Here is a 57671-nt window from a genome sequence, read left to right as displayed (position 1 = left end):
CCCGACACGACCATGGACGTCACCTCGCCGGTCTGCGGACGCGATCAACTCGGCAAGGGCACCGGCACGGTCGGCCAGGCCGACTCCTCGGGACGGGTCTACGGCGCGTTCCGGGTGGTGAACACCTCCGATTCCGCTTGCTCCGTGCAGGGCGGCGGGACGGTGGACCTCACCCCGCAGGGCGCCACCAAGCAGGACAAGGTCCACGTCGTCGACCACACCTCGGGCGACGACGCCACCGGACTGCCGGACCCGGCGACCACCCCCGACCAGTTGGTGCTGAAGCCGGGGCAGGCGTACGAGGTCAAGTTCGCCTGGATCCCGGCCGCCGGCGGCGGGCCGACCGGATGCGCCAGCCCGGGCCCGTCGCCGACGCCCGACCCGTCCAAGGCGCCCGGGGACTCGCCCGCCGCGGCGACGACGAGCGGTGGCGGCAGTGGCGGGGAAGGTCAGGCCGGCGGCGACAGCGGCACCGGGGACGGCGGCGCGGCGGCCGGCGGTGTGCTGCTGACCCACACCCCGGAGGCCGGCGAACCCACCGCGGCCGACGTCAAGATCACGGACGCGTGCGCCGGCACGGTGTACCGCACGGCACCACTGGCTACGCCTTAGCCGGACTGTGTTGCGGGCGGTCGCTGCTGTGGTCGGGCCGTGGTCAGGCCGTGGGTGGTCTGTGGCGTGGTCGGTCTGTGGCGTGGTCGGTCTTTGCTGTGGTCGGGCCGTGCCGGGCGTTGGCTGGGTTGTGTTGTGTTGTGGTCGGTGGCTGCCGTGGTCGGTTGCTGTCGTAACGGGGCGGTGGCGTGGGTGGTGTGTGGGGGCGTGGCCGGTGTGCTGCCGGGTGTGCTGTCCCGCGCGCCGGCTCGTCCGCGTCGTGGCCCGGATGGCGGCGCGGCGAGTGCGGGCATGCCCCGGGAGCGGTCTGCGGCCGTGGGCGCGGCCGAGGGCGTACGGCCCGGGGCGCGCGGGTCCGGCAGCGGAGGGGAGGGGGCGGTGCGGCCGTGCGACGCGGGCCCCGTACCGTTGGTGGGGTGTACCGGTTCCTGCTGACCCCGCGGTGGTGGGGAATCAACGTCTTCGCCGTACTGGCGATCCCCTTCTGCATCTTCATGGGCAGCTGGCAGTTGAGCCGCTTCGACGACCGGGTCGCCTCGCACCATCAGCAGGAGGACCGGTCCGCCGACGCCAAGGCCGCGGCTCCCCGACCGTTGCAGAGCCTGCTGCCCGTCGACCAGGTCACCTCCGGCCGGCAGGCCAGTGCCCGCGGCCGCTACGACACCGAGCACCAACTCCTGGTCCCGGACCGCACCCTGCAGGGCAAGCACGGTGACCAGCAGGGCTTCTACGTCCTGACCCTGCTCCGCACGGACGACGGCAAGGCGCTCCCGGTCGTCCGCGGCTGGCTCCCCGGCGACGCGAACGCCAAGGCCGACGCGGCGAAGGTGCCCGCGCCGCCCGCGGGCGAGGTCACGGTCACCGGAGCGCTCCAGGCGTCCGAGAACGAGGGCACGTCCGGCGTGCAGGCCGGCGGCGGTCTGCCCAAGGGACAACTCGGCATGATCAGCGCGGCGTCGCTGGTCAACCTCGTGCCGTACGGCGTCTACGACGCCTGGATCACCCTCGCCGACCCGCCGGCCCCGCTGCACGCCGTGCCGCCGGCCGCGGCGGAGGGCAGCGGCCTGGACATGAAGGCGTTCCAGAACCTCGGGTACACCGGCGAATGGTTCGTCTTCGCGGGCTTCGTCGTCTTCATGTGGTTCCGGCTGGTCCGCCGCGAGGCGGAAGCGGCCAGGGACGCCGCCCTGGGCATCCTCCCGGAGGAGGCGGACGGGGCGACGCACGGCGCGACGAACGGTGCGAGCACCGGGGCGGCGAACGCGGGGACCGAGGCGACGGCGAACGCGGGGACCGAGGCGACGGCGAACGCGGCACCGGACGCAGCGACGGACGCACCGTCGGAAGCAGTGACGGACGCACCGTCGGACGCGGCGGCGTCCGGGACGGTGGCCGGCGCGCAGGAGAGCACGGATGGTGACGGGGGCGAGGGCGGGGGCGGCGGCGTCCCGGCCGGGGACGAGGTCCCGGCGGGCAAGTAGGGGACTGCTCGACTGCTCCCCGGGGGCTTCCTTCCCCCCCCGCCCACCCACCCCCGCCTCCCCCTCACCATCGCTACTCGGTCGTCGCCTTCTTCTTCTCCTCCTGCTCCTCACCCGTAGTCAGCCGTCCCCCGGCGTCCAGGTGGCGGCGGGCGAAGTCGAGTTCGAGTCGGACCTGCTTGATGCGTTCCTCGACGACGAGGGAGCCGTGGCCGGCGTCGTAGCGGTAGACCTCGTGCGGGTGGTCGCGTCCTTCGAGGCGTTGGACGTAGTTCTCGACCTGACGGATCGGGCAGCGGGGGTCGTTGACGCCGGCGGAGATGTAGACGGGGGCCTGTACGGCGTCGACGTACGTCAGGGGGGAGGACGCCTCGAAGCGTTCGGGGACTTCTTCGGGGGTTCCGCCCAGGAGGGTGCGGTCCATGGCCTTCAGGGCTTCCATCTCGTCGTGGTACGCCGTGACGTAGTCCGCGACGGGGACGGCGGCGAGGCCGAGTGCCCAGGCGTCCGGCTGGGTGCCCAGGCCCAGCAGGGTGAGGTAGCCGCCCCAGGAGCCGCCGGCCAGCACCAGTTGCTCCGGGTCCGCGAGGCCGGAGGAGACCGCCCACGCGCGCACGGCGGCGATGTCCTCCAGCTCGATCAGTCCGACGCGGTGTTTGAGCGCGTCCGTCCAGGCCCGGCCGTAGCCGGTCGAGCCGCGGTAGTTGACGCGGACGACCGCGAAGCCGTGGTCCACCCAGGCCGCCGGTGACGAGGCGAAGGCGTCACTGTCGTGCCACGTCGGGCCGCCGTGGACGTCGAAGAGGGTGGGGAAGGGGCCCGGGCCGGGGGGCTGCTGGATCAGTGCGTGGATGCGGCCGCCGGGTCCGTCCACCCAGACGTCCGTGACGGGGACCGATCCGGGGGCCTTCATCCCGGGCGGGTCCAGGACCACCGTGCCGTTGGTCGATCGCACCTCCGGCGGCTGGGCGGCGGAGGACCACAGGAACTCCACGGTCCCGTCGGGGCGGGCGGTGGCGCCGGAGACCGTGCCGGCGGGGGTGTCGACGCGGCTCAGGGCGCTGCCGGTGCCGTCGGCGGTGGTCAGGTCGTAGCGCCAGAGTTCGCTGCGGGCCTGGTACTCGTGCTCGATCAGGAGGGCCGAGCCGTCGGGGTACCAGTCCGCTCCCACGTCGCCGGGCAGGTCGATCTCCAGGGCGGTCTGCACGCCCGTCAGCGGGTCCCAGATCATCGGTTCCCAACGGCCGCGCCGCTGGTGCCCGACGAGCAGCCGGCTGTCGCCGTCCACTGGGGCGAAGCCCATCACCGACAGGCCCAGCTCCTCGCTACCGCCGTGGGTGTCGTCCAGCTCGGCGACGGTGGAGCCGTCGGTCCGCACGACGCGGATGGCGGAGTGCATGGCGTCGCCGTGCTCGGTGTGCTCGATGGCGATCAGCGCACCGTCGTGGGAGAGGTCGCCGACGCCCGCCGACTCGCGGTGCCGGTAGATCTCCACCGGCGGCTGTCCGGGCCGGACGACGTGGAGGGTGGAGCCGTCCTCGTCCGTCGAGCGGCCGATGACCGCGGTGCCGTCCCGGTTGATCGCCAGTCCGCCCGGATAGGAGGGGTCGAGGCCCGGCGCGGCCGGCTCGTCCGGACCGCCGGTGAACGGCTGGCGCATCCAGATGCCGAATTCGTCGCCGTCGGTGTCGGAGAACCACCAGATCCATTGGCCGTCCGGCGAGAGCGTGCCGTCCGTCGTGCCGTGCGGGCGGTCGGTGGCTTGCCGTTGGGTGCCGGTCGCGCGGTCCCAGGCGTACAGCTCGAAGGTGCCGGTGGCGTTCGAGACGAACAGGGAGTGGTCCGGGGCGTGCTCCGCCCACTCCGGCAGCCCGATCCGCGGGGCGCGGAAGCGCTGCTCCCAGGCCGGAATGCCGGCGGTCGCGTCCGCCGTGGCGTCGGCGGAACGGGGGTGGGCGGGGGGCGGATCGGCGGGGGTGCGGCCGGGGCCTGTGGTCTCGTCAGTCATGGGGCCATTCTGCGCCCGGCGGTGGAATTTCCGCTGGCGAGGCCAGCAGGCTGTGGATAACTTCGCCCCATGCGAGAAGAGAAGGGACCCGATGACTGGCGCGAGGTGAATCGCGCGAGGTGGGACGAGCGCGTCGTCCTCCACACCGCCAGCGATTACTACGACCAGGGCACGTTCCTGCGGACCCGGGACGTGATCCGTGACTTCGAGGCCGCGGAGGTCGGCGACGTCACGGGGCGGAGCCTGCTGCACCTGCAATGCCACTTCGGCCAGGACACCCTGTCGTGGGCGCACCGCGGCGCGGCCCGGGTCGTCGGCCTGGACTTCTCCGAACCCGCCATCGAGACGGCGCGCGACCTCGCCGCCGAACTCGGCTACGGCCCGGACCGCGCGGCCTTCGTCGCCGCCGACGTCTACGACGCGGCGGAGGCGGTGCCCGACCCGGCGTACGACATCGTCTACACCGGGATCGGTGCGGTGAACTGGCTGCCGGACCTGGTGGGCTGGGCCGAGACCGCGGCGTCGTTGGTGGCGCCGGGCGGCTTCCTCTACCTCGCCGAATTCCACCCGCTGGGCGACGTGCTGGACGAGGAGACCGGTTCGCGCGTCGCCTTCGACTACTTCCGCCGCGCGGCGTGGGACGAGGAAACGTCCGGCAGTTACACGGACTTCGGGGCGCCGACGGTCCACAACAGGAGCGTCGAATGGCAGCACTCCCTGGGGGAGGTGGTCAGCGCGGTGGCGGCGGCCGGGTTGCGGATCGCGTTCCTGCACGAGCACGACATGACGCTGTTCCAGCGGTTCGGCGTGCTGCGGCGGGGCGAGGACGGCTTCTACCGGTTCCCGGAGGACCGGCCCCGCATTCCGCTGATGTATTCCCTGAAGGCGACGAAGCCGGCGGCCTGACAGAACGCTGCCGGGCCTGACAGAACGCTGCCGGGCCTGCCGGGCCCGCCGGGGCCGGCGCGTCGCCGGCCGGCTACTGTGGCGGACGGCCCGGTCGGTTTCGGTCGGCCGCCCCGGAGGCCCGGTCGTCGGCCCTCCGGCCGTGAGGGGACCGGTCGTGGTCGGCGGCCCCAAGGGACGGCGGGGAGCGACCACTTCGAGCCCGCCGCCGGTCCGCGAGGAAGCGGACGGCACCGGTGGGCTCGGCACCCAACTTTTGCAACGGGGGATTTTCGGTGCGCGTACGCAGACGGATGGCTGGTGCCGCGGGCGCGAGCGTGCTCGCGCTGGTGGCCGTGGGGTGCGGCGGGCCGTCCGCCAAGACGGGTCCGGGGGCGACCGCCGAGCGCGTGACGCCCGCCGAGCCGCTGCCGATGGTGTCCGCGGCCCGCGCCGCCACCTGGACCGGCACGGACCACAAGGCGCGCCCGCTGCGCCTCAAGCCGACCCGGTTGGCCCTGGGACACCCCTCGGACCTCGCGCACATCCGCTTGGACGACGACCTCAAGGGGATGGTCCCGTACTACCTCACCGTGTCCTACACCAACACCGGCAAGGACGCGGTCAGTCAGGTGTACCCGGAGCGGAACTTCTCCCTCACCGGGGTGGACGGCAAGGCCGGCGAGCAGCTGTCGTTGTTCCGCACCGACCCGCTGGCCACCAGCAACGGGCTGCCGCCGGAGTGCCAGGAGGCCGGGAAGGCCACGTTGGCCGCCGGTGAGACCTCGGCGGTGTGCCAGATCTTCATGCTCCCCAAGGGGCTGAAGCCGGGCAACGTCTCCTACAAGGACGACGGCGGCGACACCCTGCTGTGGCAGATCGGCGGCGCACTCCAGGGCGCGCACGGGGTGCTGCCCGCACACCGGCCGGCCGACGCGGTCACCACCGACAGCGACAGCCGCACGGCCACCGTCCTGGCCACCCCGAAGAGCGTCCGCACCGGTTCCCCGGCCGATCTGAGCCGCTACGACCTGGACGCGGACCAGAAGAAGCTCGTCCCGTACTTCGTGACGGTGGCCTACCGGAACACGGGCACCCACGACCTGCTCCCGAGCCTCAACGACAGCCTGTCGCTGACCGGCGTCAGCGGGCAGCGGGCCCGGAAGATGGTCTTCCTGGACATCGGCGGCCCCGGCGTCCCCCACTGCCCGGAGGCGGTCCCCCACAAGATGCTCAAGCCAGGCGCCACGGTGACCGAGTGCACCGTCCACATGCTGCCGAAGGGCGACCTGCCGGCCTCGTTGACCTTCCAGGGCAGCGGCGACGGCGCGCAGCCGGTCACCTGGCGGGCGGCGGCCGACGAACCGCAGTAGCCGACCCGGAGCGGACGGGCCGGCGCGGGATCGGCGGCGGGCGTCGGAGGCCCCGGGTGCGGGCTCCGACGCCCCTCGATCACGTCGCGTCGGCGGCGCCGCGCCGCGCCAACAGCGGCCCGAAGTCCGGATCGTGGCCGACCACCGCCCGGAACGCCGCCATCGGGTCGACGCTGTTGCCGCGGCTGAGCAACTCCCGCCGGAACACCTCGCCGCTCTCGCGGACCGTCCGGCCGTTCTCCCGGAACCACCGCACGGTGTCCGCGTCCAGGACCTCCGCCCACCGGTACCCGTAGTAGCCGGCCGCGTAGCCACCGCCGAAGACGTGCGCGAAGTAGCCCGTCCGGTAGCGCGGCGGGATCGCCGGATGGGCCAGCCCGTGCCGCGCCAGCACGGCCGCCTCGAACGCCGCCACGCCGTCCGCGTCCGGCAGTTCCGCGGCCGGCAGGGTGTGCCAGGCCCAGTCCAGTACGGCGGCGGACAGGTGCTCGACGCTGTCGAAGCCCTCACCGAAGCGCTCCGCCTCCCGCAGCTTGGCCGGCAGTTCGGGCGGCATCGGCTCCCCGGTGCGGTGGTGCCGGGCGTACCGGGCCAGCACCTCGGGCCACTCCGCCCACATCTCGTTCACCTGTGACGGGAACTCCACGAAGTCCCGCGGCACTTCGGTGCCCGCCACCAAGGGGTAGCGCACGTCGGAGAACAGACCGTGCAGCGCGTGCCCGAACTCGTGGAAGAGGGTGGTGACCTCGTGCCAGTTCAGCAGCACCGGCTCGCCCGCCGCCGGTTTGGCGATGTTCAGGTTGTTGACCACCACCGGCCGCTGCCCCAACAGGTGCGACTGCGTGACGAGTTCGTTCATCCAGGCGCCGCCGCGCTTGGACTCCCGGGCGTGGAAGTCGCCGAGGTACAGGCCCAGGGGGCCGCCGTCGGCGTCGTGCACCTCGAAGACCCGGGCGTCCGGGTGGTACGCGACCAGATCGCGGCGCTCGGTGAAGGTGATCCCGTACACCAGGGTCGCGGCATGGAAGACGCCGTCCCGTAGGACCGCCTCCAGCTCCAGATAGGGGCGCAGCGCGGCCGCGTCCAGGTCGAAGCGCTCCCTGCGCACCCGCTCGGCGAAGAACTGCCAGTCCGCAGCGCCGACTTCCGGCACGCCGGCGGCCGCCGCCAGCGCCGCCCCCTCCCGCTCGGCATGGGCCACCGCCGGGCCGATCAGCTTCTCGAACATCTCCTCCACGGCGCCGGCCGTGCCCGCGGTCTGGTCCGCGACCTGCCAGGAAGCGTGGTGGGGGTGGCCGAGCAGGGCCGCGCGCTCGGCCCGCAGCCGGGCCACGGTGACCGCGACGGCCGCGTTGGCGGCGCCGCCGCGCCCCATGGAGGCCGCCAGCAGCCGCTCCCGCAGCGCGGCGTCCTCCAGGGCGGCGAGCTGCGGCTGGTTGGTGAAGTTCAGCAGGCTCAACACGAAGGCGCCGTCGTGCCCGAGGGCCCGGGCGTTCTCGGCGGCCGCGGCGACCTCGTCCGCGGGCAGCCCGGCCAGCTCCTCGGCGCGCTCCACCACCAGCGCGGCCGCCGCGGTGTCGGCCCGCAGGTTCTGCCGGAACTCCGTGCACAGGGTGGCGATCCGCGCGTTCAGCTCCCGCAGCCGCTGCTGCTGCGCGGGCGCCAACCGGGCCCCGGCCCGCACCCGCGCGCCATGGTGCCGCGCCAACAGCCGCTCCTGCTCCCCGTCCAGCCCGAGCCCGCCCCGGCCGTCGTGGAGCGCCTCCAACCGGGCGAAGAGGGCCGGATCGAGCAGCAGGGCGTCCTCGTGGGCGGCCAGCCGCGGCACGATCTCCGCCTCCAGCTCCTGGGTGGCCCGGTCCGCGTCGGCGTTCGCCTTGTTGAAGAACACCGCGGACACCCGCCGCAGCACCGCACCGCTGCGCTCCAGCGCCGCCACGGTGTTCTCGAACGTCGGCGGGTCGGGGCTCGCCCCGATGGCGGCCACTTCGGCGAGTTGCTCGTCGACGCCCCGCTCGAAAGCGGGCAGGAAGTGCCCGTGCCGGATGCGGGCGAAGGGCGGCAGCCCGTAGGGGAGTTCGCTCGGCGTGAAGAAGGGGTTCGACGCCGCGTCGTGCGCGCGCCGCCCTGCTGCGTCCGGCGCGGTCGCGGATCGCGCGCCCGCCCCCGCCGTCGTCGGGGAACCGGGACTCGTCTCGGAACTCTTCGCAGAAGTCACGGAGTCCGACCCTACGCGCGCCATCGGCCCGCGGCCCGTCGCTTTACCCGCCCGATGACGCCTGATCATGGCGCCCCGCCACCGCCCCCAGGGTGCCGCCCCCGGGCGCGGTGGATCCCGCCACAACGCGGGGGAGTACGGCGTCCGACCGGTCCGTAACAGCCGGACGACGGCATGAAAACGCCCGATCGCTGGCGACGGGGGATGCACCAGCGATCGGGCTACGACCCAGCCTAGCAAGGCTGTCCCTGTGACGGGAGTCAACTGCCGAATTGCACGGCGGAGTTGTGACCGGTTTCACGCCCCCCGACCGTGTCCCACGCGCCCTCCTACCCGCCGCACGGCGGCGCGTACGACAGGTGCGGCAGGTACTCGTGCCACTTCTCCGGCGTCAGAACACCCCTGGTCGTGGCGCAAATACGGTGGATCGCCCCGTCGGTGTCCAGGTCCCACAGCCGCACGGTGCCGGCACCACTGGACACGCCCAGCAGGTGACTCGTCGGACTGAACGACAAGAAGTTGCCGGTCTTGGCGTTCGGGCTGGTCGCCTGGCCGATGGCCGCGGCCCGGGAAGGAACCGCCACGTTCCAGAACCGCACCGTGTTGTCGTTGCCGCCGCTCGCCAACGTGTGGCCGTCCTTGCTGAACGTCAACGACACCACCGCCTCGGTGTGACCCGTGAGCGGCGAGCCCAGCCGCGTCGCCGCCCGCGGGTCGGTGGTGTTCCACAGGCGGACGGTGTCGTCGTCGCTGCCGCTGGCCAGCGTGCGGCCGTCCGGACTGAACGCGAGCACGTTGACGGGACCCAGATGCCCGCGCAACGGGGTGCCGAGCCCGGAGGCGCGCGCCGGGTCGGTGGTGTTCCACAACCGGATCGTGTCGTCCGCGCTGCCGCTGGCCAGCGTGCGGCCGTCCGGACTGAAGACGAGGGAGTTGACGTACCCCTGGTGACCGGTGAGGAGCCCCCCGAGGCGACGCGGGTGCGCCGGGTCCTCGATGTTCCACAACTGGACGGTGAAGTCGTCGTAGGCCGTGGCCAGCGTGCGCCCGTCGGGGCTGAACGCGACCGTGTCCGGGCCCGCGAACCGGATCGGCAGCGTGAGCGGCGGCCCGTGGGGGACCGGCCGGGACGGGTCGGCGACGTTCCACAACTGAACCACCGGGTGGGGGTTGCCCGTCCGCACCGCCAGCGTGCGGCCGTCGGGGGAGAACACCACCGCGTAGACGTTGCCCCCCTTCCCGGACCGGAAGGGCTCGCCCAGTTCCACGGGCCGCTTCGGCGCCGCCACGCTCCACAGCCGCACCTTCTGGTCCCGGGCGGCCGTGGCCAGCACCTTCCCGTCCGGGCGGAACGCACCGATCCGACCGACCATGTTGGACATCGGGATCGACCACAGCCGCACCTTGCTGTCACCACTGCCGGTGGCGAGGGTCCGCCCGTCGGGGCTGAAGCCCACGGCGTACATCTCCCCGCTGCTGCCCGCCAAAGGCTCGCCGACCTGCGACGGGTACGCCGGATCGCTGACGTTCCACAGGCTCGCCGAGCTGTCCGCGCTGCCGGCGGCGAGCATGCTGCCGTCGGGACTGAAGGCCACGGACCACATCGGGCCGGTGTGGCCGGTCAGCGGAGCGCCGAGCGGTGCCGGGTGTTCCGGATCGGTCACGTCCCACAGCCGGACGGTGTCGTCGGCGCTGCCGCTGGCCAGCGTGCGGCCGTCGGGACTGAACGCCACGGAGTGCACCGTGGCCGAATGGCCGGTCAGCACCGTGTCGACCGGCTTCGGACGCCGCCGGTCGGCCACGTCCCACAGCCGGATCGCGTTGTCGTCGCCGCCCGCCGCCAGCGTCCGCCCGTCCGGGCTGAACGCCACGGAGCGCACCGCGGCGGTCGGGCCGGTCAACGAGGCGAGCGCCCGCGGGCGGTGCCGGTCGCCGACGTCCCACAGGCGCACCGTGCGCCCCTCGGTGGCCGCGGCCAGGGTGCGGCCGTCCGGGCTGAACGCGACCAGGTAGACCGTGCCGTCGTGGCCGGCGATCGGCGCACCGATCGGCTGCGGGTGGCGGGGGTCCCGCACGTCCCACAGCCGGATCGTGCCGTCGTCCGAGGAACTGGCGAGGGTCTGCCCGTCAGAACTGAAGACGGCGGCGCTCACCCAGCTGGAATGACCGGTCAGCGGCCCGCCCAGGGGCTTGGGCCGGGCCCGGTCCGACACGTCCCACAGCCGGATGGTCCGGTCGTAGCTGGCGGTGGCCAGGACCCGGCCGTTCGGGCTGAACGACGTCAGGTAGACGGCGCCGGTGTGGCCCAGCAGCGGCGTGGCCAACGGCGCGTTCACGATCGAGATCAGCCGGTTGTTCGTGCCCTCGTCGTCGGGCCGCAGCCCGTGCGCCACCAGGTCGAGCTGCGCGGAGAGGGACGGATCGGTGTACTGCGCGCGGTCGGCCTGCGCGAGCACCTGCTCGAAGACGGTGTCGTCGCGCTGCTGCCACGCCACGACCGCCGCCCCGACGGCCACCATCGCCATGACGACCAGGGCCGCCACCGCACCGCGACTGAGCCAGACCACCCGCCGGCGCAACCGCACCGAAGCGGCCAAGAACTCCACCGCACTGCGGGTGAGGAAGGTGTCGCCGGCGGACTCCGCCCAGGTGCGGGCCTGTTCCAGCCGGGAACCCCGGTAGAGCAGCGACGCGTCGCGGGCCGAACCCTCCCAGGCCCGGCCGTCCTCCTCCAGCCGCTGGCGCAGCAGATTGCCGTTGCGGTCCTCGTCGATCCAGTCGCGCAGCCGCGGCCAGGCGTGCAGCAGCGCCTCGTGGGTGATCTCCACGGCCTCCGCGTCGAGCGTCACCAAACGGGCGTGCACCAGCGCTTCGAGCGACTCCTCCGTCTTGTCGGGGTCCGTCGACTCGTCCGCCAACTGGCGCCGCGTCCCCCGCCGCCGCGTGGCCTGGGTGTCCTCGCCCAGCCGGACCAGCCGCAGCAGAAGCAGGCGCGCGGCCGCGCGCGCGGTCGGATCGAGGCCGGTCCAGGCCCGCTCGGCGGTCGCCGCCACCGCGCCCTGAATGCCGCCCGCCGCACGGTAACCAGCCAACGTCAACCGCCCCGCGGACCGCCGCTGCCAGGTCGCGAGCAGGGCGTGCGAGAGCAACGGCAGCACCCCCGCGTCGTGCGCCCCGCCGTGGCCGTCCGCGCTCACCTCCCGGACGATCAGCTCCGCCAGGCCCGGTTCGAGCTCCAGACCGACGGCCTTGGCCGGGCGGATCACCGCCTCGCGCAGCTCCGCGGTGGTCAGCGGCCCGAGCACCATGTGCCGGTGCTGCAACGCGTCGGCCAGCTCCGGATGGCCCAGGCACTGCTCGTAGAAGTCGGCGCGTATGCCGAGGATGACCAGCGCCGGAGCGGGGCCGTCCGCGTCGGCGGGCGTGCACGCGGCGTGCAGCAGCCGGATGAAGGCGCGCCGGGCCGCCTCGTCGGAACAGAGGGTGAACGCCTCCTCGAACTGGTCCACGATCACCACCGGCCGGGCGGCGGACGTCCGGCCCCCCGCCCAGGCCGTGGTCGCGGCCCGCACCGCGGACGCGAACCGCGCCGGGTCCGCCTCCTCGGCACCGGGCCCGTCCGCACCGGCCAGGACCGGCACCAGCTCGGGGACCCGCCGGACCACCTCCGCCAGCGGATCACCCCCCGGCACCAACTGCAGCACCTGCCGCCCCCGGCCCGCCCCGTCGCCCAGCGCCCCGTTCTCCAACGAGGGCACCAGGCCGGCGTTCAGCAACGAGGACTTCCCCGCCCCCGAAGCGCCCACGAGCATCACCAGCCCGCCCGTCTTCTCCGCCGCCCGCAACTGCGCGACGAGGGCGTCCAGGCTCCGCTCCCGGCCGAAGAACCACCGGGCGTCCTGCTGACGGTAGGAGGCCAACCCCCGATAGGGGCAGACGCCGGTGACGGCGGCGGCCTCGGTCGGGGCGCGGTCCTCCTCCTGCGCGCCCGTCGCGGCGCGGTCACCGACCGGGTCGGCGACCGCGCGCTCCCACAGGCGCTGCCACTGCGCCATGTCGTACAGCCCCGCGGACACCGGTGCGGGCCGCGCCCGCCGGGCCTCCGGGATCAGCACGTGCAGCACCGCGGCGAGCGCGGCGAACTGCGCGGGAACGTTCTTGGCCCGCCGCCAGTCGCTGATCCGCTGCACGGACACCCGCACCGGCCGCCCTCGCTCGTCGACCCGCTGCAACCGGACGACCGACTCGGCCACCTTCTTCAGGGGAGGGTTGCCCGCCTCCTTGTAGAGCAGCGCGAGACGTTCCGCGAAGGCTGTGCGTGCCCCTGAGTCGGAACTCAAGGTCTCCACCCCTTACTTCCCCCGCACCTGGACATCCGGACCGGAAAACTCACCTTAACCGGCTGACCTGCGGCGAAGGGGTCCATCCGACGCCGGAACCTCCTCCCCGGAAGTCACAGCTGGCAGGATCACCACGCGGCAGGGCAACAATCGGGTACTACCCGGACATGCCACCGGTTCAGCACGCGGAGCGACAACTCTTGAGGTGCGATCCCGGTCCCCTGCCGCCCGATCCGCCGCCTGCGGATCGACGCCGCCTGTGCCGTTCGGCACCGGTCCCCACGAGGGGAGGGACCGGTGCCGAACGGCGCGGAGCTCACCGCCGCCTGATCGCGCCCGCCGCCGGACACCTCCGCGGCACCCGGGAGCGGGCCCCACGCCCGCCAGCGCGACGACGCCTTTCCGCCCGCACCAGGACCCACCGGGCCAACCCGGGCAAGCCACCCCCGCCCCCGACGGCGTGACGGAACCTCAGCATCCCGGAAACGCATCAGGGGCCCGACCCGCTCTCGCGGATCAGGCCCCTGACCTGTGTTCCTTCAGTCGGGGTGGCGGGATTTGAACCCACGACCTCTTCGTCCCGAACGAAGCGCGCTGCCAAGCTGCGCTACACCCCGAAGCAACGAGCTCTACTTTAGCGGACTGATCCCCGTAGGTGAAATCCGCTTTCGGTCAGCGACGGAAACCGCTCTGACCTGCGGTTTTGTCGGGAGGTGTGGAGGGGGTGTCGGGGTGATGGCGGGGCGCCGGGGGTCACCGGAAGGGGGTAAGTGACGCAGGTCACGCCGAATTGGGGCGTGAATCCTGGTCCGGGGGCACCGGTGGGCCCGTCGGGAACGCGCGCGGCCCCCGCCCCGGGGTGCGGGGACGGGGGCCGGGGGTGCCGAGGCGGGTCAGTCGCGCGCCGTCAGCGTCAGGAGGGTGGCCTCCGGCGGGCAGGCGAAGCGGACGGGGGTGTAGCGGTTGGTGCCGCAGCCGGCCGAGACGTGGAGGTAGGAGGTGCGGCCGTCGGCGGTGTGGGTCGAGAGACCCCTGGCGCGCTGGGTGTCGATGTCGCAGTTGGTGACGAGGGCGCCGTAGAAGGGGACGCGGAGCTGGCCGCCGTGCGTGTGGCCGGCCAGGACCAGCGGGTAGCCGTCGGCGGTGAAGGCGTCCAGCGACCGCACGTACGGGGCGTGGACGACGGCCAGGGAGAGGTCGGCGTCGGCTTCCGGGCCGCCGGCGACCTCGGCGTAGCGGTCGCGCTTGATGTGCGGGTCGTCCAGGCCGGCCAGTGCGATCTCCGCGCCGTCCAGCTTCAGGTGGCCGCGGGCGTTGGAGAGGTTGACCCAGCCGGCCGCGTCGAAGGCGTCGCGGAGGTCCTCCCACGGGTTGTGGACGACGCCGACGGCGGGGGCGTTGCCGTTCAGGCCGTGCCGACCCTGGACCTTCTCGACCAGGTAGCGGGCGGGGTTCCGCGGCCGCGGGCCGTAGTAGTCGTTGGAGCCGAAGACGTAGGCGCCGGGGAAGTCCATCAGCGGGCCCAGGGCGTCCAGGGTCTCCGGGACGCCCTCGGGGTCGGAGAGGTTGTCGCCGGTGTTGACGACGAAGTCGGGGCGGAGCCCGGCGAGCGACTGGAGCCAGCGCTGTTTCTTGCGCTGCCCGCTGACCATGTGGATGTCGGACACCTGCAGGACGCGCAACGGCCGCATGCCGCGGGGCAGTACGGGCACGGTGACGCGCCGCAGGCGGAAGGAGCGGACTTCGAAGCCGGCGGCGTAGACCAGGCCGGCCGCGCCGACCGCGGCAAGGGACAGGGGAACTCCGTATCGCGCGCGCATGGGTCCATGGTTGCAGAGTGGGGACGGCGGCGGAGCGGGGCTATGTGATCTTGGTCGGAGGGATCCGACGGCACCCTGGTGCGAGGTTGCCTGACCCGGGCCGGGCGCGCGGTGGAAAAGGCGCGACGGTTGTCGGCGGGTGGGGGCATACTCAAGGTCATGACCACGCTCAAGGCCAAGCTCAGGGACGACCTCACCACCGCGATCAAGGCGCGCGACGAGCTGCGTTCCTCCACCCTCCGTCTGACGCTGACCGCGCTCCAGAAGGAGGAGGTGGCGGGCACCGAGGCGCGCGAGCTGTCCGACGGCGAGGTCGAGAAGATCATCGCGCGGGAGGCGAAGAAGCGCCGCGAGGCCGCCGAGGCGTTCGACAAGGGCGGCCGGGCCGAGCAGGCCGAGCGCGAGCGCGCCGAGGGCGAGGTGCTCGCCGAGTACCTCCCCAAGCCGCTGACCGACGACGAGTTGGAGTCGCTGGTCGCCGCGGCGGTGGCGGAGGCCACCGGGGCGGGGGCCGAGGGCCCGAAGGCCATGGGCGCCGTGATGAAGATCGTCAACCCGAAGGTGGCGGGCCGCGCCGACGGCGGCCGGGTCGCCGCGATGGTGAAGAAGCTGCTGGCCGGCTGAGGCCGCACGCGACGGCCCGTCCCGGCCGCGCGCGTCACGGAAAACGTCGAAGGGGCGCCCCCCCACGTGGAGAGGGCGCCCCTTTCGCGTGCCGCGCCGGGCGGTCAGGCGGGCCGGTGGCTCACCAGCCGCCGTTCCCGCCGCCCAGGATGTCGGGGAAGCCGGGGATGTGCCAGCCGCCGCCGGGCTTGTTGTCGCCGCCGGGCTTCGGCTTCTTCGGGGGCTTCGGCTTGCCCTTGTTGCCGTCGTTGCCCTTGTCCTTGGGGCCGTCGATCTGGACGGTCGGCAGCGCCGGGGCCGGCCGACCGTCCAGCGCGCCGCCCATCAGGTCGCGCCAGATCGGGCCGGGGGTGTCGGCGCCGTAGACCTTGTCGTGCGGCACGCCGCCGATGGTGATGTCGTACATCTGCCGCTGGTGGCGGGGGTCGCCGACCCAGACCGCGCCGGCGGCGTTCGGGGTGTAGCCGACGAACCAGGCGGCGTAGCGGCTGTCCGTGGTGCCGGTCTTGCCGGCGCTGTCGCGCCCCTTGAGGCCGGCCTCCTTGCCGGTGCCATCCTCGACGACGCCCTTGAGGAGCGCGTTCACGGTGTCCGCGGTCTTCTTGGACATCGCGCCGCGGCAGTTGCTCTTGGGGACGTTCAGCGCCTTACCCTGCGCGTCGGTGATCGACTCGATCGCGACGGGCGAGCAGTACGTGCCCTCGTCGGCGAAGGTGGCGTAGGCCGTGGCCATGGTCAGCGGGGACATCTCCTGGCCGCCGAGCGCCATGGAGGGGACCTGCCTCATGGGCTCGCCGTCGGCCCGCTGGATGCCCATCTTCTGGGCCATGGTGACCGCCGGGCAGATGCCCATGTCGCTGATCAGCTGCACGTAGTAGGTGTTGACCGACTTCGCGGTCGCCTCCTTCATGGCGTACGGGCCGACTTCCTTGGGGTCCTCGTTCTGGACGGTGTCGTGGTCGCTCCACTGGCCGTCGCAGGTCTGGACCGGCGTCGGGTACGCCATCTTGAACGGCGAGGAGTACTGCTGGTACGGGCTGATGCCCTGCTCCAGGGCGGCCGCCGCGATGATCGGCTTGAACGTCGAGCCGGGCTGGTAGCCGGCGCCGCCGCCCATCTTGCGGTCGACCGAGAGGTTGATCTGGGTCTGGTTGGTGCCGAAGCCGTACGGGCGGGACTGGCCCATGCCGAGGATCTTGCCGGTGCCCGGCTGGACGACCGCGGCGGCGCCGGCGACCGGGTCGTCCGCGTAGACGTGCTTGCTCAGCGACGCCTGGATGGACTTCTGGGTCTGCCGGTCCAAGGTGGTGCGGATGGTCAGTCCGCCCTGCATCCAGCGCTTGGAACGGACCTCGCGGGTCGCGCCGAACGTCTTGTCGTTCAGCAGCACCTCGCGGACGTAGTCGCAGAAGAAGCCGGCGCCGTCGGTGGAGGTGATGCAGCCGTTCTGCGGGCGGCTGACCTTCAGCTTGATCGGCTGGGCGGCGGCCGCGTCGGCCTGGGCCCGGGTGACGTCCTTCAGGTCGGCCATCCGCCGCAGCACCGTGTTGCGCCGGGCCGTCGCCGTCTTCGGGTGGTTGACCGGGTCGTACCGCGTCGGGGACTGGACGATGCCGGCGAGCAGCGCCGACTCCCCCAGGCTCAGGTCCTTGGCGGACTTGCTGAAGTAGCGCTGGGCGGCGGACTCGACGCCGTACGCCTGCTCGCCGAAGAAGGTGATGTTGAGGTAGTTCTGGAGGATCTTGCGCTTGCCGAGCTTCTCCTCCAGCTTGATCGCGTACTTCAGCTCCTTGACCTTGCGGCCGAGCGTCTGCTGGGTGGCCTGCGCGACCTTGTCCGGGTCGTCGCCCGCCTCCTCGACGAAGACGTTCTTCACGTACTGCTGGGTCAGGGTGGACGCGCCCTGGGAGACGCCGCCGGACTGGGCGTTCTTGTTGACCGCGCGCAGGATGCCCTTGAGGTCGATCGCGCCGTGCGAGTAGAAGCGGGCGTCCTCGATGGCGACGATCGCCTGCTGGACGTACGGCGACATGTCCTTGAGGCCGACGACGGTGCGGTCACGGGAGTAGACCGACGCGATCTCCCCGCCGTCGGAGTCGAGGATGGTGGTGCGCTGGCTGAGCGGCGGGGTCCTGAGGTTGGCCGGGATGTCGTCGAAGCCCTCGACCGACGTCTTGGCCGCCAGCCCCAATGCTCCGGCCGCCGGGAGCGCGATGCCGGCCAGGACGGCTCCGGCAAGGACGCTGACACCGAGGAACTTGGCGGCCTGCTGGGTCCTGGTCGGACCCCCGCCCTCGCGCTTCTTAGCCATGGGCGAAGCCTACGTTCTCATTCGCCGGACAGGGGCGCACCTGTTCGTTTAGCCTGTTCCCACCTGCCGCAGCAGAACGGTTTCGCCTGAGTACGTCAAGCCCTCCTCCCGGCGTGGGTGCTGTCCCACATGCCCGCTGTGTGCCAGAAATCCCTTGCCATCACAGCGAACTGTCCCGCTTGGGAGGGAAGTGACGTATGTCGCACGGTCACTCCGTTGGGTGATCTGCCGCGTACGCATAGTCCGTTCGGGCCATTCAAGATTGGGCCCGAAGGAGGTGTTGCGCCTTGCCCGGCTTCCGTAACGTCCTCAACTGGCAACGGTGAATATGCCGTTTGCCGCCGTGGGGGAGCCTCGATTCGGGAGAGGACGGCGCCAGCATGGGCTGGGTAACCGACTGGAGTGCACAGGCAGCATGCCGCACTACCGATCCGGATGAACTGTTCGTTCAAGGGGCGGCGCAGAACCGCGCCAAGGCGGTGTGCACCGGGTGTCCGGTGCGTACGGAGTGCCTGGCCGACGCCCTGGACAACCGGGTGGAGTTCGGCGTGTGGGGCGGGATGACGGAACGCGAGCGGAGGGCGCTGCTGCGCCGCCGCCCGACGGTCACGTCATGGCGACGCCTGTTGGAGACGGCGCGTACGGAATACGAGCGCAGCACGGGCCTGTTGCCGGTGGACTGCTCGGACGACGCGTTCGACGACGAGTACGCGGCGGTCGGGTAGGGCCCGTTCGCCGTCCGGCGGCCGGCCGTTGGCCAGCCGTCGGATCAGACCTCGGTCTCGCCGGGGCGCAGCGCCAGGCGGTCGCCGATCGTCCGCAGGCCCGCGAGGTCGTGGACGTCACCGGGCAGCGCACCGACCTCCGCCACCGGCACCTCGGGGTGCAGTGCGGTGAAGCGGTCACGGGTGCGCCGTTCGCGCGCCAGGACCTGCATGCGTTCGGCGTGCAACCGCAGCAGGCCGGCGGCGAGTTGCGCCGCCGGGGCCGAAGGGGATGTCGCGTGCTCCGCCGCGGTGGCGGGGGAGGGGCCACCGGGGGTACGTGATCCAGTCTTCCCGTCGGCTAGATCGACAATGCCGGCCGGCTCAAGATTTTCCGCGGACGGTGAACCGCCCGCACCGGAGGGCGAGTTGACGTCGTCGTCCGACTCCGTCGCGGACGCCTCGTCCTCCGTGCCGCGGTCGGGGAGGCCCTCCGTCAGCGCTTCCGCGGCGGCCAGCGCCCGCTCGGCGCTGAGCTGGTCCGCGCCGCTGCCGTGGACGCGGTTGAGCACCAGCCCGGCCAGCGGCATCTGTTCGGCAGCCAGCCGCTCGACGAAGTACGCCGCCTCGCGCAGCGCGTCCCGCTCCGGCGCGGCGACCACCAGGAACGCCGTGCCGGGCGCCTGGAGCAGGCGGTAGGTGGCGTCCGCGCGGGTGCGGAAACCGCCGAACATGGTGTCCATCGCGGCCACGAACGTCTGCACGTCCCGCAGGAGTTGGCCGCCCATGAGCTTGCTGAGGGTGCCGGTCATCATCGACATGCCGACGTTGAGGAACTTCATGCCGGCCCGCCCGCCGACCTTGGCCGGCGCCATCAGGACCCGGATGAACTTGCCGTCCAGGAAGGACCCCAGCCGCTTGGGCGCGTCCAGGAAGTCGAGTGCCGAGCGGCTCGGCGGGGTGTCCACGACGATCAGGTCCCACGTGTCGCCGGCGCGCAGCTGGCCGAGCTTCTCCATCGCCATGTACTCCTGCGTACCGGCGAAACCGGCCGACAGGGACTGGTAGAAGGGGTTCTCCAGGATGGCGCGGGCCCGCTCGGCGTCCGCGTGGCCCTCGACGATCTCGTCGAAGGTGCGCTTCATGTCCAGCATCATCGCGTGGAGTTCGCCGCCGGCACTCTCGTCCACGCCCTTGACCTGGCGAGGGACGTTGTCGAGCTCGGAGATGCCCATCGACTGCGCCAGGCGGCGGGCCGGGTCGATGGTCAGCACCACGACCTTGCGACCGCGCTCGGCGGCGCGCACGCCCAGCGCCGCGGCGGTGGTCGTCTTGCCGACGCCGCCCGAGCCGCAGCACACCACGATGCGGGTGCGCGGGTCGTCGATCAGGGCGTCGACCTCCAGCCACGGGGCCGAGGCGTCCAGCGTCGTGTCGTCCGAGGTCATATGGGCCCCTGTTTCCGCAGGTCTCTGGCCAGGCCGTAGAGCCCGGCGAGGTCCACTCCCTCGGGGAGCAGCCCCAGCTCGTAGGTGGGCAGGCCGAGGTCGGTGAGCGCGGCGTGCTGGGTGCGCTCCAGCTCGACCCGCTCGGCGTGCTCGCGCGCCTGCTCCAGCAGGGGGTCGATGAGGCGCTCGGCGAGCCCGCCGCGGCGGGCGCCGCCCAGCCCGGCCTGGGAGAGCGCCTTGGCGATGCCCGTGCGGGCACCGCGGGCGACGACCTCCAGATCGCCGTTGTCCAGCAGCGCGGGGCGGGTCATGTTGATGACGACGCCGCCCACCGGGATGCCGGCGGCGCGCAGCTCGGCGATGCCGTCGGCGGTCTCCTGGACGGGCATCTCCTCCAGGAGCGTCACCAGGTGCACCGCCGTCTCGGGGGACTTCAGGACGCGCATCACGGCCTGCGCCTGGTTGTGGATCGGGCCGATCTTGGCCAGGCCGGCGACCTCGTCGTTGACGTTGAGGAAGCGGGTGACGCGGCCGGTCGGCGGGGCGTCCATCACCACCGCGTCGTAGACGAACGCGCCGCTCTTGTCCTTGCGGCGGACGGCCTCGCACGCCTTGCCGGTCAGCAGGACGTCCCGCAGGCCGGGGGCGATGGTGGTGGCGAAGTCGATCGCACCGAGCTTCTTCAGGGCCCGGCCGGCGCCGCCGAGCTTGTAGAACATCTGGAGGTAGTCCAGCAGGGCGCGCTCGGCGTCGATGGCCAGCGCGTGCACCTCACCGCCCCCGGGGGCCACCGCGATCTTGCGCTCCTCGTAGGGAAGCGCCTCGGTCTCGAACAGCTGGGCGATGCCCTGCCGGCCCTCGACCTCGACCAGGAGGGTGCGGCGCCCTTCGGTGGCCAGGGCGAGGGCAAGGGCAGCGGCGACCGTGGTCTTGCCGGTGCCGCCCTTGCCGCTGACGACATGGAGCCTGCTCACGCCAAGGAGCCTAACCAGTCCGCGTCCCGCGTACGCACGGGATACGCCTGGGAACACCCGGAGATCCGCCCGCGCGGGGTCAGGGACGGGGTCGGGGATCCGCCCTAGGGGTCGTGGACCCTCGGCCCTCGGGACAGGCATTACGCTCGCCCCATGACCAAGTGGGAATACGCAACCGTGCCGCTGCTCGTGCACGCGACGAAGCAGATTCTGGACACCTGGGGCGAGGACGGCTGGGAGCTGGTCCAGGTCGTGCCGGGCCCGAACAACCCCGAGCAGTTGGTGGCCTACCTGAAGCGGGAGAAGGCGTGAGCGCCGTAGAGGAGAGGATCGCCTCGCTCGGCCTGAAGCTGCCGGAGGTCGTGCCGCCGCTGGCCGCCTACCAGCCCGCGGTCCGCTCCGGCGCGTACGTCCACACCTCCGGCCAGCTGCCCATGGTGGACGGCGCGCTGCCGGTCACCGGCAAGGTCGGTGCCGAGGTCAGCCCGGAGCAGGCCAAGGAACTCGCCGCGACCTGCGCACTCAACGCGCTGGCCGCCGTGAAGTCCGTCGTCGGTGACCTCGACCGGATCGTGCGGGTCGTGAAGGTCGTCGGTTTCGTGGCCTCCGCGCCGGAGTTCACCGGCCAGCCGGGCGTCGTCAACGGCGCCAGCGAGCTGCTCGGCGAGATCCTGGGCGACAAGGGCGTGCACGCCCGCTCGGCGGTCGGCGTGGCGGTGCTGCCGATCGACGCCCCGGTCGAGGTCGAGATCCAGGTCGAGATCGCCGACTGACGGGCCGCACACGGCTGCGCTCGCGTCCGGATCGGGCCCTCCCTCTGGAGGGCCCCTCGAACATCCGCACGCGAGCGCATAGCATCCGGCCATGGCGTCGACGACGAATGGCCAGTGGTACCCGCCGGAATGGCCGGCCCGCATCCGGGCCCTGACGAACGGCGAACTGACGCCGTCCGCGCCCCGGCGGGCCGCGACGGTCCTGCTGCTGCGGGACACCGACCACGGCGGTCCCGCCGTCCACATGCTGCGCAGACGCGCCTCCATGGCCTTCGCCGGAGGCGCGTACGCCTATCCGGGCGGCTCCGTCGACCCCCGGGACGAACGGCCCATGGGGTGGGCCGGGCCCTCGCGCGCCGAATGGGCGGTGCGGTTGGGCGTCGACCCGTCCACCGCACAGGCCATCGTCTGCGCCGCGGTGCGCGAGACGTTCGAGGAGTCCGGGGTGCTGCTCGCCGGCGACTCCGCCACCACGGTCGTCGCGGACACCAACGGCGAGGAGTGGGCGGCGGACCGGGCGGCGCTGGTCGCCCACGAGCTGTCCTTCGCCGACTTCCTGGCCCGCCGCGGCCTGCTGCTCCGCTCCGACCTGCTGGCCGCCTGGGCGCGCTGGATCACCCCGGAGTTCGAACCGCGCCGCTACGACACGTTCTTCTTCGTCGCCGCGCTCCCCGAGGGACAGCGCGCCCTCAACGTCTCCACGGAGGCCGACCGGACGGTGTGGATCCGCCCGGAGGAGGCCGCGGCCGGCTACGACCGCGGCGAGCTGCTGATGATGCCGCCGACCATCTCCACGCTCCGCTCCCTCCAGCCGTACCCCAGCGTCACCGACGCGCTGGCCGCGGCCGGGGCGCAGGACCTGACGCCGGTGCTGGCCCGCGCGCACCTGGTGGACGGCGAGATCGTGCTGAGTTGGCCGGGCCACGAGGAGTTCACCAAGCACATCGCGACGGACGAGGGCCCCGCCGGGCGTTCGGGAGGTCCCCGCGCATGACCGAAGCAGCCGCCCTCCCCGGCCAGCCCCGCGGCGGGGTCCTCACGGGCCCGGCCACCGCGCGCGCCCACTGCGTCCTGGCCCCGAACCCGTCCCCGATGACGCTGGACGGCACCAACACCTGGATCGTCGCCGAGCCGGGCTCCGACCTGGCCGTCGTCATCGACCCCGGACCGCTCGACGAGGACCACCTCCGGGCCGTCATCGCCACCGCGGAACGGGCCGGGCAGCGGATCGCGCTGACCCTGCTCACCCACGGGCACCCCGACCACGCCGACGGGGCGGCCCGGTTCGCCGAGCTGACCGGCACCCCCGTGCGGGCGTTGGACCCGGCGCTGCGCCTGGGGGACGAGGGGCTCGGCGCGGGCGACGTCATCACCACCGGGGGCCTGGAACTGCGGGTGGTGCCCACTCCGGGGCACACCGCGGACTCGCTCTGCTTCCACCTGCCCGCCGACCGGGCGGTCCTGACGGGCGACACGATCCTCGGGCGCGGCACCACGGTGGTCGCGCACCCCGACGGACGCCTGGGCGACTACCTCGACTCGCTGCGCCGGCTGCGCTCCCTCGCCGTGGACGACGGGGTCGCCACGGTCCTGCCGGGCCACGGGCCGGTGCTGAACGACGCCCAGGGAGCGGTGGAGTTCTACCTGGCGCACCGGGCCCACCGGCTGGCCCAGGTGGAGACCGCGGTGGAGGCCGGCCACGGCACCCCCGGCGAGGTCGTGGCGAGCGTCTACGCGGACGTCGACCGCTCCCTGTGGCCGGCGGCCGAGCTGTCGGTGCGGGCGCAGTTGGACTACCTGGGCGAGCACGGGCTGATCTAGGGCCGGACGGGCCCCACCCCCGCCCAACGGGCCCGCCGGGCCGTCCGGGGCCGCTGTGGGGCCGTCAGGGCCCTTGTGGCGGGAGCGCCTTCGCCCCGTGGACGGCCAGGTACTCGTCGGCCAGCCACGGGGCGAGCCCGGTCAGCAGGTCGTCGAGCAGGTCGGGGTACGCGGCGGGGCGCCGGGCGGCGCGCGCCGCGACGCGCATCCGCTCGGCGTGCGCCGGGTAGTAGTGCCCGAACACCTCGGCGGACTCGACGAGGTCGCTGGTCCAGCCGCCCCAACGCGGCATGACCAGGGTGAATCCGGTGCGCACGAGCTTGCGCGTCATCCCACGGGTCAGCCGGGTGCGCTCCTCCCGGGTGGTGGCCGCGGCGGCCCGCTCGCGCATGCCGGGCAGTCGCAGGTGCAGGTCGCCGTTGGTCTCCCGGGCGAGCAACGAGGTGGGCCGGTAACGGGGCAGCGCCGCGGTCACGTCAGGCCCGCCGAGCGGCGTGCACAGACAGGCCACGAACCACGCCATGTCGTACCGCTCCGACGCGCCGAGCAGCCGGCCCTCGGTGACCAGCAGGATCCCGGCGCCGTCGATCTGCGGGAAGGCGGCGTCCAGCTCCGCCGCCACGGCCCGGGCCGCGGTCCGGTCGGCCCCGGCCGGTTCGCCGGCGGCGCCCGTACGCAGGACGAGCAGCGCGTCGAGGTCGGACACCCCGGGGACGGCGGTGCCGCGCGGGATGCTCCCGTAGAGGTAGCTGCTCAGCAGCCGGTCGGGGGGAAAGCGGGTGGCCAGTCGGGCGGTCAGCTCCGCCACGACGGGCGCGAACGGTGCCGGCACCCGCGCCAGGGAGCCCTCCCGCACGAAGCAGCCGTCCTGGTCGAGGCCCTTGCCCCCAGATTCCCCGCCGGTGTTCATGGCGCCCACTATGGGGCGGCGCGACGGTGGGCCGCGAGCCCTTTGTCGACGGCCGCCGTGCGGGCACGGCAGCGGGAACGGCAAGGGCCCCGCCGGAGCGGGGCCCTTGGGGCGTCGCGCGGGGCGCGGGGCGCGGGACGTCAGCGCGAGCGCTTGGCCAGCCGCTCGACGTCCAGCAGGATCACGGCGCGCGCCTCCAGGCGCAGCCAGCCGCGGCCGGCGAAGTCCGCGAGCGCCTTGTTGACCGTCTCCCGGGAGGCGCCGACCAGCTGGGCCAGCTCCTCCTGCGTGAGGTCGTGCACGACGTGGATGCCTTCCTCGGACTGCACGCCGAAGCGGCGCGACAGGTCCAGGAGGGCACGCGCCACCCGGCCCGGCACGTCCGAGAAGACCAGGTCGGACATCTGGTCGTTGGTCTTGCGCAGGCGGCGGGCGACCGCGCGCAGCAGGGCGGTGGCCACCTCGGGGCGGGCGTTCAGCCAGGGCTGAAGGTCGCCGTGGCCCAGTCCGAGCAGCTTGACCTCGGTGAGCGCGGTGGCGGTGGCCGTACGCGGTCCCGGGTCGAAGAGGGACAGTTCGCCGATGAGCTCGCCGGGGCCGAGGACGGCCAGCATGTTCTCGCGGCCGTCGGGGGAGGTGCGGTGCAGCTTCACCTTGCCCTCGGTGACCACGTACAGGCGGTCGCCCGGGTCCCCTTCGTGGAACAGGGCGTCGCCGCGGGCGAGCGTGACCTCTCCCATCGAGGCGCGAAGCTCGGCCGCCTGCTCGTCGTCGAGCGCCGCGAAGAGCGGGGCGCGCCGCAGAACGTCGTCCACGAGTTCTCTCCTTGTCGACATGCTCCGGAGGACTGTGGTCCCCATCATGCCGGAATGCAAAACAGTGCGATCAATCACAAGTTTGCCGGACCCGTGGCCCGAGCCATACGGCAGGGGTCCGATTGGGGTCACGAATCCCGGTGATCGAGTCGGATGTCAGTGGGTGGCCTTAGTCTGGCCGAGTGTCCAATACGCCGGTGAGAGCAGAGGACTGGGGGCCGACAGAGTGAGCGCAGAGCGCGATTCCGCTGTGGGCGAACAGCTGCCCGCAGGCGTCTCGGATTCCGACAAAAGTAACAAATCGTCCCCCAGGGTGACGACCGGGCGGAAGCCGATGGCGCCCGCAACCGGCGCGTCGCGTCCCGGTGCGATGCGAAGGAGGCGGCCGTGAACGACACCCCCGCGAAGCCGGCGGCGAAGAAGACCACCGCCAAGAAGGCCGCGACGAAGACGGCTGCAACGAAGACCACCGCGCCGAAGAAGGCCACCGCGGCGAAGAAGACCGCCACCGCGAAGCGGGCACCGGCGGCCAAGAAGGCGGCCACGTCGCGTACGGCGGCCACCAAGGGCGCGGCGCCCGCCCAGAAGGCGGCGGCCCCGGCCCGCAAGCCCGAGTCCCGCGTCGCCATGGTGCGTCGGGCCCGCCGGATCAACCGCGAGCTCGCCGAGCTGTACCCCTACGCCCACCCGGAGCTGGACTTCACCAACCCCTTCGAGCTGCTGGTCGCCACGGTCCTCTCCGCGCAGACCACCGACCTGCGGGTCAACCAGACCACCCCCCGGCTCTTCGCGGCCTGCCCCACGCCCGAGGACATGGCCGCGATCCCGCCGGAGCAGCTGGAGGAGCTGATCCGCCCCACCGGTTTCTTCCGGGCCAAGGCGAAGTCCCTGATCGGCCTGTCCGCCGCCCTGCGCGACCGTTTCGACGGCGAGGTGCCCGGCCGCCTGGAGGACCTCGTCACGCTCCCCGGCGTCGGCCGCAAGACGGCCAACGTCGTGCTCGGCAACGCCTTCGGTGTCCCCGGCATCACCGTGGACACCCACTTCGGCCGGCTGGCCCGCCGCTTCGGCTGGACGACCGCGCAGGACGCCGAGAAGGTCGAGGCGGACGTCGCCGAGATCTTCCCCAAGAGCGACTGGACGATGCTGTCGCACCGGGTGGTCTTCCACGGCCGCCGGGTCTGCCACTCCCGCAAGCCCGCCTGCGGGGCCTGCCCCATCGCCCCGCTGTGCCCCTCGTACGGCGAGGGCGAGACCGACCCCGAGAAGGCGCAGAAGCTGCTGAAGTACGAGCTGGGCGGCCAGCCCGGGCAGCGGCTCAAGCCCCCGGCCGACTACCCGGGGCGGCCCGCGGCCCCGCTGGCGGCCTCGTAGGGCCGCACCGGCCAGCTCGATCTCCACTGGGGGACCGGACCATCGACGTAAGCCTCAAGGGGGCGCGGATGACGAGTGCACGGGAGCAGTACGGCGAGACGGCCGGGCGGGAGGTCGCGGTGACGGCCGAGGGCCTGCCGGAGTGGTTGGTTCCGGTGGCCCGGGCGGCCGCCACGATCGAGCCGCGCCAGCTCAGCCGGTTCCTGCCGCCCGAGGACGGCGGCCGGCAGTCCGCCGTCCTGATCCTCTTCGGGCACGGTGCCCGAGGGCCCGAACTGCTCCTGATGGAGCGCGCCGGCACCCTGCGCTCGCACGCCGGACAGCCCTCCTTCCCCGGTGGCTCGCTCGATCCGCAGGACGGTGACCCGGACGGCCCGGGACCGGTCCGCGCGGCGCTGCGGGAGGCCCAGGAGGAGACCGGACTCGACCCCCGCGGGGTCCAGGTCTTCGGGGTGCTGCCGCGGCTCTACATCCCCGTCAGCGGCTTCGTCGTCACGCCCGTGCTGGGGTGGTGGCGGGAGCCCAGCCCGGTGGGCGCGGTGGACCAGGGCGAGACCGCCCGGGTCTTCACGGTTCCCGTGGCGGATCTCACGGACCCGGCACATCGGGTCACCACCCGTCACCCCAGCGGCCACGTCGGACCTGCCTTCCTCGTCGAGGACGCGCTGGTCTGGGGTTTCACCGCCGGGGTGATCGACCGGATCCTGCACTACGCGGGCTGGGAAGTCGCATGGGACCGCGACAAGCAGGTCCCGCTCGACTGGCGCTCGTGAGACGGTGTCCGGCGTGAACGTCCTGGACATCCTGCTGCTGATCGCGGCCGTGTGGTTCGCGATCGTCGGTTACCGGCAAGGCTTCCTCGTCGGCATCCTGTCCGTGATCGGCTTCCTCGGGGGAGGCCTGATCGCGGTCTACGTCCTGCCGGTGATCTGGAACGGTGTCACCGACGACGCCAAACCGGGCACCTTCGCGGTGATCGCGGCGGTAGCGATCGTGATCGTCTGCGCCTCGGTGGGCCAGGCGCTCACCACCCACCTCGGCAACAAGCTCCGCCGCCACATCACCTGGACACCGGCGCGGGCGCTCGACGCCACCGGCGGGGCGCTGGTCAACGTCCTGGCGATGCTGCTGGTCGCCTGGCTGATCGGCTCGGCGCTGGCCGGCACGTCGCTGCCGACGCTCAGCAAGGAGGTCCGCAACTCCAAGGTGCTGCTCGGGGTGTCCCAGGTGATGCCGCCGCAGGCCAGCACCTGGTTCGCGGACTTCTCCTCGGCGCTCGCCCAGAACGGCTTCCCGCAGGTCTTCACGCCGTTCGCCAACGAGCCGATCCGGCCGGTGCGCCCGCCGGACCCGGCGCTGGCCAACGGTCCCGTGGCGGCCGACGCCCGGCGCAGCATCGTCAAGATCGTCGGACGGGCGCCCAGCTGCGGCAAGATTCTCGAAGGCACCGGCTTCGTCTTCGCCCCGCACCGGGTGATGACCAACGCGCACGTCGTCGGCGGCGTCAGCGACCCGACCGTTCAGGTGGGCGGCGAGGGGCTGCCGGTGAACGCCAAGGTCGTGCTCTACGACTGGGAGCGCGACATCGCCGTGCTGGACGTTCCGCAACTGCGCGCCCCGGAGCTGAAGTTCGCCGACAAGGACGCGAGCAGCGGCAAGAGCGCCATCGTCGCGGGCTTCCCGGAGAACGGCGGGTACGACGTCCGCCCGGCCCGGATCCGCGGCCGCATCCAGGCCGACGGCGCGGACATCTACCACCGCGGCACGGTCGGCCGCGACGTCTACTCGCTCTACGCCACGGTCCGGGAAGGCAACTCCGGCGGTCCGCTGCTCACGCCCCGGGGCGAGGTCTACGGCGTGGTCTTCGCCAAGTCGCGGGACGACGCCCACACCGGCTACGCGCTGACCGCCGACGAGATCCGTCAGGACGCCGTCCGCGGGCGGAGCGCGAGCCAGCAGGTCGACACCCAGGGGTGCGCGATCTGAGACCGGGCGCGGGGCCGCTGACCGTTTCGCTGCGGACGGGAGGCGGTCCGGCGCCCGCGGGGACGGCGCGCGGGGTCAGCTGCGGGTATGGCGCAATCGTGCGCTCATCCAACGCGCTCTGCGGCGCAGGATGCGGGGGATGCCCATGGGGTGCGCGGGGTCGGGGGACCCGTCGGATCCGAGATCCGGAGTGCCCCTGTCCTGCGTGCCCACTGCAGCGGCACTGCTGCGGCGATTGCGTGCCACGTCACGGTAGTCGTGCGTCCAGCCCATACCCTCGACTCTGCCCGTGGCCCGGGGTCCGTAACCGCCCCGGAGAGGGCCAATCGGCCTATGCGGGAGGCAATTGGCTGTTCGTCAGACGAACGTTCGCGTGACGGGGCGGGGCGGTCCGGACGCCGTGCGGTGCCGGTGGGGGCGGGGTGCCGCATGTGGGGCGTGGGCCCTCAGCGGTCCGGTTCCGGGTCCTTCAGCCAGTTGATCAGCTCGGCGGAGAAGGCCGCCGGGTCCTCCTCGTGCGGCCAGTGCCCCAGGCCGTCGAAGAGCCGCCAGCGGTAGGGGGCCTCGACGTACTCGCCGGAGCCGGCGGCGCTGCGGGTGCGCATCACCGGGTCCGCGGAGCCGTGCAGGTGCAGGGTGGGCACCCGGACCGGCAGCTTCATCCGGCGGTTGAACTGGAGGCCGTCGGGACGGGCCATCGAGCGCACCATCCAGCGGTACGGCTCGATCGAGCAGTGGGCCGTCGACGGGATGGCCATCGCCCGTTGGTAGACCTCGACGGTCTCTTCCTCGGGGAGCTGCGGGCCGGACCAGTCGCGGATCATCCGGCCCACCAGGGCCCCGTCGTCCGCGGTCAGCGCGCGCTCGGGCAGCCAGGGCCGCTGGAAGCCCCAGACGTGCGAGCTGCGGCGGACGTCGGCGAGCATCGCGGCCCGCCAGCGCCGCGGGTGCGGCATCGAGGACACCGCGAGCCGGCGGACCAGCTTGGGGCGCATCACCGCGGCCGTCCAGGCGAGGTAGCCGCCCAGGTCGTGGCCGACCAGTGCGGCGTCCGGCTCGCCCAGGGAGCGGATGACGCCGGTGATGTCCAGGGCGAGGTTCGCCGGGTCGTAGCCGCGCGGGGTGCGGTCGCTGCCGCCGACGCCCCGCAGGTCCATGGCGACCGCGCGGAAGCCCGCGTCGGCCAGTGCGGGCAGCTGGTGGCGCCAGGTCCACCAGAACTGCGGGAAGCCGTGCAGCAGCAGCACGAGGGGCCCGTCGCCCACCTCGGCGATGTGGAAACGGGCACCGTTGGCCGCGACGTCCCGGTGCGTCACCTCGGTCCCGTCCGGGAGACCGATCCGGACGACCGAGGCGGTGCTGTCAGGGGCTGTCATACCGACGAGCGTGTCACAGACTCCAGGACCGGGTGGTCCGAGTCCGCCGGACGCGGGTGCGGCCTGGCCTTCTGCAGCACGGCTGCGGTCTCCTTGGCGGAGGCGATCGACTTCTCCGGCTTCTTGATCTTCTTGATCTTGGCCAGTGCGATCAGGATCAGGAGCGCGGCGATCACCAGGAAGGCGCCGCCCACGATCAGGAAGGACCAGGCGAGGCCGAGGCCGAGGTTGTGGATGCCGTAGGCCGCCGCGAAACTCAGCACCGGCAGCGCGAACAGCGCCAGGACACCCGCCACGATGAACGCGGCACTGCCGATGCCGGCCCGCTTGGCGTCCTGCCGCAGTTCCGCCTTGGCCAGTGCGATCTCGTCGTGCACCAGCGCGGACATCTCCGCGGTCGCCGTGGCCACCAACTGCCCGAGGCTGCGGTCCGCACCGTCGTCGGCTGCGCTCATCGCCGTCTCCCTCTTCTCTTCGCCTGGATGCAAAGCCTCTCAGATCATGCCGGACCATCGTCGCCGGAGCCGCCGTCGGCAGCCATTTCGGCAAGGCGGCGGTGTTCCGCGGCCTTCGCGTCGTGGATCGCCGCCATCCGCAGGTGGTAGGCGGGCTGGCCCCGCTCGTAGACGTCGGGGATGCCGTCCTGGTCCTCGTCCCGCTCCTCCTCGTCGCACAGCTGCCGGTACTTGTTGTTGCGGACCTTGAGGAGGACGCCCGCGAAGACGGCCGCGAGCAGCGAGCCGATCAGCACCGCCGCCTTGGTCTCGTCGGTCAGCTTCTGGTCGCCGGCGAAGGCCAGTTCGCCGATGAGCAGCGAGACGGTGAAGCCGATGCCGGCCAGCGCGGCGACGCCGAAGACGTCCGGCCACTTCAGGTCGGGGTTGAGTTCGGCCCGGGTGAAGCGGGCGGTGCACCAGGTGCCGCCGAATATCCCCACTGCCTTGCCCACTATCAGGCCGAGGACCACGCCCAGCGTCTCCGGCCGGGTGAAGACGTCGTGGACCGCGCCGCCGGATATGGACACCCCCGCGGAGAAGAGCGCGAACAGCGGCACCGCCAGCCCCGCCGACAGCGGGCGGACCAGGTGCTCGATGTGCTCGCCGGGGGACTGCTGCTCGCCGTCGCGACGGTGGCAGCGCAGCATCAGGCCCATGGCGACGCCGGCGATGGTGGCGTGCACGCCGCTGTTCTCCATCAGCGCCCAGATCGCCAGGCCGAGGGGTACGTAGACGTACCAGCCCCGAACGCCCACGCGCAGCAGCACGTAGAAGAGCACCAGGCCGGCGACGGCCAGGCCGAGGGCGAGGAAGTTGAGCTTCGAGGTGAAGAAGATCGCGATGATCAGTATCGCGAAGAGGTCGTCGACGACGGCGAGGGTGAGCAGGAAGGCGCGCAGCGCGGACGGCAGGGAGGTGCCGATGACCGCGAGGACGGCGAGCGCGAAGGCGATGTCGGTGGCGGTGGGGACCGCCCAGCCCCGGAGAGACCCGCCGCCGGTGGCGTTGACGAGGAAGTAGACCAGGGCGGGGGTGGCCATGCCGCAGATCGCGGCGATCACCGGGAGGGCGGCGGCCTTGGGGTCGCGGAGTTCGCCGGCGACCAGTTCGCGCTTGAGCTCGATGCCGGCGACGAAGAAGAAGACCGCGAGCAGGCCGTTGGCGGCCCAGTGCTGGAGGGAGAGGTCCAGGCCCAGCGAGGCCGGGCCGAGGTGCAGGCCGCGAACCGCCTCGTAGCTGCCGCCGAGCGTGTTGGCCCAGATCAGGGCGGCGATGGCGGCGGCGAGGAGCAGGACACCGCCGACGGTTTCGGTGCGTAGTGCGTCGGCGATGAAGTTTCGTTCCGGCAACGGCATCCGGCCGAGGAATATGGAACGGCGGTTGCTGGGCGCAGACACGCGATGACCTCCGGCAGCTGAGAACGGCTGTAGCAGTTGCCGACCAGACTTCCCGGCGCACCCAGAGTTTCTTAGCGTCTCATTGACGCTGCCCTTAACCCTACCGGGTGGGTGCAAGGGGTTAATGCGTGGGCTCAACTTTACGGGCATTTCGGGCGCCGGGCCGCCGGGGAGCGCGCCCGGGCCCGGCCCGTGAACGCCGGAGGGGCACCGGACGCGATGGTCCGGTGCCCCTCGAATGCGCAGGTCGGCGCGGTGTCGCCCCGGGTGCGGCGGCAGCGTCGTGCGGTGCGTCAGTCCTCGCTGGGCGCGCTCGGCAGCTTCGCCTGGATCAGGTCCATGACGGAGGAGTCGGTGAGGGTGGTGACGTCGCCCAGGGCGCGGTTCTCGGCGACGTCGCGCAGCAGACGTCGCATGATCTTGCCGGAACGGGTCTTGGGCAGCTCCGCGACCGGCATGATCCGCTTGGGCTTGGCGATCGGACCGAGCTGCTGGCCGACGTGGGCGCGCAGCTCCTCGACGAGCCCCTCGTCCTCTTCCGCCCCGCCGCGCAGGATGACGAAGGCGCAGATGGCCTGGGTCGTCTGCGGGTCGGTGGCGCCGACCACCGCGGCCTCGGCCACCTTCGGGTGCGAGACCAGCGCCGACTCCACCTCGGTGGTGGAGATGTTGTGGCCGGACACCAGCATCACGTCGTCCACCCGGCCCAGCAGCCAGATGTCGCCGTCCTCGTCCTTCTTCGCGCCGTCACCGGCGAAGTACGTGCCCTGGAAGCGGGACCAGTAGGTGTCGAGGTAGCGCTGGTCGTCGCCCCAGATGGTGCGCAGCATCGACGGCCAGGGCTCGGTGATCACCAGGTACCCGCCGGCGCCGTCGGGTACCTCGCGCGCGTCGTCGTCGACGACCGTGGCGGCGATGCCGGGCAGCGGCACCTGCGCCGAACCGGGCTTGGTCTCCGTCACGCCCGGCAGCGGGCTGAGCATCATCGCGCCGGTCTCGGTCTGCCACCAGGTGTCGACGATCGGCGTGCGGTCCGCGCCGATGTGCTTGCGGTACCAGATCCACGCCTCGGGGTTGATCGGCTCGCCGACCGACCCCAGCAGACGCAGCGACGACAGGTCGAACCCGGCCGGGATGTCGTCGCCCCACTTCATGCAGGCGCGGATCGCGGTCGGGGCGGTGTAGAGGATCGTCACGCCGTACTTCTGGACGACCTCCCACCAGCGGCCCTGGTGCGGGGTGTCCGGGGTGCCCTCGTAGAGCACCTCGGTGGCGCCGTTGGAGAGCGGGCCGTAGGTGATGTACGAGTGGCCGGTCACCCAGCCGACGTCGGCGGTGCACCAGAAGACGTCGGTCTCCGGCTTCAGGTCGAAGACCGCGTGGTGGGTGTACGAGACCTGGGTGAGGTAGCCACCCGTGGTGTGCAGGATGCCCTTGGGCTTCCCCGTCGTCCCGGAGGTGTAGAGGATGAACAGCGGGTGCTCGGCGTCGAACGCCTCGGGGGTGTGCTGCTCGCTCTGCCGCTCGACCAGGTCGTGCCACCACACGTCCCGGCCCTCGGTCCAGCCGACCTCCTGGTCGGTGCGACGGACGACCAGCACGCTGCGGACGTGCTCCGTGCCGGGCCTGGTCAGCGCCTCGTCGACGGCCGGCTTGAGGGCGGAGGGCTTGCCGCGGCGATAGCCGCCGTCGGCGGTGATCACCACGCGGGCGTCCGCGTCGTTGATCCGCGTCGCCAGCGCGTCCGCGGAGAAGCCGCCGAAGACCACCGAGTGCGGGGCGCCGAGCCGGGCGCAGGCCAGCATGGCGATCACCGCCTCCGGGATCATCGGCAGGTAGATGGCGACCCGGTCGCCGGTTCGGACGCCCAGCTCGATCAGGGCGTTGGCGGCCTTGGAGACCTCGCGCTGGAGCTCGGCGTAGGTGATCGCCCGGCTGTCGCCCGGCTCGCCCTCGAAGTGGATCGCGACCCGGTCGCCGTGGCCGTTCTCCACGTGGCGGTCCACGCAGTTGTAGGCGACGTTGAGCTTGCCGTCGGCGAACCACTTCGCGAACGGCGGGTTGGACCAGTCGAGGGTCTCAGTGGGCTCGGTCTCCCAGGTCAGGCGTTTGGCCTGCTCGGCCCAGAAGCCCAGCCGGTCCGCCGCGGCCTCTTCGTACGCGGCGGCCGTGACGTTGGCGTTCGCGGCCAGCTCGGCGGGCGGTGCGAACCGCCGCTCCTCCTTCAAGAGGTTGGCCAGGCTCTCGTTGCTCACGACATCTCCCAATCCCAGGGCGTGCGATGTGTCCCGGGCCATAGCTCATCAGCCCGCGACCGACCCTGACAAGGGCTGTGGACAACTATTGGTGTAGACCTGTCCGAATTTGGCTCCTCATAGGGCCGTTCGGGTGCCCCGAGCAGGTCAAACCCCGATCGCCGGCACGTCGGCCCGCACCGTCCGAAACCGCCCCGTGGCCTCGTCCAACACATACGCCTGGGCCTCGGCCACGTGGAAGTACATGCCGCGCAGGGCGAGGGTGCCCTCGGCCATCCGCCGGGCGACGCACGGGTGTGCTCGCAGGTGGTCGAGCTGCTGCCGGACGTTGACCAGCGCCAGCCGTTCCTGGTCGTCGGCCACCGGCCGCCCGGCGAGGGCGACTTCGCCCCTGCCCAGCCGCCCGATCCGCGCCATCCGGGCCAGGCTCGGCCGGCCGTGCCGCAGCCAACGGGTGAGCGGGGTGGCGCCGTCGGTCGGGGGCGGAGAACCGGCCGTGTCGAGCAGCGCCGCCATGGCGCCGCAGCCCGAATGCCCGCAGACCGTGATCGACGCGACCCGCAGCACCTCCACGGCGTACTCGACCGCGGCCCCCACGGAGTCGCAGGAGGCGTCCGAGCCGGGCGGCGGCATCAGATTGCCGACGTTGCGCACGGTGAACAGGTCGCCCGGCCCACTCGACGTGATCATGCTCGTCACCAGCCGGGAATCGGCGCAGGTCAGGAAGAGTTGGGTGGGGCGCTGCCCCTCCCGCGCCAGCCGGGCCAGCTCCTCGCGCACCAGGGGAGCGGTGTGCCGCTGGAACGCGCTGACCCCGCCCAGGAGCTGGTCGCCGCCCGGGAGTTCCGCGGTGCGGGTCGGCGCGGGGCGGGTGCAGTGGTGGTTGCGCCAGGGCGTCCACGGCCGGCAGGCGTGCGCCCGGCCCGGCTCGCCGCTCGGACGGGCGGAGCGCCCCGAGCGGCCGCCGAGCGTCACCGACCCCTTGGTCGCCCGATGGGTGGTCGCCCAGGACTGCAGGGCCTCGTAGGCCGCGTGGTCCATGAACGACCCGTGGAGTTCGACGACGGCGTCGGCGCCCGGGGGGACGTGCGCCAGCGCCCGGGTCATCCGGGGCACCGCCAAGAACGTCAACTGACCGCTGACGCGCACCTGGTGGCGGCCGGACTCCTCGGTCACCGCGACCCGGGTGTGGGTCAGCCGGCGCAGTGCCAGGAAGATCCCGACCGCGATGCCCGTCAGGACGCCCAGCAGTACGCCGAAGAGCACCACCGCGCTCAACGTCGCCGCGTACACCGGGAATTCGCGGTGCCGCTGCACGTGCTTGAGGTGCGCGAAGCTGACCATCCGCACGCCGACGACCATCACCAGGGCGGCCAGCGCGGCCAACGGGATCAGCTCCAGCACCCCGGCCAGCAGCCCCGCGCACAGCAGTACCCAGACGCCGTGTAGCACGGCCGCCCGGCGGCTGGTCGCGCCAGCCCGCACATTGGCCGAACCTCGCATCGCGCCGCCGGACACCGGCAGGCCGCCGAGCAGGCCGGACATGACGTTGGCGAGGCCCTGACCGGCCAGTTCGCGGTTGAGCTGCGGCCGCCTGGGGGGAGGCCCCGGCCGCTCGGCGGCCAGCCGGTCCACGGCCACCGCGGACAGCAGCGATTCCATACTGGCGACGAGGGTGACCGTGAGCACCGCGGTGAGGAGCGCGGCGAGCGAGGCGTGGGGGAGCAGCGGCGCCTGCGGCAGTTGCCAGGACGGCAGCGCGACGCGCGGCACCGACGCCCCCGCGCTGACCGCCGTCGCGGCGAGCACCGCGGCCAGCGGCGCCGGCAGCAGCCGGGCCCAGCGCCCGGCGCGGCTCGGCAGCCGCGGCCAGCCGGCCAGGACGATGACCGTGACGGTGCCGATCAGCAGCGCGATGACGTGTGGATGGGCCAGCTGGCCGGGCAGTGCGACGGCGTTGTCGACGGCCGAGCTGTCGGGGCTGCCGCCGAGCACCACGTGGAGCTGGCCCAAGGCGATGGTGACGCCGATGCCGGCGAGCATGCCGTGCACGATCGCCGGACTGACCGCGAGCGCGACCCGGGCCACCCGCAGTGCTCCGAGGGCGAGTTGGGCCAGCCCCGCCAGGACCGTGATCGCGCAGGTGGCGCGCCAGCCGTACCGCTGGACGAGATCCGCGGTGATCACCAGGAGGCCGGTGGCGGCGCCCGTCACCTGGAGCGGGGCGCCGCCCAGGAGGCCGGCGGCGATCCCGCCGACGACCGCGGCGACCAGGCCGGCCTGGAGCGGGGCGCCGGTGGCCAGGGCGATGCCCAGCGACAGCGGGACGGCCAGCAGGAAGACCACGACCGAGGCGGAGAGGTCCCCGCGCCAGGCCGCGCCTCTCCGCTTGGCGCCGGGAGTTCCGTCGTCGGGCGTCGCCCCGGGGAGCGTCGGGGGCTGGGGTGCGAGGTCGGCAGGGGGCGGCTGCGGCGGCTTCTGGATCTGCGTCATTCCCGTCTCCTCCGGGGCGGCGCGGTCGGCCTCGGGCGCGACCGCGGGGCGGCGGTGTGCTGCGGCGGGAGCGAGCCGGCCGGCGGGCGTCGCGGTGAGCGGCGGGCCGGTGACTCTCAAGCATCGGTAAACGAATCGTAATGACGCGTAAAGACCCTGAGAAGGGTTTTCGGGCATATGGCGCAGTCATTCCAACTATCGAGTGAATAAAACGACTTTTGCCACGGTCTTTCTGTCACCGGTCAATGGATATAGGCGAACGGGCAGGTTCGTCCTGATTAAACCCATGGTGCCCCGTGTGCCAGGAATGAGGTGGCTGATGGCGGTCATATCGAAGACGACGGTGCGCATCGCGGCTGCGGTGACGCTGGCGGCGATAGCCGGCTGCTCCGCGGCGACCCAGGACGGGCCCCCGAAGAGCACGACCGAAGGGCGCGCGGCGCCCGGCAAGGCCCCGGCCGCCCGCCCGCTCCGCCTCATAGGCGACGGCTCCACCGCGTACACCGGGGCACAGCCCCACCAACCACGGCCGGCCCGCCTCAAAGCGGGCAAGAGACCCCCGCAGTTCGTCGTCTTCTCCTGGGACGGCGCCGGTGAGGACGGCCAGAAGCTCTTCTCCCACTTCCGTGCCGTCGGCAAGAAGTACGGCGCGACGATGACGTACTTCCTCAGCGGCGTCTACATGCTCCCCAGCGACAAGGCGGAGCTCTACGAACCGCCCGGCCACGCGACCGGTGCCTCGGCGATCGGCTTCAACGACGTCCAGGGGATCAAGGACACCGTGGCCCAGATGCGCGGCGCCTGGGAAGACGGCAACGAGATAGGCACCCACTTCAACGGCCACTTCTGCGGCCGCAACGGGGTCGGCAGGTGGACGCCCGAGGAGTGGCGCAGCGAGATCGAGCAGGCCGTGTGGTTCGTCCGGAACTGGAAGAGCAACTCCGGCCTCAGGAACGAACCGCCGCTCCCCTTCGACTACGCCAAGGAACTGGTCGGCGGCCGCGCACCCTGTCTGGAGGGGCAGCGCAACCTGATACCCGCGGCCAAGGAGATGGGTTTCCGCTACGACGCCAGCTCGGCCGGCGGACTGCAGACCTGGCCGCACAAGATCGACGGGATCTGGAACTTCCCGCTCCAGCAGATACCGTTCCCCGGCCGGAACTTCGAGGCGCTCTCGATGGACTACAACTTCCTGGCCAACCAGTCCGGCTCCACCCACGGCGACCGCGCGATGCACGCCACCTGGGGCAAGCAGATGCGCGACGGCATCCTGGACGCCTTCGAGCGTGCCCACCGCGGCAACCGCGCTCCGCTCTTCGTCGGCGACCACTTCGAGTCCTGGAACGGCGGCACGTACATGCAGGCCGTCGAGGAGGCGATCAAGGAGATCTGCCCCCGCAAGGGCGTGCGTTGCGTCAGCTTCAAGCAGTTGAGCGACTGGCTGGACGCCCAGGACCCGCAGGTGCTGGCCAAGCTCCAGGACCTGCCGGTGGGCCGGGCGCCGGAGGGCGGCTGGCCGGCGTACCTCTCCGGTACCCCGGAAGCGTCCGCTCCGGCGCCGGCGGCCCGGATCATGCCGGTTGCGGAGTAGCCGCCGCTCCCTCGAAGAGCACGAAGGCGGGGTCGACCTGGGCCGCCAGGTCGGCCCCCGTCTTCGCGTTGCCCCAGCTCTCCGCGTTCTTCAGGTGGAAGTGCACCATCTGGCGCGTGTAGCGCTCCCAGTCGCGGTGCTCGTAGGCCGCGTCGGCGGTGTCGTGCAGCGTCCCCAGGGCGCGGCGGTTGGCCTCCTCCAGGAGGGCGAAGGGGGCGGGGCGGCCCTTCTCCACGGTCCGCACCCAGTCGGAGTGGCCGACGCAGACCAGCAGGTCCTCACCCACCTCGGCGCGCAGGTACGCCAGGTCGTCCGGGCCCTGGACCTTGTTGCCGATGACCTTCAACGGGACGCCGAAGTCCCGGGCGTACTCCTGGTACTGGCGGTAGACCGCGACGCCCTTGCGGGTCGGCTCGGCGACCAGGAAGGTCATGTCGAAGCGGGTGAACAAGCCGGAGGCGAAGGAGTCGGACCCGGCGGTCATGTCGACGACGACGTACTCCCCGCGGCCGTCGACGAGGTGGTTCAGGCACAGCTCGACCGCGCCGACCTTGGAGTGGTAGCAGGCCACGCCCAGATCGGACTCCGTGAACGGCCCGGTGGCCAGCAGTCGCACCGCCCCGTCATCGAGGGCCACGGGCCGCGCGCAGGCGTCGTAGACCGGGTTGTCCTCGCAGATCCGCAGCAGTCGCGAGCCCTCGCCGGGCGGCGTCGTCTTGATCATCGTCTCGACGGACGGGATGCGGGCGTTGCCGCCGCGCAAGTAGTCCTTGATCAAGGGGAGGTGGGCCCCCATCGCGGGCAGCGCGGCGGCCTCCGCCTCGTCCATGCCGAGCGCGACGCCCAGGTGCTGATTGATGTCGGCGTCCACCGCGATGACGGGGACCCGGGCCGCGGCGAGGTGCCGGATGAACAGGGAGGACAGGGTGGTCTTGCCGCTGCCGCCCTTGCCTACGAAAGCGATCTTCATGTTCAGCAGGCTAGGTGTGGCCAACCTCTCGGCGGGTGGTTTACGTGAAGAAGACCACTCCTTCGAGGGGTCCGGCCTGGTGGTGCGTAGGGTCGACCCATGGCTGGAATCTCCCGGGGGACGCCCCCCGAACCTCCCCAGGCGAGCACCGACCCGCTCGCGGCGCTGGCGTCGCTCCCGGGGGTCGCGGACTCCGTTGACTCCGTCCGCAAGGCCGTCGACCGGGTCTACGGCCACCGGATCATGCGGCGCCGCAGCATCGAGATCACCGCCGAAGCGGCCCTGCGCGCGGCGCGCGGGTCCGCCGCTCTGTCCGGGGCCGACTGGGCGCTCGAAGAGATCCGGCGCCGCACCGACTTCGGTGACGGCAGCGAGCCGCGCATGGTCGGGGCGGCGCTGCGGCTGACCGCCGAGGCGGGCCAACTACTGAGCGTCTGGCGGCAGTCGCCGCTGCGGGTGCTGGCCCGACTCCACCTGGTGGCGGCCGGTGGCGGCGTGGCCGACGACGCCGTGGGCCGGCCGCGGCTGGGCGCCGAGCCGGTGGACGAGCCGCTGGTCGAGCTGGCGCTGCCGGACGCCGACGAGGTGGCCGGCCGGCTGGACGGGCTGTCGCGACTGCTGCTGGCGGGCACCGGGGCGCCGGCCCTGGTGGTGGCCGCCGTGGTGCACGGCGAACTACTGGCGCTGCGGCCCTTCGGCTCGTACAACGGGCTGGTGGCGCGGGCCGCGGAGCGGATCGTGCTGATCGACAGCGGGCTGGACCCGAAGTCGATCTGCCCGGCCGAGGTCGGGCACGCGGAACAAGGGGGCGCGGCCTACGTGGCGGCCCTCCAGGGCTACGTCTCGGGCACCCCGGAGGGCGTGGCGGCGTGGATCGCCCATTGTGGGCGCGCGGTCGAGCTGGGCGTACGAGAAAGCACGGCGGTCTGTGAGGCGCTGCAGCGCGGCGCGGCCTGACGGCGCGGTGCCCGTCCCTGACACGGGTTGCGGCGGTACCAACCCTTCGGTACCGCCGCTGGCACGTCCGCCGAGTTACCAGGCGTGCTCGAAATTTGCCCATCAGGTCGGATTCGTTGTCCGCTTACCTGGTGCGGCTGGCCCGTAATCGACGGGTCGGCGTCGCGTGGGTGCTCGGCATTCATGCGTCGGTCCGTGGGCCTGATGCGTTAAAGGCGTTCCTCTCGGATGTCCTTGGTCTCGCGGGCCGTTAAGTCCTTTGTACTACTCGTGGCGGGTGAGCGGAAGCCCAGCTTCCAGATCTTTACGTTTAGCCGCAAATACGGGCAATACGGCGAGGCGTTTCTTTCCGGTATTGCGGCGGCTGCTGGTGTGCCAGACCAGGGTCGCGGTGGCGGCGGCCGCGCCGATCGCGGCGACGGCCGTGATCACCGGACGGGACGGCATCGACAGCGTGGGCAGCCGCTTCTTGAGGGGGACCGGCCGGTTGAAGGTGACCACCGGCCAGCCGCGGGTGGTCGCCTCGCGGCGCAGCGCCCGGTCCGGATTGACCGCGCAGGGGTTGCCGACGGTCTCCAGCATCGGCACGTCGGTGATCGAGTCGCTGTAGGCGTAGCAGCGCTGGAGGTCGTACCCCTCGGACGCGGCGAGTTCCCGGACGGCCTCCGCTTTGGTCGGCCCGTAGGCGTAGTACTCCACCTCTCCGGTGAAGCGGCCGTCGTCCCCGACCACCATTCTGGTGGCCACCACCCGGTCTGCGCCCAGGAGTTCGCCGATCGGCTCGACGACTTCGGCGCCGGAAGTGGAGACGATGACCACGTCCCGCCCGGCCGCGTGGTGTTCCTCGATGAGCGAGGCCGCTTCGTCATAAATGATCGGGTCGATGAGATCGTGCAGTGTTTCGGCGACGATCTCCCGGACCTGGGCCACATCCCAGCCGCGGCACAGCGAGGAGAGGTATTCGCGCATCCGCTCCATCTGGTCGTGATCGGCGCCGCCCGCGAGGAACACGAACTGGGCGTACGCGGTGCGCAGTACGGCCCGCCGATTGATCAGGCCGCCTTGGTAGAAGGACTTGCTGAAGGTCAGCGTGCTCGACTTTGCAATGACGGTCTTGTCCAAGTCGAAGAACGCGGCAGTACGGGGAGTCGAGTGAGGCACGGAGTGGTTTTCCACGGGGCGAGCATAGGCGCCCACCATTCGGCGTAAGGTGCGGCGCGTGGGTTTGCCTGAGAAGGCTCTCGGGTACACCATGGAAGTCACGGATCGTTCGCGACCGTGCTAACCCGGTCCGGCTCCTCCCCCCCGAGTCGGCCGTGGGGACGACCCCCGCTCTCCCCCCCGGCGGGGGTCGTCGCATGTCCGGACGCTTTTTCTGCCGTGAGCCCTTGAGTCACCGCGATTCCACGCACCGTTGACGTCCGGTTCTGACATGCATATGCCATCACTCAGGGTAGTCGTCGGACTGCTCTGCGGAGGCTTCTCATGCGCCCCAGAAGTAGCCGTTCGTCGCTGGAATAGGTGACGGAGATATTCACAACCGCGGAGTTGTCCACAGTTTTGGGTCAAGATCCACGGAGATTTCCCGATCGCTGCATCGTAAAAGTCCGCGAAGTTCGCGGAAGCGCGAGTTGTGTAGCGATAGGGGGACAGAACGTGTCCGGATCAACTACTTCCGACCAGTTGGTGCGAAGCGGTGGAGAGCGGGACCGGCCGCTGCTGGTCACAGAGGACGAGGAGCTCCTCGACGACCTCCTGCGGCTGTGCGCGGCGGCCGGGGCACTGCCCGAAGTGGCACACCACCCGCCCCGTCGCACCGCGGAATGGGAAGCGGCGCCGTTGGTGGTCGTCGGCGCGGACTGCGCCGACCGGCTGTCCGGTGCGGGGCGCCGAGCGGGCGTCATCATCGCCGGCCGGGACGCGGACGACGTCGCCGTGCTGCGCCAGGCCGTCGCGGTCGGGGCGGAGCGGGTGCTGGCCCTCCCCGACGGCGAGCGCTGGCTGGTGGACCGGATCGCGGATGCGGTCGAGGGGGCCGGGCCGCCGGCCCTGACGGTCGCCGTGATCGGCGGCCGTGGTGGCGCCGGGGCGAGCACCCTCGCGGCGGCGCTGGCCGTCACCGCCGCCCGCACCGGGGAGCGCACCCTGCTCGTGGACGGCGATCCGCTCGGCGGCGGGCTCGACGTCCTGCTCGGCGGTGAACAGGAGAAGGGGCTGCGGTGGCCGGCCTTCGCCGAGTCGCGCGGCCGGGTGGCCGGCGGCGCGCTCGCCGAATCGCTGCCCCGGCTGCACTCCTTACGGGTGCTGAGCTGGGACCGCGGCGCGGAGGTGGCCATCCCGCCGCCGGCCGTGCGGGCGGTGCTGGCCGCGGCCCGGCGGCGCGGCGGAGTGGTGGTCGTGGACCTGCCGCGCCGGGTCGACCGGGCGGTGGCCGAAGCACTGGCGCAGGTGGACGTCGGGCTGCTGCTCGTTCCGGCGGAGCTGCGGGCGGTCGCGGCGGCGCGCCGGGTCGCCGACGGGGTCCGGGCGGAACTCGGTGACGTCCGGGTGGTGGCCTGCGGGCCGCCCGGCCCGGGGAGCGGCGGCCGGCCGACGGCACAGGAGGTCGCGCGCCTGGTGGGACTTCCGTTGGCGGGCGAACTCCCGTGGGAGGCAGGGCTGTCGGAGGACCTGGCGCGGGGGAGGGCGCCCGGAGGTCGGGCGCGGGGGCCGCTGGCGCGGTTCTGCACCGGGTTTTGGGCGCGGGTGCGGGCCGGCGAGCCTGGCGCGGCGGCCGTCGGCGCGGACCGTGGGGCCGCGTCGGAGCCGGGAGGTGCGGCGGAATGAGGCGGCGGACGACTGGCGCGCGGTGGAGCCGAGGGCAGGCGGCCGGTCCCGGGGGCCGGACTTCCCCGGGGCGCTGCGGTCCACGGTTCGGTGACTGGTGGCGGGACGGGCTGCTGTGCGGGGCGGGGTGGTGGTCCCGTAGGAGCGACGGCGGGCCCGTCGGGGCCGGGTGGGCCGTGGTGGCGGCCGGCTGCGGGGGTGCGCGATGAGCCGGGAGCTCCTGGAGGTGGTGCGCCGGCGGCTCGCCGAGGCCGGGGCGGAGCCGACGCCGGCCCGGGTGGCGGAGGCGCTGCGCGCGGAGGGTCGCCTCCTTGGGGACGCCGAAGTGCTGGGCGTGGTCGGCGCGTTGCGGTCGGAAATGGTGGGCAGCGGGCCGCTGGAGCCGCTGCTGGCCGCACCCGAGGTGACGGACGTGCTGGTGACCGCGCCGGACGCGGTGTGGGTCGACCGGGGTGGTGGACTGGAGCGCACCGACGTCCGCTTCCGGGACGCGGCGGAAGTGCGGCGACTGGCCCAACGGTTGGCGGCGGTCGCCGGACGGCGGCTGGACGACGCCCGGCCGTGGGTGGACGCCCGCCTTCCGGACGGGACGCGGCTGCACGCCGTGCTGCCCCCGGTGGCGGTCGCCGGGACGTGCCTGTCCCTGCGGGTGCTGCGACCTCGGGCGTTCGCCCTTCCGGAGCTGGTGGCGGCGGGGACGGTCCCGCCGGGCGGCGACCGGCTGCTCCGGGCGTTGTTGGCCGCCCGACTGTCGTTCCTGATCAGCGGCGGCACGGGCTCCGGCAAGACCACGCTGCTCAGCACGTTGCTCGGGCTCGTCGGACCGGACGAGCGGATCGTGCTCGCCGAGGACTCGGCGGAGCTGCGGCCGGACCACCCCCACGTGGTGCGGTTGGAGACCCGGCCCGCAAATCAGGAGGGTGTCGGGCGGGTGACCCTCCGGGACCTCGTGCGGCAGGCGTTGCGCATGCGACCGGACCGGCTGGTCGTCGGTGAGGTCCGCGGCGCCGAGGTCACGGACCTGCTGGCGGCGCTCAACACGGGCCACGAAGGGGGTAGCGGCACCGTCCACGCCAACGCCGCGTGCGACGTGCCGGCCCGTCTGGAGGCGCTGGGGTGCACCGCGGGGCTGGACCGGGCGGCCCTGCACAGCCAGTTGGCGGCCGCGCTGTCCGTCGTGCTGCACCTCGTACGCGACCGGGCCGGGCGACGACGGATCGCCGAGATCCACGTGCTGGAGCGGGACCGCGACGGCTTCGTGGTGACCGTTCCGGCGGCGGTGTGGAGCCCGCGGGGGTTCCAGGAGGCGCGTGGCTGGGGGCGGTTGGCCCGGCTGTGCGAGAGGGGTGGTGAGGGGTGTTGAGGGACGGGGTGGGGCTGATCGCGGTCGTGGTCTTCGTGGGGTGCGCGGTGGTGCCGGTGCGGCGGCTGCGGCGTGGCCGGGCCCTGCGGCGGCGGGCGGCGGTGGTCCTGAAGGACACCGGAGCGGAGCGGTCGGCCTGGGGGCCCGGTGCGGGGTTGTGGCAGTGGTGTGCCGCGCGGGTGGTCGCCGGTGAGGCGGGGCGGCGGTGGCGGCTCGGGCGCCGGTGCGAGGTCGGGGCGGAGGTCTGGTGTCTGCCGGCCGGCGTCGCGTTGGGGGTCCTGGGGTGGTCGGTGCTGCCGGTGGTGGCCTCGGTTGCGGCGCTGTTCGTCGTACGGCGGTGGCTGGTCGCAAGGGGGCGGCAGCGGGCTGCGGACCGGCGGGCGGCGGCGGTGATCGGGTTCTGCGCGGCGGTGGCGGGGGAGCTGCGGGCCGGTCGGCAGCCGCACCGGGCCCTGGTCACGGCCGGGGCGTCGGGGCTGGGGGACGCGGGGCCCACGGTGGTGGCGGCTGCGCAGTACGGCGGGGACGTCCCCGGCGCACTACGGGAGGCGGCGCGGCAGCCGGGCGCCGAGGGGCTGACCGGAGCGGCCGCGTGCTGGCAGGGGGCGGTGGAGGGCGGTGCGGGACTGGCCCTGGGGCTGGAGCGGATCGCGGCCGGGCTCGCCGCGCGTCGCGACCAAGGGGAGGAGCTGCAGGCCCAGTTGGCCGGGCCGCGGGCCACCGCCCTGGTCCTGGCGCTGCTGCCGGTGGGCGGGCTGCTGATGGGCGGTGCGCTCGGTGCCGATCCGCTCGGCGTGCTGCTGCACACCCCGGCCGGGTGGGGCTGTCTGGCCGTCGGCGGGCTTCTGGAGTGGGGCGGAGTGGCGTGGACGGTCCGGATCGTCGCCGATGCGGCGGGGGTGCGGAGGTGAGGGAGGTGAGCGTGGTGAGCCCGGAAGTTGTCCACAGGGTGGGGATGACGGTGCTGGTCGTGGCGACGGTGCTGTGCACGGGGGCACTGGCGCGGCTGGTGCGGGCCGAACGGGCCGTGCGGCGGCGGGTGCCGTTGGTGCTGGAAGGGGTGGTGAGGGGTCCGTACGGCGGTCAGGAGAGCGGGAGCGCGCGTCCGTGGTGGGACGTCCGGGGGCGGTGGCGCAGGCGCCCAGCGGTCCGGGAGGACGGCCCGCGGGATGGCCGGCTGCGCGAGTGGGGTGGGCCCCTGGGGGCGGCCGGAGGGGTGGCCGTCCTCCTGGGCGGCGTCACCGGGGTGCTGCTGGGGTTGGCGGTCGGTTGGGGCGCGCATCGCTGGCTGCGGCGACAGCGGGCCGCGGCAGCTGCCCGGGCCGCGACGGCGCGGGTGGCCGCCGAACTCGCCCCGGCCGCCGATCTGCTGGCGGCCTGTCTGGCGGCCGGGGCCGGGCCGCGGGAGGCCGCCGAGGCGGTGGGCCGGTCGCTGGACGGGATGGTCGCCGAGCGACTGCGCCACATCGCGGCGGAGCTGCGCCTGGGCGGCGAACCGGCCGCCGTATGGCCACGACTGGCGGAGCTGCCCGGCGCCGAGGCCCTGGCGCGGTGCCTGGAGCGCGCGGGCACCTCGGGAGCCCCGGCCGTCGAGCCGGCCTCCCGGATCGCGGCCGAGCTGCGCGCCGAGTGGGGCCGGGCCGCGGCCGCGCGGGCCCGGCGCGCGGGGGTACTGGTCACCCTCCCGCTCTCGGGGTGCTTCCTGCCGGCCTTCCTGGTGCTCGGAGTGGCCCCGGTCCTGATCGGGCTCGCGGGCGGACTGCTAGGGGGTGACGGAGTGGGGTGAGGCGACGGCGCGACGGCCGGATCGGTCCAGCACGTGACCACCGGACCGGAGGGGGCCTGGAGCCCGCGCGCAGCCCCGTGCTGCGCGGGTGCCATGCGGCACGGGGCTCGACGGGCTGCACACGTTCACGGATGCACAGGCGAATGCAGGGATTTCGAGGAGGCAGAGGATGTTCCGTCGATGGTGGGCGTGGGTGCGCGCGGCAGGGGTGGACCGCGGGATGAGCACCGCGGAGTACGCGGTGGGGACGCTGGCGGCGTGCGCGTTCGCCGCGGTGCTCTACAAGCTCGTGACGAGTGGGCCGGTGGCCGCGGCGCTGCGGTCGGTGCTCCAGAGGGCGCTCGATGTGCCGTTCTGAGCGCCGCGCGCGGGCCCGGGCCGCACCGCCCGGCGCGGGTCCGCCGGGCGGGCGCCGGGCGCGGGACGCCGGGTTCGTCACCGCGGAGGCGGCGGTGGTGCTGCCGGTGCTGGTGGTGGTCGCCGTGGTGCTGATCTGGGGGTTGTTGGCCGCCTGCGCCCGGATCGCCTGCGTGGACGCGGCACGGGCCGCCGCCCGCGCCGCCGCACGGCAGGAGGCACCGGCGCGGGTGGTTGCCGCGGCCCGCCAGGCGGCTCCCCGGGGCGCACGGATCGCGCTCTCGCGCGAGGGCGATCTGGTGCGCGTACGTGTCGAGGCCGCGCTGCCGGGGGCGGGCCGGCTGGCGTTGCGGGTCGGGGGAGAGGCGGTGGCCCTTGCGGAGGAAACGGTGCGGTGACGAGGGTTCCGCCACGGTGTGGACGGTTGTCGCGGCGGCGGCGCTGTGCGCGGCCTTCGCCGCGTTGATGGCCGTCGGCCAGGCGGTCACCGCCCGGCACCGGGCGGGCGCGGCGGCGGACCTGGCGGCGCTGGCCGCCGCGGACCAGGCCCTCCGGGGCCCGGCGACGGCCTGCGCCACGGCCGGCCGGGTGGCCGCCGGGCAGCGGACCCGCGTGGTGCGCTGCGCGGTGGTCGAGCTGATCGCCGACGTGACGGTGGAGGCCGGCGCCGGCCCGTTCACCTCGCGGGTACGGTCCCGGGCCGGCCCCGGCACGGGCGCGTCGGAGGCTGGGCCGGACGGCGGCCCGGTGGCGGATGGTGAGTCCGCATCGGGCGGCCGGCGGGCCCGCGCCGGATGCCCGGTCCGGGACACCGTCCGGTGCCCCGGAACGTCCGACTGGCAGCACGTCCTCCGGGGCGGGATGGGGGCGGGCACCCGGCCGGGCCTGCGGGCGGGCGCCTGGCGAACGGGAACCGGGCGGGCGGGACCGGTCGGCGGCGCCGGGTGCCCGCGCCTCCTCGGCCGGTGCGCGACCCTAGCCGTCCTGCGGTGTGCCGGTCGGGTCGTCCGGTGCCCCGCGCAGCAGTTCCCCCAGCAGTCGGATGGCGCCCCGTTTGTGGAGCGGGTCGTTGCCGTTGCCGCACTTGGGGGACTGGATGCAGGAGGGGCAGCCGGCGTCGCACTCGCAGGCGGCGATGGCGCTGCGGGTGGCGGCGAGCCAGTCGGCGGCGGTGTGGAAGGCGCGTTCGGAGAAGCCCGCGCCGCCGGGGTGGCCGTCGTAGACGAAGACCGTGGGCAGCAGGGTGTCCGGGTGCAGGGGCACGGACACGCCGCCGATGTCCCAGCGGTCGCAGGTGGCGAAGAGCGGCAACATGCCGATGGAGGCATGCTCGGCGGCGTGCAGGGCACCGCCCAACTGCTCGGGGTTGACCCGGGCGGCGTCGAGCTGGTCCTCGGTGACCGTCCACCACACCGCGCGGGTGCGCAGCGTACGGGGCGGCAGGTCGAGCTTGGTCTCGCCCAGGACCTCACCGGTGATCAGTTTGCGCCGCAGGAAGGAGACGACCTGGTTGGTGACCTCCACGGAACCGAAGCACAGCCGGGCGTCCCCCCAGGGCACTTCGGTGTCGGTCTCCAGGATCGAGATCGCCGTGGTGTCGCGGGCCGTCGTGGAGTAGGGCGGATTGGCCGCCTCCACGAGCGCGACGTCGTCCGCCAGGTTCAGGTGCCGGACGAGATAGCTGCGGCCCTGGTGGAGGTGGACCGCCCCGTCGTGGACGGTGGTGTGCGCCGCCGCGGCGTCGACGGTGCCCAGCAGCCGCCCGGTACCGACCTCGACGACCTGGACGGGCGAGCCGCCCTGACCGCGGATGTCGGTGAGGTCGGCGGCCCGCTCGCGGCGCGTCCAGTACCAGGCGGCGGTCCGCCGACGCAGCAGGTTCGCGGCCTCCAGCTGGGGCAGCAGTCCGGCGGTCTCCGGTCCGAAGAGCGGGAAGTCGGCCTCGGTGAGCGGAAGTTCGGAGGCCGCCGCGCAGAGGTGCGGCGCGAGCACGTACGGGTTGTCCGGGTCGAGCACCGTCGACTCGACGGGCTGGTCGAACAGTGCCTCGGGGTGGTGCACCAGATAGGTGTCCAGCGGGTCGTCGCGGGCCACTAGGACGGCCAGCGCGCCCTGTCCGGCGCGGCCCGCCCGGCCGGCCTGCTGCCACAGGGAGGCACGGGTGCCGGGATAGCCCGCTATGACCACGGCGTCGAGGCCGGAGACGTCCACGCCCAGTTCCAGGGCGGTGGTGGCGGCCAGCCCGAGGAGCTGCCCGCCGTGCAGGGCGCGTTCGAGGGCCCGGCGCTCCTCCGGCAGGTAACCGCCCCGGTACGCGGCGATCCGCCCGGGCAGCGAGCGGTCCACCTCCGCCAACCGCTCCTGCGCGATCAGGGCGATCAGTTCGGCACCGCGCCGGGACCGGACGAAGGCGACCGTCCGCACGCCCTGGACGGCGAGGTCGGTGAGCAGGTCGGCGGTCTCCGCGGTCGCGGTGCGGCGGACCGGCGCGCCCTGTTCGCCGTGGAGTTCGGTCAGCGGCGGCTCCCAGAGGGCGAAGACCACCTCGCCGCGCGGCGAGGCGTCCTCGGTGATCTCGGCCACCGGCAGCCCGGTGAGCCGGGACGCCGCCTGGGCCGGCTCCGCGGCGGTGGCGGAGGCCAGCAGGAAGACCGGCTCCGCTCCGTAGCGGGCGCAGACCCGGCGCAGTCGGCGGATGACCTGGGCGACGTGGGAGCCGAAGACGCCGCGGTAGGCGTGGCATTCGTCGATGACGACGTAGCGCAGCGCGCGCAGGAAGGAGGACCAGCGGGCGTGGGCCGGGAGGATGCCGCGGTGCAGCATGTCCGGGTTGGTCAGCACGTAGTTGGCGTACTGGCGCACCCACTCGCGTTCCTCGACCGGGGTGTCACCGTCGTAGACGGCGGGCCGGACGGCCGTGCCGAGTGGGGCGGCCAGTTCGCGCACGGCCCGCCGCTGGTCGGCCGCCAGGGCCTTGGTGGGTGCCAGGTACAGGGCCGTGGCCCCCCGGCCGTTGGGCGCCTCGGAGCCGTCCAGGAGCGTGGAGAGCACCGGCGCCAGGTAGGCCAGCGACTTCCCGGAGGCGGTGCCGGTGGCGACCACGACCGATTCCCCGCGCAGTGCGTGTTCGGATGTGCGTGCCTGGTGGGCCCAGGGGCGATCGATTCCGGCCGAACGGATGGCACCGATCACTTCCGGCCGGATCCGTGCCGGCCAGTCGGCATGGGTGCCGATGCGCGGGGGCAAGTGCTCCGTATGAGTGATGCGCGCAGCGCGGGTCGCGCCCCGGGCCAGACGGTCGAGAATCATGCCTGGGGAAGTGCGCGCGCCCGGATCCGGCGGGAGTCGATTGGAGGCCATCGGCACCGAGTGTGTCACCGGTGTGACGGACAATGCTGACAAGGCGTCGTGCACGCCTGCTGGTAAGTGATTGAATGCCATGGCGGCTGCCGATCCGCCCCTACCTCGGTGGGGAGGCCCCAGGGGGGCGACCGCTCGATAGCAAGGTGCTGGAGGATCCGTGGACCTGTCCCTGTCGACCCGGACCGTTGGCGACCGTACGGTCGTCGAGGTCGGTGGCGAGATTGATGTATACACCGCGCCCAAGCTGCGTGAGCAGCTGGTCGAGCTTGTGAACGACGGAAGCTACCACCTCGTGGTGGACATGGAACGTGTCGACTTCCTGGACTCCACAGGGCTCGGCGTCCTGGTTGGCGGGCTCAAGCGGGTGCGTGCCCACGAGGGTTCGCTGCGCCTGGTCTGCAACCAGGAGCGCATTCTCAAGATCTTCCGTATCACCGGTCTGACCAAGGTGTTTCCGATCCACACCTCGGTCGACGAAGCCGTCGCAGCAACTGACTGACGGTTGGCCGGTCCCCCGCGCCGTGGGCGCGGGGGTGGAAGGAGTGGGGGGTACCGGACGCTTTCGTCCGGCCCCCCCGCGTTGCACGCCCGCATCACGAGGGGGATGGCATGGCCACCGTCGAACTGCGCTTCAGCGCCCTTCCCGAGCACGTCCGGACCGCGCGTCTGGTCGCGGCTGCCGTGGCACGGCGCGCGGGGGTGGACGAGGCCGTGCTGGACGAGGTGCGGCTCGCCGTCGGTGAGGCGTGCAGCCGGGCCGTGGGGCTGCACGAGAGCCACGGCATCACGGCGCCGGTGCGCGTGGTGCTGGTCGAGGACGAGAAGACGTTCTCGATCGAGGTGGGCGACGAGGTTCCCGGCTCCGGCGGGGCCGGCGCGGGCGGCGAGGCCGAGGGCGTCGGGGAGAACGACGCCGAGGGCGAGGACGAGATGGGCCTCGCGGTCATCAGCGGGCTGGTCGACGACGTCGAGGTGTCCGCCGGTGAGAACGGCGGGCGGATCAGGATGAGCTGGCCCGCGCACCCGGCACCCGTCCTGCCGTAGGGCGGTACGCGTACGCCGGCCGGGCGGAGGGCGCAGTGGTCGGTCCTCGTCCGTAGTGGGTGGCGAGCCCGTCGTCGTGCGGGTGTTTTCGGTTTTCGGGAGTCTCCCAGGGCGCCGTTCGTGTTTTTGAGCTGTGGCGTTCCTGCCTCAGCTGTTGTGTTCCCGCTTGGCCGCGGCGTTGAGCGTTCGCGTGCTCAGGGGTGTGTCCTGCTTCCGTGATGCCGGGTCCCCGTTTCCGGTGCGGTGTCCGAGTGCCGCCCGCGCGGGGTGGCCGGGTGCGCGGCGCGTCCGCGTGCGGTGAGCGCCGGGTGCCGGGCTTCGTGCGGCGGCGCGGGCCCCGTGGTGCTGATGACCGTGCGGGGCGGCGGTGCCCAGGTTCTCCGGTGGTTATGTGTCCCGGAGGCGAGCGGGCTCGTCCCGGGCGGTCGGCGGCGGGGTGGGTGACGTGATCCGGTCGGGATCTGACGGGCTGTCACTGCGGCCTGGAAGGTGCGGAAGGGGCCGGTGGGGCCTGCGTGGTGATTCCCGAGGGGCGGTCCGCGGCTCAATTCCCTCCGATTTCACGGTGGTCACGGTCGGAGCGAGCCGGTGTGCGGGGTCGTTGAGCAGCGGGATCAGTAGGAAATGGAGATCATCGGTCAGGAGTCAGCGAATTCCTGGGCTTCCTCCGTCCGGGCGAATTCGTTGAACCCTCTGCCTTTCGATCTTCGCGGGGATCAGGCGAATTCCCTTTGCGGCGCCCTGTTTTGATCAACCATGGCTCCCTACAATCCGTCAGCATCTTGCTCAGGACGCCTGAGCGTGCTTCCGCGCGCCCATGTGCCATAACGTCAAGGAGGACGAATGGCGGGGCCTTATACCCCTCAGTTGATGGACACCCCCACTTTTCTGGCCGCACCCTCACTCACCGCGGGCAACCGCGGCATCGTGCTGGTGATCGCCGTCGTCGCCCTCGCCGCCCTGGCGGTCGCGGCGGTGCTGGTGCGCCAGGTGCTCGCGGCCGGTGAGGGTACCGACAGTATGAAGAAGATCGCGGCGGCGGTGCAGGAGGGCGCAAACGCCTACCTGGCGCGGCAGTTGCGGACCCTCGGCGTATTCGCCGTCGTCGTGTTCTTCCTGCTCATGTTGCTGCCCGCGGAGAATTGGAGCCAGCGGGCCGGGCGCAGCGTCTTCTTCTTGATCGGTGCGGCATTCTCGGCGGCCACCGGCTATATCGGCATGTGGCTCGCGGTGCGCAGCAATGTGCGTGTGGCGGCTGCGGCTCGGGAAGCCACTCCGGACGAAGGCGCGACAGAGCAAAAGGATCTTACGGCGGTCGCGCACAAGGCGATGAAGATCGCTTTCCGCACCGGTGGCGTCGTCGGCATGTTCACCGTCGGCCTCGGGCTGCTCGGTGCGTCCTGCGTGGTGCTCGTGTACGCGGTGGACGCCCCCAAGGTGCTGGAGGGCTTCGGCCTCGGCGCCGCGCTGATCGCGATGTTCATGCGGGTCGGCGGCGGCATCTTCACCAAGGCCGCGGACGTCGGCGCCGACCTCGTCGGCAAGGTCGAGAAGGGCATCCCGGAGGACGACCCGCGCAACGCCGCCACCATCGCGGACAACGTCGGCGACAACGTCGGCGACTGCGCCGGCATGGCGGCCGACCTCTTCGAGTCGTACGCGGTGACGCTGGTCGCCGCGCTCATCCTGGGCACCGCGGCGTTCGGCGACGCCGGGCTCGCCTTCCCGCTGCTGGTGCCGGCGATCGGCGTGCTCACCGCGATGGTCGGGATCTTCGTGGTGGCGCCCCGGCGGCGGGACCGCAGCGGGATGACCGCCATCAACCGCGGCTTCTTCGTCTCCGCGGGCATCTCGCTGGTCCTGGTGGCCGCCGCGGTCTTCAGCTACCTGCCGTCGCGCTACCAGGACCTGAGCGGCGTGAACGACCCGGAGATCCTGGGGCGCAGCGGCGATCCGCGGATGCTCGCCCTGGTCGCGGTCGCCATCGGTATCGTGCTGGCCGCCCTGATCCAGCAGCTGACGGGCTACTTCACCGAGACCAACCGGCGGCCCGTCCGGGACATCGGCAAGACCTCGCTGACCGGCCCGGCCACCGTCGTCCTCTCGGGCATCTCGATCGGCCTGGAGTCGGCCGTCTACTCGGCGGTGCTGATCGGCCTGGCGGTCTACGGGGCGTTCCTGCTGGGCGGTGCCTCGATCACGTTGGCGCTGTTCGCGGTGGCACTGGCCGGGACCGGCCTGCTGACCACCGTCGGGGTGATCGTCGCGATGGACACCTTCGGTCCGGTCTCCGACAACGCGCAGGGCATCGCCGAGATGTCCGGTGACGTCACCGGGGACGGCGCGCAGGTGCTGACCGACCTGGACGCGGTGGGCAACACCACCAAGGCCATCACCAAGGGCATCGCCATCGCGACCGCGGTGCTCGCGGCCTCCGCGCTGTTCGGCTCGTACCGGGACGCGATCGCCAACGCCGTGCGGGACGTCGGCCACGCGGCCGGTGGGCTGGGCCTGAGCCTGGACATCTCGCAGCCCAACAACCTGGTGGGGCTGATCCTGGGGTCCTCGGTCGTCTTCCTGTTCTCCGGGCTGGCGATCAGCGCGGTGTCACGGTCGGCCGGAGCGGTGGTGTTCGAGGTGCGCCGGCAATTCCGCGAGCGGCCGGGGATCATGGACTACACCGAGAAGCCCGAATACGGGCGGGTGGTCGACATCTGCACCAAGGACGCGCTGCGCGAACTGGCCACGCCGGGGCTGCTGGCGGTGCTCACGCCCATCGCGGTCGGCTTCTCGCTCGGCGTCGGGGCGCTCGGTTCGTTCCTGGCCGGCGCGATCGGCACCGGCACGCTGATGGCCGTCTTCCTCGCCAACTCCGGTGGCGCGTGGGACAACGCCAAGAAGCTGGTCGAGGACGGCCACCACGGCGGCAAGGGCAGCGAGGCGCACGCCGCGACGGTCATCGGCGACACCGTCGGCGACCCGTTCAAGGACACTGCGGGCCCCGCGATCAACCCGCTGCTGAAGGTGATGAACCTCGTCGCGCTGCTGATCGCACCGGCCGTGGTGAAGTTCTCGTACGGCCAGGACAAGAGCCTCGGGGTGCGCGTCGCGGCCTCGGTGCTGGCGATCGGCGTCATCGTCGGCGCGGTCTACGTCGCCAAGCGGCGCGGAATCGCCGTGGGTGACGAAGACAACAACTCGGAGGATCCCGAAAACGTCGCCAAGTCGACCGAGACGGCCGTGGCGTCCTGACGGGAAGGGCCGCCCGACCGGCCCGCAGACCGCTCAACGGGCGGGTGTACGGCGCTTCTTGCACGCGCCGGACACCCGCCCGCGGCGTGCTCGGACGGCGCCGCGGTCCTTGGTGCAAATGGCTGCAATGCGGGCCGGGGCCGATGCCCGACCCATGGACCAGGCCGTTTGGACGTGTATGTTCCGGGGCCGAGAGCCATGGAAGGGACCAATCCGGTGAACAAGAAGCTCGTGGCTGCCCTGTCCGGCGGTGCTGCAGTCCTGCTCGCGCTGACCGGTTGCAGCAGCGACAACACTGACAAGCTCGACAACTGGGCGAAGTCGTTCTGCGACCCCGCGCAGGCTCCGTTCAAGCAGATCCAGGACGCCAACGCGGCCATGCAGACGGCCGACAGCGGCAACACGGACTCCAAGAAGGTCCAGCAGACCGATTCGGCGGCCTTCCAGAAGATCTCCGACGCGTACGCGCAGCTGGCCAAGTCCCTGGACAAGGCCGGGGCACCGCCGAGCGAGGGCGGGGACCAGGCGCAGAAGAACGCGGTCAAGGAACTCAACTCCCTCTCCGCGGGGTACCAGGACCTCAAGAAGCAGGTGGACGCCCTGGACACCGGCGACAAGTTGAAGTTCGCGGACGGGCTGCGCAAGCTCTCCGACGGGATCAACAAGCTCAACGCCAAGAGCGAGCAGGCCTTCAAGAAGCTGGAAGCCGGCGACGTGGGCAAGGCGATGGGCCGTCAGAAGGGCTGCCAGAACCAGGGCGGGTCCGGCGGGCCGTCCGCGGCGCCGTCCAAGAGCGCGTAGCGCGGGAGCCGGACCGCGGGGGCTCCCCCGGCCCGGTCACGGTCGCGGGCGACGGCCCGGCGACGCGCCCGAGACGGGCGTGGCGCCGGGCCGTCGCCGATTGTCGGTGGCAGGACCGACAATGGAGGGGTGACAACGCACCTCCCCACCGCAGATGCCCAGGACCCCGAGAGCAGCGCCCGCACCAGCCGGCTGCGCGAGGCGCTGCTGGCCGCCGCCTTCACCGCCGACGGGCTGCTGGAGCTGCTCGGCGCGCCCGCGTACGCCGCGCTGGCCCGCAGCGAGACCGTTCCCGCATTGCGCGCCACCCGGGGTGACGGGCCGTTGGAGACCCTGGTGCGGCTGTTCCTGCTGCAACGGTCGGTGCCCCGGGCGCAGGCGGCCGCGGTGCTGCCGGTGGCGGACTGCCTCGCCGACGGGTGGCTGGTGCCGGACGGCGACGCGGTGCGCGCCACGGTGGACGTGCGGCCGTACGGCGGCCCCGACGGGCAGGACTGGTGGGTCGTCTCCGACCTCGGCTGCGCGGTCGGCGGGGCGGGCGGCATCCGGGGCGCGGCGGGGGCGGACCGTGCCGAGCTGGTGCTCGGCGTCGGCGGGGCCTCCACGACGCTCGCCGGGATCACCGTGCGCCGCCCGGTCGCCACGGCACTCGACCTCGGCACGGGCTCCGGCATCCAGGCGCTGCACGCGGCGCAGCACGCCACCCGGGTCACCGCCACCGACCTCAACCCCCGCGCGCTGCGGATCACCGCACTGACGCTGGCGCTCTCCGGGGCCCGGCCGGCGGACCTGCGCGAGGGCTCGCTCTTCGCGCCGGCGGGCGAGGAGACCTACGACCTGATCGTCTCCAACCCGCCGTTCGTGATCTCGCCGGGCGCCCGGCTCACCTACCGGGACGGCGGGATGGGCGGCGACGACCTGTGCCGCACCCTGGTCCAGCAGGCCGCCGCGCACCTCAACGACGGCGGGTTCTGCCAGCTGCTGGCCAACTGGCAGCACGTCGAGGGCGAGGAGTGGCAGGACCGGCTGCGCTCGTGGGTGCCGCGCGGCTGCGACGCCTGGATCGTCCAGCGCGAGGTGCAGGACGTCGCCCAGTACGCCGAGCTGTGGCTGCGCGACGGCGGCGACCACCGCGTTGGCGAGGAGGAGTACGCGGCGCGGTACGACGCCTGGCTCGACGAGTTCGAGGCGCACAAGACCAAGGCCGTCGGCTTCGGCTGGATCACGCTGCGCAAGTCCGGTGCCGCGGACCCGTCCGTCACGGTCGAGGAGTGGCCGCACCCGGTCGAACAGCCCCTGGGCGAGGCGGTGCTGCGCCATTTCGACCGGCAGGACTACCTGCGGGCCACCGACGACGCGGCGCTGCTGGCGGGGCACTTCCGGTTGGCCGACGAGGTGGTGCAGGAGCAGGTCGGGCTGCCCGGTGCGGAGGACCCGGAGCACGTGGTGCTGCGGCAGAACCGCGGCATGCGCCGGGCCACGAAGGTGGACACCGTCGGCGCCGGCTTCGCGGGCGTCTGCGACGGGTCGCTGCCCGCCGGGCGGATCCTGGACGCCATCGCGCAGCTCGTCGGCGAGGACCCGGTGCTGCTCCGGGACCGTACACCGGCCGCGATCCGGATGCTGGTCGAGCAGGGCTTCCTGGAACCGGTCGGCTGAGGCGTCCGGCGGGCGGCGGCGGGCGTCGTTCACGCGGCGTTCGTCCCGCTGCCGTACGGGGCTGTCAGGCTGCCGGCATGGACAGTGGGCCGGAGGCATTCGCGGGCGCGTCGTTCGCGCTGTTCGGTGGCGGGTTGCTGCTGTGGGCGGCGCTCTGCGTACGGACCGGGCAGCCGGTGGCGGTGGGGTACGGCCGGGTGGCCGGGACGGTGACGGCGCTGCTGGCCGGGGCGGGGTTCCTGGCGGTGGGGTGCCGGCTGCTGGGTGCGTGGTGAGGGGACAACGGCCCTGACGGGCAGGGACGTTCAGTTCCGGCCAGGTTCGGAGAATTCGGCGGTTTCGGTCGCGGAAGGGGAACCTCCGGTCGCAGCGGCCCGTATTCCTCAAAGAAGGTCAACCACCAGCTCATTGGCCCATCAGTGAGGAATCCGACATGAACCGTGCACTTCGCTACGCCGGTGTCGCCGCGGCCACCGTCGCCCTGCTCGCCGGCGGCTCGGCCGTCGCCTTCGCCGCGCAGGACGTCGTCCACACGCCCGCCCCGGTCGTGGCCACCGCGCCCGCGACCGCGACGCTGACCGCCAAGACCAGCGCCACCACGGTCAAGGCCTGGCAGGAATTCCGGATCACCGGCGCCGCCAAGGGCATCAAGGCGGGCACCAAGGTGACGGTGCAGCAGAAGCAGGGCAAGAAGTGGGTGTCGCTGCCGGCCCAGGCGCCGGTCAATGCCAACGGCAGCTACGCGATACGCGTCAAGCTCGGCATCAAGGGCGTCAACGAGCTGCGGATCGCGTCGGGGAGCACCCTCTCCCCGGTCGTGCAGGTCACCGTCCGCTGACGTCCGGCCCGTCGGCCGTCAGCCGATGAGGTTGCGGGCGACCATCCACACCGCGGCGGTGCCGAGCACCACGGCATTGCCGCGGGCGGTCAGCTTCAGGGGGAGGTGCCGCCCGCGCACCCCGGCGACCAGCCAGCGCACCAGGACGTAGGCGAGGGCGGGCACGCCGAGGACGAGCAGGGCGGCGTTGTCGTGGAAGGCCGTGGCGACGTCGCCGTGCATCAGGTCGTACGCCATCCGCGTCCCGCCGCAGAACGGGCAGAGCAGCCCCGTCAGCAGGCGGAACGGGCAGGGGAGCAGCAGCTGGCCGGGCTGGTGCGGGTCGGTGTGCCAGAGGTAGCCGGCGCCCAGCGCGGCGACGCCGAGCGC

General features: G+C 72.8%; 47 protein-coding genes, 1 tRNA gene and 1 pseudogene (2 of these 49 cut by a window edge). 29 read left to right on the top strand and 20 right to left on the bottom strand.

Features of this window, described 5'->3' with window-relative positions:
• Window positions 1–612 carry the 3' portion of a hypothetical protein gene (locus ABD385_RS27525; RefSeq protein ID WP_344581033.1) on the top strand. Its footprint begins 237 nt before the window's first position, so 612 of the gene's 849 nt are visible here — the last part of the coding sequence; its start codon lies off the left edge, out of view; it ends in the stop codon at window positions 610–612.
• A 416-nt stretch (window positions 613–1028) separates the two neighbouring features.
• A complete protein-coding gene (locus ABD385_RS27520) occupies window positions 1029–2093 on the top strand; it encodes an SURF1 family protein (protein ID WP_344581031.1) in 1065 nt (354 codons plus the stop codon).
• Between the two features lie 73 nt (window positions 2094–2166).
• Here the strand turns inward: ABD385_RS27520 and ABD385_RS27515 are convergent, their stop codons facing one another.
• Complete coding sequence (locus ABD385_RS27515; protein ID WP_344581029.1) at window positions 2167–4101, bottom strand: S9 family peptidase; 1935 nt, start codon at window positions 4099–4101, stop codon at window positions 2167–2169.
• A 69-nt stretch (window positions 4102–4170) separates the two neighbouring features.
• Between ABD385_RS27515 and ABD385_RS27510 the strand changes: the two genes are divergently transcribed.
• Both ABD385_RS27510 and ABD385_RS27505 read left to right on the top strand, forming a co-directional pair.
• Complete coding sequence (locus tag ABD385_RS27510) at window positions 4171–5007, top strand: class I SAM-dependent methyltransferase (RefSeq protein WP_344581027.1); 837 nt, start codon at window positions 4171–4173, stop codon at window positions 5005–5007.
• Window positions 5008–5282: 275 nt separating this feature from the next.
• A complete protein-coding gene (locus tag ABD385_RS27505) occupies window positions 5283–6359 on the top strand; it encodes a hypothetical protein (RefSeq protein WP_344581025.1) in 1077 nt (358 codons plus the stop codon).
• 79 nt (window positions 6360–6438) lie between these two features.
• On the opposite strand, the gene ABD385_RS27500 is transcribed toward ABD385_RS27505, so the two are convergent.
• From ABD385_RS27500 to ABD385_RS27485, 4 genes are all read right to left on the bottom strand, one after another.
• Entirely contained in the window at window positions 6439–8577 is a 2139-nt protein-coding gene (locus ABD385_RS27500; RefSeq protein ID WP_344581024.1) for a M3 family metallopeptidase, read from the bottom strand.
• Between the two features lie 329 nt (window positions 8578–8906).
• Complete coding sequence (locus tag ABD385_RS27495; RefSeq protein ID WP_344581023.1) at window positions 8907–12926, bottom strand: nSTAND1 domain-containing NTPase; 4020 nt, start codon at window positions 12924–12926, stop codon at window positions 8907–8909.
• 534 nt (window positions 12927–13460) lie between these two features.
• Window positions 13461–13534, bottom strand: a tRNA-Pro gene (locus ABD385_RS27490).
• Window positions 13535–13810: 276 nt separating this feature from the next.
• Window positions 13811–14737: a metallophosphoesterase gene (locus ABD385_RS27485; RefSeq protein WP_344581022.1), complete on the bottom strand. Its 927-nt coding sequence runs from the start codon at window positions 14735–14737 to the stop codon at window positions 13811–13813.
• Between the two features lie 159 nt (window positions 14738–14896).
• Between ABD385_RS27485 and ABD385_RS27480 the strand changes: the two genes are divergently transcribed.
• Window positions 14897–15361: a GatB/YqeY domain-containing protein gene (locus ABD385_RS27480; protein WP_344581021.1), complete on the top strand. Its 465-nt coding sequence runs from the start codon at window positions 14897–14899 to the stop codon at window positions 15359–15361.
• Window positions 15362–15482: 121 nt separating this feature from the next.
• Here ABD385_RS27480 and ABD385_RS27475 read toward each other — a convergent pair whose 3' ends face one another.
• Window positions 15483–17672 carry a transglycosylase domain-containing protein gene (locus ABD385_RS27475; RefSeq protein ID WP_344581020.1) on the bottom strand — a complete coding sequence of 730 codons (2190 nt, stop codon included), beginning with the start codon at window positions 17670–17672 and terminating at the stop codon, window positions 15483–15485.
• Window positions 17673–18052: 380 nt separating this feature from the next.
• On the opposite strand from ABD385_RS27475, the gene ABD385_RS27470 reads away from it, so the two are divergent.
• A complete protein-coding gene (locus ABD385_RS27470; RefSeq protein WP_020930847.1) occupies window positions 18053–18397 on the top strand; it encodes a WhiB family transcriptional regulator in 345 nt (114 codons plus the stop codon).
• Between the two features lie 44 nt (window positions 18398–18441).
• On the opposite strand, the gene bagB is transcribed toward ABD385_RS27470, so the two are convergent.
• Both bagB and bagA read right to left on the bottom strand, forming a co-directional pair.
• Complete coding sequence (gene bagB, locus ABD385_RS27465) at window positions 18442–19824, bottom strand: ATPase BagB (RefSeq protein WP_344581018.1); 1383 nt, start codon at window positions 19822–19824, stop codon at window positions 18442–18444.
• On the bottom strand, window positions 19821–20798 hold the full coding sequence (gene bagA / locus ABD385_RS27460; RefSeq protein WP_344581017.1) for an ATPase BagA: 978 nt from the start codon (window positions 20796–20798) through the stop codon (window positions 19821–19823). The genes bagB and bagA overlap by 4 nt, the downstream gene beginning before the upstream one ends.
• 153 nt (window positions 20799–20951) lie before the next feature.
• On the opposite strand from bagA, the gene sp36 reads away from it, so the two are divergent.
• The 4 genes from sp36 (at window position 20952) to ABD385_RS27440 (ending at window position 23392) form a co-directional block, all read left to right on the top strand.
• Entirely contained in the window at window positions 20952–21110 is a 159-nt protein-coding gene (gene sp36 / locus ABD385_RS27455; RefSeq protein WP_003967454.1) for a Sp36 family protein, read from the top strand.
• Window positions 21107–21571: a RidA family protein gene (locus ABD385_RS27450; RefSeq protein WP_344581015.1), complete on the top strand. Its 465-nt coding sequence runs from the start codon at window positions 21107–21109 to the stop codon at window positions 21569–21571. Before sp36 ends, ABD385_RS27450 begins: the two co-directional genes overlap by 4 nt.
• A gap of 91 nt (window positions 21572–21662) precedes the next feature.
• A complete protein-coding gene (locus ABD385_RS27445) occupies window positions 21663–22565 on the top strand; it encodes an NUDIX hydrolase (protein ID WP_344581014.1) in 903 nt (300 codons plus the stop codon).
• On the top strand, window positions 22562–23392 hold the full coding sequence (locus tag ABD385_RS27440; RefSeq protein WP_344581012.1) for an MBL fold metallo-hydrolase: 831 nt from the start codon (window positions 22562–22564) through the stop codon (window positions 23390–23392). Before ABD385_RS27445 ends, ABD385_RS27440 begins: the two co-directional genes overlap by 4 nt.
• Window positions 23393–23456: 64 nt before the next feature.
• Here the strand turns inward: ABD385_RS27440 and ABD385_RS27435 are convergent, their stop codons facing one another.
• Window positions 23457–24302 (bottom strand): nucleotidyltransferase, encoded by an 846-nt coding sequence (locus ABD385_RS27435; protein WP_344581010.1) that lies wholly within the window; start codon window positions 24300–24302, stop codon window positions 23457–23459.
• 140 nt (window positions 24303–24442) lie between these two features.
• Window positions 24443–25117 carry a Crp/Fnr family transcriptional regulator gene (locus tag ABD385_RS27430; RefSeq protein WP_003981529.1) on the bottom strand — a complete coding sequence of 225 codons (675 nt, stop codon included), beginning with the start codon at window positions 25115–25117 and terminating at the stop codon, window positions 24443–24445.
• Window positions 25118–25504: 387 nt separating this feature from the next.
• Here ABD385_RS27430 and nth point away from each other — a divergent pair, with 387 nt between their 5' ends.
• The 3 genes from nth to ABD385_RS27415 all read left to right on the top strand — a co-directional run bounded on the left by nth (window position 25505) and on the right by ABD385_RS27415 (window position 28477).
• Entirely contained in the window at window positions 25505–26491 is a 987-nt protein-coding gene (gene nth / locus ABD385_RS27425; RefSeq protein ID WP_344581008.1) for an endonuclease III, read from the top strand.
• A gap of 68 nt (window positions 26492–26559) precedes the next feature.
• Window positions 26560–27264, top strand: coding sequence for an NUDIX hydrolase (locus ABD385_RS27420; protein WP_344581006.1), 705 nt, complete (start codon window positions 26560–26562; stop codon window positions 27262–27264).
• A 13-nt stretch (window positions 27265–27277) separates the two neighbouring features.
• A complete protein-coding gene (locus ABD385_RS27415) occupies window positions 27278–28477 on the top strand; it encodes a MarP family serine protease (RefSeq protein ID WP_344581004.1) in 1200 nt (399 codons plus the stop codon).
• A 75-nt stretch (window positions 28478–28552) separates the two neighbouring features.
• Here the strand turns inward: ABD385_RS27415 and ABD385_RS27410 are convergent, their stop codons facing one another.
• The 6 genes from ABD385_RS27410 to ABD385_RS27385 all read right to left on the bottom strand — a co-directional run bounded on the left by ABD385_RS27410 (window position 28553) and on the right by ABD385_RS27385 (window position 36495).
• Complete coding sequence (locus tag ABD385_RS27410; RefSeq protein ID WP_344581002.1) at window positions 28553–28750, bottom strand: hypothetical protein; 198 nt, start codon at window positions 28748–28750, stop codon at window positions 28553–28555.
• Window positions 28751–28923: 173 nt separating this feature from the next.
• On the bottom strand, window positions 28924–29853 hold the full coding sequence (locus tag ABD385_RS27405; protein WP_344581000.1) for an alpha/beta fold hydrolase: 930 nt from the start codon (window positions 29851–29853) through the stop codon (window positions 28924–28926).
• Window positions 29850–30308 carry a phage holin family protein gene (locus ABD385_RS27400; RefSeq protein ID WP_344580999.1) on the bottom strand — a complete coding sequence of 153 codons (459 nt, stop codon included), beginning with the start codon at window positions 30306–30308 and terminating at the stop codon, window positions 29850–29852. Before ABD385_RS27400 ends, ABD385_RS27405 begins: the two co-directional genes overlap by 4 nt.
• A 44-nt stretch (window positions 30309–30352) precedes the next feature.
• On the bottom strand, window positions 30353–31747 hold the full coding sequence (nhaA, locus tag ABD385_RS27395; protein WP_425585486.1) for a Na+/H+ antiporter NhaA: 1395 nt from the start codon (window positions 31745–31747) through the stop codon (window positions 30353–30355).
• 293 nt (window positions 31748–32040) lie between these two features.
• Window positions 32041–34002 carry an acetate--CoA ligase gene (gene acs / locus ABD385_RS27390; protein WP_344580998.1) on the bottom strand — a complete coding sequence of 654 codons (1962 nt, stop codon included), beginning with the start codon at window positions 34000–34002 and terminating at the stop codon, window positions 32041–32043.
• 147 nt (window positions 34003–34149) lie between these two features.
• On the bottom strand, window positions 34150–36495 hold the full coding sequence (locus tag ABD385_RS27385) for a SulP family inorganic anion transporter (protein WP_344580996.1): 2346 nt from the start codon (window positions 36493–36495) through the stop codon (window positions 34150–34152).
• Between the two features lie 319 nt (window positions 36496–36814).
• On the opposite strand from ABD385_RS27385, the gene ABD385_RS27380 reads away from it, so the two are divergent.
• On the top strand, window positions 36815–38086 hold the full coding sequence (locus ABD385_RS27380) for a polysaccharide deacetylase family protein (protein ID WP_344580995.1): 1272 nt from the start codon (window positions 36815–36817) through the stop codon (window positions 38084–38086).
• Here the strand turns inward: ABD385_RS27380 and ABD385_RS27375 are convergent.
• The gene (locus ABD385_RS27375; RefSeq protein WP_344580993.1) at window positions 38067–39056 is read right to left on the bottom strand and encodes an ATP-binding protein; all 990 of its coding nucleotides are present in this window, start codon (window positions 39054–39056) and stop codon (window positions 38067–38069) included. The genes ABD385_RS27380 and ABD385_RS27375 overlap by 20 nt on opposite strands.
• A 99-nt stretch (window positions 39057–39155) precedes the next feature.
• On the opposite strand from ABD385_RS27375, the gene ABD385_RS27370 reads away from it, so the two are divergent.
• Window positions 39156–40013: a Fic family protein gene (locus tag ABD385_RS27370; RefSeq protein ID WP_344580991.1), complete on the top strand. Its 858-nt coding sequence runs from the start codon at window positions 39156–39158 to the stop codon at window positions 40011–40013.
• Between the two features lie 264 nt (window positions 40014–40277).
• Here ABD385_RS27370 and ABD385_RS27365 read toward each other — a convergent pair whose 3' ends face one another.
• A complete protein-coding gene (locus ABD385_RS27365; RefSeq protein WP_344581137.1) occupies window positions 40278–41213 on the bottom strand; it encodes an HAD family hydrolase in 936 nt (311 codons plus the stop codon).
• A 456-nt stretch (window positions 41214–41669) separates the two neighbouring features.
• Between ABD385_RS27365 and ssd the strand changes: the two genes are divergently transcribed.
• From ssd to ABD385_RS27330, 7 genes and pseudogenes are all read left to right on the top strand, one after another.
• Window positions 41670–42839 carry a septum site-determining protein Ssd gene (ssd, locus tag ABD385_RS27360; RefSeq protein WP_344580989.1) on the top strand — a complete coding sequence of 390 codons (1170 nt, stop codon included), beginning with the start codon at window positions 41670–41672 and terminating at the stop codon, window positions 42837–42839.
• Between the two features lie 205 nt (window positions 42840–43044).
• Window positions 43045–44202: a TadA family conjugal transfer-associated ATPase gene (locus tag ABD385_RS27355; protein ID WP_344580988.1), complete on the top strand. Its 1158-nt coding sequence runs from the start codon at window positions 43045–43047 to the stop codon at window positions 44200–44202.
• The gene (locus ABD385_RS27350; RefSeq protein WP_344580986.1) at window positions 44199–45113 is read left to right on the top strand and encodes a type II secretion system F family protein; all 915 of its coding nucleotides are present in this window, start codon (window positions 44199–44201) and stop codon (window positions 45111–45113) included. Before ABD385_RS27355 ends, ABD385_RS27350 begins: the two co-directional genes overlap by 4 nt.
• A 14-nt stretch (window positions 45114–45127) precedes the next feature.
• Window positions 45128–45988, top strand: coding sequence for a type II secretion system F family protein (locus tag ABD385_RS27345; RefSeq protein WP_344580984.1), 861 nt, complete (start codon window positions 45128–45130; stop codon window positions 45986–45988).
• A 169-nt stretch (window positions 45989–46157) separates the two neighbouring features.
• Window positions 46158–46346, top strand: a complete 189-nt coding sequence (locus ABD385_RS27340; RefSeq protein WP_344580982.1) for a DUF4244 domain-containing protein — start codon at window positions 46158–46160, stop codon at window positions 46344–46346.
• Window positions 46333–46743, top strand: coding sequence for a TadE family type IV pilus minor pilin (locus tag ABD385_RS27335; RefSeq protein WP_344580980.1), 411 nt, complete (start codon window positions 46333–46335; stop codon window positions 46741–46743). Before ABD385_RS27340 ends, ABD385_RS27335 begins: the two co-directional genes overlap by 14 nt.
• Window positions 46655–46993: pseudogene (locus tag ABD385_RS27330) on the top strand (Rv3654c family TadE-like protein); the annotation flags it as partial. The gene ABD385_RS27335 and the pseudogene ABD385_RS27330, both read left to right, overlap by 89 nt.
• A gap of 327 nt (window positions 46994–47320) precedes the next feature.
• Here ABD385_RS27330 and ABD385_RS27325 read toward each other — a convergent pair.
• Window positions 47321–49786 (bottom strand): DEAD/DEAH box helicase, encoded by a 2466-nt coding sequence (locus ABD385_RS27325; protein WP_344580979.1) that lies wholly within the window; start codon window positions 49784–49786, stop codon window positions 47321–47323.
• A 79-nt stretch (window positions 49787–49865) separates the two neighbouring features.
• On the opposite strand from ABD385_RS27325, the gene bldG reads away from it, so the two are divergent.
• The 7 genes from bldG (at window position 49866) to ABD385_RS27290 (ending at window position 57302) form a co-directional block, all read left to right on the top strand.
• Complete coding sequence (bldG, locus tag ABD385_RS27320) at window positions 49866–50207, top strand: anti-sigma factor antagonist BldG (protein WP_004571875.1); 342 nt, start codon at window positions 49866–49868, stop codon at window positions 50205–50207.
• 110 nt (window positions 50208–50317) lie between these two features.
• Complete coding sequence (locus ABD385_RS27315) at window positions 50318–50752, top strand: ATP-binding protein (RefSeq protein WP_344580977.1); 435 nt, start codon at window positions 50318–50320, stop codon at window positions 50750–50752.
• Between the two features lie 843 nt (window positions 50753–51595).
• On the top strand, window positions 51596–54004 hold the full coding sequence (locus ABD385_RS27310) for a sodium-translocating pyrophosphatase (RefSeq protein ID WP_344580975.1): 2409 nt from the start codon (window positions 51596–51598) through the stop codon (window positions 54002–54004).
• Window positions 54005–54220: 216 nt separating this feature from the next.
• The gene (locus ABD385_RS27305) at window positions 54221–54805 is read left to right on the top strand and encodes a small secreted protein (RefSeq protein ID WP_344580973.1); all 585 of its coding nucleotides are present in this window, start codon (window positions 54221–54223) and stop codon (window positions 54803–54805) included.
• A gap of 129 nt (window positions 54806–54934) precedes the next feature.
• Window positions 54935–56464: a DUF7059 domain-containing protein gene (locus ABD385_RS27300; protein WP_344580971.1), complete on the top strand. Its 1530-nt coding sequence runs from the start codon at window positions 54935–54937 to the stop codon at window positions 56462–56464.
• A gap of 77 nt (window positions 56465–56541) precedes the next feature.
• On the top strand, window positions 56542–56739 hold the full coding sequence (locus ABD385_RS27295; RefSeq protein ID WP_344580969.1) for a hypothetical protein: 198 nt from the start codon (window positions 56542–56544) through the stop codon (window positions 56737–56739).
• A gap of 158 nt (window positions 56740–56897) precedes the next feature.
• On the top strand, window positions 56898–57302 hold the full coding sequence (locus ABD385_RS27290) for a hypothetical protein (protein ID WP_344580967.1): 405 nt from the start codon (window positions 56898–56900) through the stop codon (window positions 57300–57302).
• A gap of 18 nt (window positions 57303–57320) precedes the next feature.
• Here the strand turns inward: ABD385_RS27290 and ABD385_RS27285 are convergent, their stop codons facing one another.
• Window positions 57321–57671, bottom strand: partial view of a DUF2752 domain-containing protein gene (locus ABD385_RS27285; RefSeq protein ID WP_344580966.1) — the 3' portion only. The gene runs 168 nt beyond the window's last position; only the last 351 of its 519 coding nucleotides appear in the window; its start codon lies beyond the right edge, outside the window — the gene reads right to left on this strand; it ends in the stop codon at window positions 57321–57323.

The sequence above is a fragment of the Streptomyces lunalinharesii genome, from assembly GCF_039532155.1.
Lineage (GTDB): Bacteria > Actinomycetota > Actinomycetes > Streptomycetales > Streptomycetaceae > Streptomyces > Streptomyces lunalinharesii.
Note: the sequence above shows the minus strand (reverse complement) of the source record. Positions and strands in the feature narration are given on the sequence as shown.

Bases quoted from the DNA above. Each gene is read 5' to 3' on its own strand.
- ABD385_RS27515 (WP_344581029.1), bottom strand. From the start codon at position 4,101: ATGACTGACGAGACCACAGGCCCCGGCCGCACCCCCGCCGATCCGCCC.
- ABD385_RS27510 (WP_344581027.1), top strand. From the start codon at position 4,171: ATGCGAGAAGAGAAGGGACCCGATGACTGGCGCGAGGTGAATCGCGCG.
- ABD385_RS27485 (WP_344581022.1), bottom strand. From the start codon at position 14,737: ATGCGCGCGCGATACGGAGTTCCCCTGTCCCTTGCCGCGGTCGGCGCG.
- ABD385_RS27480 (WP_344581021.1), top strand. From the start codon at position 14,897: ATGACCACGCTCAAGGCCAAGCTCAGGGACGACCTCACCACCGCGATC.
- ABD385_RS27475 (WP_344581020.1), bottom strand. From the start codon at position 17,672: ATGGCTAAGAAGCGCGAGGGCGGGGGTCCGACCAGGACCCAGCAGGCC.
- ABD385_RS27470 (WP_020930847.1), top strand. From the start codon at position 18,053: ATGGGCTGGGTAACCGACTGGAGTGCACAGGCAGCATGCCGCACTACC.
- bagB (WP_344581018.1), bottom strand. From the start codon at position 19,824: ATGACCTCGGACGACACGACGCTGGACGCCTCGGCCCCGTGGCTGGAG.
- sp36 (WP_003967454.1), top strand. From the start codon at position 20,952: ATGACCAAGTGGGAATACGCAACCGTGCCGCTGCTCGTGCACGCGACG.
- ABD385_RS27445 (WP_344581014.1), top strand. From the start codon at position 21,663: ATGGCGTCGACGACGAATGGCCAGTGGTACCCGCCGGAATGGCCGGCC.
- ABD385_RS27440 (WP_344581012.1), top strand. From the start codon at position 22,562: ATGACCGAAGCAGCCGCCCTCCCCGGCCAGCCCCGCGGCGGGGTCCTC.
- ABD385_RS27435 (WP_344581010.1), bottom strand. From the start codon at position 24,302: ATGAACACCGGCGGGGAATCTGGGGGCAAGGGCCTCGACCAGGACGGC.
- ABD385_RS27420 (WP_344581006.1), top strand. From the start codon at position 26,560: ATGACGAGTGCACGGGAGCAGTACGGCGAGACGGCCGGGCGGGAGGTC.
- ABD385_RS27410 (WP_344581002.1), bottom strand. From the start codon at position 28,750: ATGGGCTGGACGCACGACTACCGTGACGTGGCACGCAATCGCCGCAGC.
- ABD385_RS27405 (WP_344581000.1), bottom strand. From the start codon at position 29,853: ATGACAGCCCCTGACAGCACCGCCTCGGTCGTCCGGATCGGTCTCCCG.
- ABD385_RS27400 (WP_344580999.1), bottom strand. From the start codon at position 30,308: ATGAGCGCAGCCGACGACGGTGCGGACCGCAGCCTCGGGCAGTTGGTG.
- ABD385_RS27385 (WP_344580996.1), bottom strand. From the start codon at position 36,495: ATGACGCAGATCCAGAAGCCGCCGCAGCCGCCCCCTGCCGACCTCGCA.
- ABD385_RS27380 (WP_344580995.1), top strand. From the start codon at position 36,815: ATGGCGGTCATATCGAAGACGACGGTGCGCATCGCGGCTGCGGTGACG.
- ABD385_RS27375 (WP_344580993.1), bottom strand. From the start codon at position 39,056: ATGAAGATCGCTTTCGTAGGCAAGGGCGGCAGCGGCAAGACCACCCTG.
- ABD385_RS27370 (WP_344580991.1), top strand. From the start codon at position 39,156: ATGGCTGGAATCTCCCGGGGGACGCCCCCCGAACCTCCCCAGGCGAGC.
- ABD385_RS27365 (WP_344581137.1), bottom strand. From the start codon at position 41,213: ATGGTGGGCGCCTATGCTCGCCCCGTGGAAAACCACTCCGTGCCTCAC.
- ABD385_RS27355 (WP_344580988.1), top strand. From the start codon at position 43,045: ATGAGCCGGGAGCTCCTGGAGGTGGTGCGCCGGCGGCTCGCCGAGGCC.
- ABD385_RS27340 (WP_344580982.1), top strand. From the start codon at position 46,158: ATGTTCCGTCGATGGTGGGCGTGGGTGCGCGCGGCAGGGGTGGACCGC.
- ABD385_RS27335 (WP_344580980.1), top strand. From the start codon at position 46,333: ATGTGCCGTTCTGAGCGCCGCGCGCGGGCCCGGGCCGCACCGCCCGGC.
- ABD385_RS27325 (WP_344580979.1), bottom strand. From the start codon at position 49,786: ATGGCATTCAATCACTTACCAGCAGGCGTGCACGACGCCTTGTCAGCA.
- ABD385_RS27315 (WP_344580977.1), top strand. From the start codon at position 50,318: ATGGCCACCGTCGAACTGCGCTTCAGCGCCCTTCCCGAGCACGTCCGG.
- ABD385_RS27310 (WP_344580975.1), top strand. From the start codon at position 51,596: ATGGCGGGGCCTTATACCCCTCAGTTGATGGACACCCCCACTTTTCTG.
- ABD385_RS27295 (WP_344580969.1), top strand. From the start codon at position 56,542: ATGGACAGTGGGCCGGAGGCATTCGCGGGCGCGTCGTTCGCGCTGTTC.
- ABD385_RS27290 (WP_344580967.1), top strand. From the start codon at position 56,898: ATGAACCGTGCACTTCGCTACGCCGGTGTCGCCGCGGCCACCGTCGCC.